Annotated in this window: 52 protein-coding genes (2 of these 52 running past the window's edge); 27 read left to right on the plus strand and 25 right to left on the minus strand. The window is 65.5% G+C overall.

Annotation, left to right across the window (positions count from 1 at the left end):
• Positions 1-424 carry the 5' portion of an SDR family NAD(P)-dependent oxidoreductase gene (locus WC704_RS06995; RefSeq protein WP_372889200.1) on the minus strand. The gene continues 362 nt to the left of window position 1, outside the view, so only the first 424 of its 786 coding nucleotides appear in the window; the start codon lies at positions 422-424; the stop codon falls past the left edge of the window.
• A gap of 79 nt (positions 425-503) precedes the next feature.
• On the opposite strand from WC704_RS06995, the gene WC704_RS07000 reads away from it, so the two are divergent.
• Together WC704_RS07000 and WC704_RS07005 are read left to right on the plus strand one after the other, a co-directional pair.
• The gene (locus WC704_RS07000) at positions 504-1,700 is read left to right on the plus strand and encodes an alpha/beta fold hydrolase (protein WP_372889201.1); all 1,197 of its coding nucleotides are present in this window, start codon (positions 504-506) and stop codon (positions 1,698-1,700) included.
• Positions 1,701-1,784: 84 nt separating this feature from the next.
• A complete protein-coding gene (locus tag WC704_RS07005; protein ID WP_372889202.1) occupies positions 1,785-2,336 on the plus strand; it encodes a pseudouridine synthase in 552 nt (183 codons plus the stop codon).
• Positions 2,337-2,345: 9 nt separating this feature from the next.
• On the opposite strand, the gene WC704_RS07010 is transcribed toward WC704_RS07005, so the two are convergent.
• A complete protein-coding gene (locus WC704_RS07010; protein ID WP_372889203.1) occupies positions 2,346-3,542 on the minus strand; it encodes an acetyl-CoA C-acyltransferase in 1,197 nt (398 codons plus the stop codon).
• Between the two features lie 136 nt (positions 3,543-3,678).
• On the opposite strand from WC704_RS07010, the gene WC704_RS07015 reads away from it, so the two are divergent.
• The 6 genes from WC704_RS07015 to hisC all read left to right on the plus strand — a co-directional run bounded on the left by WC704_RS07015 (position 3,679) and on the right by hisC (position 11,243).
• Entirely contained in the window at positions 3,679-4,362 is a 684-nt protein-coding gene (locus tag WC704_RS07015; protein WP_372889204.1) for a response regulator, read from the plus strand.
• Positions 4,359-5,924, plus strand: coding sequence for an ATP-binding protein (locus WC704_RS07020; protein WP_372889205.1), 1,566 nt, complete (start codon positions 4,359-4,361; stop codon positions 5,922-5,924). Before WC704_RS07015 ends, WC704_RS07020 begins: the two co-directional genes overlap by 4 nt.
• A gap of 538 nt (positions 5,925-6,462) precedes the next feature.
• Positions 6,463-7,641, plus strand: a complete 1,179-nt coding sequence (locus WC704_RS07025; RefSeq protein ID WP_372889206.1) for an NAD(P)/FAD-dependent oxidoreductase — start codon at positions 6,463-6,465, stop codon at positions 7,639-7,641.
• A gap of 175 nt (positions 7,642-7,816) precedes the next feature.
• Positions 7,817-8,185, plus strand: a complete 369-nt coding sequence (locus WC704_RS07030; protein WP_372889207.1) for an endonuclease domain-containing protein — start codon at positions 7,817-7,819, stop codon at positions 8,183-8,185.
• Between the two features lie 181 nt (positions 8,186-8,366).
• Positions 8,367-10,085, plus strand: a complete 1,719-nt coding sequence (locus WC704_RS07035; RefSeq protein WP_372889208.1) for a DEAD/DEAH box helicase — start codon at positions 8,367-8,369, stop codon at positions 10,083-10,085.
• Positions 10,086-10,148: 63 nt separating this feature from the next.
• Positions 10,149-11,243 (plus strand): histidinol-phosphate transaminase, encoded by a 1,095-nt coding sequence (gene hisC, locus WC704_RS07040; RefSeq protein WP_372889209.1) that lies wholly within the window; start codon positions 10,149-10,151, stop codon positions 11,241-11,243.
• Here the strand turns inward: hisC and WC704_RS07045 are convergent.
• On the minus strand, positions 11,240-12,481 hold the full coding sequence (locus WC704_RS07045) for an NAD(P)/FAD-dependent oxidoreductase (protein WP_372889210.1): 1,242 nt from the start codon (positions 12,479-12,481) through the stop codon (positions 11,240-11,242). The genes hisC and WC704_RS07045 overlap by 4 nt on opposite strands.
• Before the next feature lie 184 nt (positions 12,482-12,665).
• On the opposite strand from WC704_RS07045, the gene WC704_RS07050 reads away from it, so the two are divergent.
• From WC704_RS07050 to WC704_RS07060, 3 genes are all read left to right on the plus strand, one after another.
• A complete protein-coding gene (locus WC704_RS07050) occupies positions 12,666-13,217 on the plus strand; it encodes an N-acetyltransferase family protein (RefSeq protein ID WP_372889211.1) in 552 nt (183 codons plus the stop codon).
• Positions 13,218-13,286: 69 nt separating this feature from the next.
• Positions 13,287-14,000 carry an ATP-binding protein gene (locus tag WC704_RS07055; protein ID WP_372889212.1) on the plus strand — a complete coding sequence of 238 codons (714 nt, stop codon included), beginning with the start codon at positions 13,287-13,289 and terminating at the stop codon, positions 13,998-14,000.
• A complete protein-coding gene (locus WC704_RS07060) occupies positions 13,990-14,628 on the plus strand; it encodes a response regulator transcription factor (protein WP_372889213.1) in 639 nt (212 codons plus the stop codon). Before WC704_RS07055 ends, WC704_RS07060 begins: the two co-directional genes overlap by 11 nt.
• Positions 14,629-14,658: 30 nt before the next feature.
• Here the strand turns inward: WC704_RS07060 and WC704_RS07065 are convergent, their stop codons facing one another.
• Positions 14,659-15,672: an acetate/propionate family kinase gene (locus WC704_RS07065; RefSeq protein WP_372889214.1), complete on the minus strand. Its 1,014-nt coding sequence runs from the start codon at positions 15,670-15,672 to the stop codon at positions 14,659-14,661.
• Complete coding sequence (locus tag WC704_RS07070) at positions 15,660-18,071, minus strand: phosphoketolase (protein WP_372889215.1); 2,412 nt, start codon at positions 18,069-18,071, stop codon at positions 15,660-15,662. Before WC704_RS07070 ends, WC704_RS07065 begins: the two co-directional genes overlap by 13 nt.
• A gap of 181 nt (positions 18,072-18,252) precedes the next feature.
• Between WC704_RS07070 and WC704_RS07075 the strand changes: the two genes are divergently transcribed.
• Complete coding sequence (locus WC704_RS07075; protein ID WP_372889216.1) at positions 18,253-18,414, plus strand: hypothetical protein; 162 nt, start codon at positions 18,253-18,255, stop codon at positions 18,412-18,414.
• Positions 18,415-18,642: 228 nt separating this feature from the next.
• Positions 18,643-20,541, plus strand: coding sequence for an asparagine synthase-related protein (locus tag WC704_RS07080; protein ID WP_372889217.1), 1,899 nt, complete (start codon positions 18,643-18,645; stop codon positions 20,539-20,541).
• A gap of 12 nt (positions 20,542-20,553) precedes the next feature.
• Here WC704_RS07080 and WC704_RS07085 read toward each other — a convergent pair whose 3' ends face one another.
• From WC704_RS07085 to WC704_RS07095, 3 genes are all read right to left on the minus strand, one after another.
• Positions 20,554-21,411, minus strand: coding sequence for a sulfotransferase domain-containing protein (locus WC704_RS07085; protein WP_372889218.1), 858 nt, complete (start codon positions 21,409-21,411; stop codon positions 20,554-20,556).
• Between the two features lies 1 nt (position 21,412).
• Positions 21,413-22,291, minus strand: a complete 879-nt coding sequence (locus tag WC704_RS07090) for a hypothetical protein (protein WP_372889219.1) — start codon at positions 22,289-22,291, stop codon at positions 21,413-21,415.
• A gap of 67 nt (positions 22,292-22,358) precedes the next feature.
• Positions 22,359-22,658 (minus strand): PqqD family protein, encoded by a 300-nt coding sequence (locus tag WC704_RS07095; RefSeq protein ID WP_372889220.1) that lies wholly within the window; start codon positions 22,656-22,658, stop codon positions 22,359-22,361.
• Positions 22,659-22,805: 147 nt separating this feature from the next.
• Here WC704_RS07095 and WC704_RS07100 point away from each other — a divergent pair, with 147 nt between their 5' ends.
• Both WC704_RS07100 and WC704_RS07105 read left to right on the plus strand, forming a co-directional pair.
• Positions 22,806-23,915, plus strand: coding sequence for a nitroreductase family protein (locus WC704_RS07100; RefSeq protein ID WP_372889221.1), 1,110 nt, complete (start codon positions 22,806-22,808; stop codon positions 23,913-23,915).
• A gap of 196 nt (positions 23,916-24,111) precedes the next feature.
• Positions 24,112-24,780 (plus strand): NAD(P)H-dependent oxidoreductase, encoded by a 669-nt coding sequence (locus WC704_RS07105; RefSeq protein ID WP_372889222.1) that lies wholly within the window; start codon positions 24,112-24,114, stop codon positions 24,778-24,780.
• A 210-nt stretch (positions 24,781-24,990) separates the two neighbouring features.
• Here WC704_RS07105 and WC704_RS07110 read toward each other — a convergent pair whose 3' ends face one another.
• Positions 24,991-25,863: a LysR family transcriptional regulator gene (locus tag WC704_RS07110; protein ID WP_372889223.1), complete on the minus strand. Its 873-nt coding sequence runs from the start codon at positions 25,861-25,863 to the stop codon at positions 24,991-24,993.
• Positions 25,864-25,964: 101 nt separating this feature from the next.
• On the opposite strand from WC704_RS07110, the gene WC704_RS07115 reads away from it, so the two are divergent.
• From WC704_RS07115 to mmsB, 7 genes are all read left to right on the plus strand, one after another.
• Positions 25,965-27,464 carry a CoA-acylating methylmalonate-semialdehyde dehydrogenase gene (locus WC704_RS07115; RefSeq protein ID WP_372889224.1) on the plus strand — a complete coding sequence of 500 codons (1,500 nt, stop codon included), beginning with the start codon at positions 25,965-25,967 and terminating at the stop codon, positions 27,462-27,464.
• Between the two features lie 29 nt (positions 27,465-27,493).
• Positions 27,494-27,937, plus strand: coding sequence for a hypothetical protein (locus tag WC704_RS07120; RefSeq protein WP_372889225.1), 444 nt, complete (start codon positions 27,494-27,496; stop codon positions 27,935-27,937).
• A gap of 113 nt (positions 27,938-28,050) precedes the next feature.
• Positions 28,051-29,142 (plus strand): polysaccharide deacetylase family protein, encoded by a 1,092-nt coding sequence (locus WC704_RS07125; protein WP_372889226.1) that lies wholly within the window; start codon positions 28,051-28,053, stop codon positions 29,140-29,142.
• Entirely contained in the window at positions 29,139-30,284 is a 1,146-nt protein-coding gene (locus WC704_RS07130) for an acyl-CoA dehydrogenase family protein (RefSeq protein ID WP_372889227.1), read from the plus strand. Before WC704_RS07125 ends, WC704_RS07130 begins: the two co-directional genes overlap by 4 nt.
• A gap of 107 nt (positions 30,285-30,391) precedes the next feature.
• Entirely contained in the window at positions 30,392-31,432 is a 1,041-nt protein-coding gene (locus WC704_RS07135; RefSeq protein WP_372889228.1) for an enoyl-CoA hydratase/isomerase family protein, read from the plus strand.
• Between the two features lie 110 nt (positions 31,433-31,542).
• The gene (locus tag WC704_RS07140; protein ID WP_372889229.1) at positions 31,543-32,319 is read left to right on the plus strand and encodes an enoyl-CoA hydratase; all 777 of its coding nucleotides are present in this window, start codon (positions 31,543-31,545) and stop codon (positions 32,317-32,319) included.
• Between the two features lie 198 nt (positions 32,320-32,517).
• Complete coding sequence (gene mmsB, locus WC704_RS07145; protein ID WP_372889230.1) at positions 32,518-33,396, plus strand: 3-hydroxyisobutyrate dehydrogenase; 879 nt, start codon at positions 32,518-32,520, stop codon at positions 33,394-33,396.
• A gap of 94 nt (positions 33,397-33,490) precedes the next feature.
• Here the strand turns inward: mmsB and WC704_RS07150 are convergent, their stop codons facing one another.
• Positions 33,491-35,005, minus strand: coding sequence for an acetyl-CoA hydrolase/transferase family protein (locus WC704_RS07150; RefSeq protein ID WP_372889231.1), 1,515 nt, complete (start codon positions 35,003-35,005; stop codon positions 33,491-33,493).
• Between the two features lie 227 nt (positions 35,006-35,232).
• On the opposite strand from WC704_RS07150, the gene WC704_RS07155 reads away from it, so the two are divergent.
• Positions 35,233-35,598 (plus strand): YciI family protein, encoded by a 366-nt coding sequence (locus tag WC704_RS07155; RefSeq protein ID WP_372889232.1) that lies wholly within the window; start codon positions 35,233-35,235, stop codon positions 35,596-35,598.
• A 20-nt stretch (positions 35,599-35,618) separates the two neighbouring features.
• On the opposite strand, the gene WC704_RS07160 is transcribed toward WC704_RS07155, so the two are convergent.
• Genes WC704_RS07160 through cyoA form a run of 7 tightly spaced genes read right to left on the minus strand, consistent with a single transcriptional unit; the run spans position 35,619 to position 42,280 of the window.
• Positions 35,619-36,161, minus strand: coding sequence for a response regulator transcription factor (locus tag WC704_RS07160; protein ID WP_372889233.1), 543 nt, complete (start codon positions 36,159-36,161; stop codon positions 35,619-35,621).
• A complete protein-coding gene (locus tag WC704_RS07165) occupies positions 36,158-37,438 on the minus strand; it encodes an ATP-binding protein (RefSeq protein ID WP_372889234.1) in 1,281 nt (426 codons plus the stop codon). Before WC704_RS07165 ends, WC704_RS07160 begins: the two co-directional genes overlap by 4 nt.
• Positions 37,435-38,130, minus strand: a complete 696-nt coding sequence (locus tag WC704_RS07170; protein ID WP_372889235.1) for an SURF1 family protein — start codon at positions 38,128-38,130, stop codon at positions 37,435-37,437. The genes WC704_RS07165 and WC704_RS07170 overlap by 4 nt, the downstream gene beginning before the upstream one ends.
• Complete coding sequence (gene cyoD / locus WC704_RS07175) at positions 38,127-38,543, minus strand: cytochrome o ubiquinol oxidase subunit IV (protein WP_372889236.1); 417 nt, start codon at positions 38,541-38,543, stop codon at positions 38,127-38,129. Before cyoD ends, WC704_RS07170 begins: the two co-directional genes overlap by 4 nt.
• Positions 38,540-39,181 carry a cytochrome o ubiquinol oxidase subunit III gene (gene cyoC / locus WC704_RS07180; RefSeq protein ID WP_372889237.1) on the minus strand — a complete coding sequence of 214 codons (642 nt, stop codon included), beginning with the start codon at positions 39,179-39,181 and terminating at the stop codon, positions 38,540-38,542. Before cyoC ends, cyoD begins: the two co-directional genes overlap by 4 nt.
• Positions 39,178-41,202 (minus strand): cytochrome o ubiquinol oxidase subunit I, encoded by a 2,025-nt coding sequence (cyoB, locus tag WC704_RS07185; RefSeq protein WP_372889238.1) that lies wholly within the window; start codon positions 41,200-41,202, stop codon positions 39,178-39,180. The genes cyoC and cyoB overlap by 4 nt, the downstream gene beginning before the upstream one ends.
• A 1-nt stretch (position 41,203) precedes the next feature.
• On the minus strand, positions 41,204-42,280 hold the full coding sequence (gene cyoA, locus WC704_RS07190) for a ubiquinol oxidase subunit II (protein WP_372889239.1): 1,077 nt from the start codon (positions 42,278-42,280) through the stop codon (positions 41,204-41,206).
• 118 nt (positions 42,281-42,398) lie between these two features.
• On the opposite strand from cyoA, the gene WC704_RS07195 reads away from it, so the two are divergent.
• Together WC704_RS07195 and WC704_RS07200 are read left to right on the plus strand one after the other, a co-directional pair.
• Positions 42,399-43,724: an MFS transporter gene (locus WC704_RS07195; RefSeq protein WP_372889240.1), complete on the plus strand. Its 1,326-nt coding sequence runs from the start codon at positions 42,399-42,401 to the stop codon at positions 43,722-43,724.
• Between the two features lie 265 nt (positions 43,725-43,989).
• Complete coding sequence (locus WC704_RS07200; protein ID WP_372889241.1) at positions 43,990-44,310, plus strand: hypothetical protein; 321 nt, start codon at positions 43,990-43,992, stop codon at positions 44,308-44,310.
• A 182-nt stretch (positions 44,311-44,492) separates the two neighbouring features.
• Here WC704_RS07200 and WC704_RS07205 read toward each other — a convergent pair whose 3' ends face one another.
• The 8 genes from WC704_RS07205 to WC704_RS07240 form a co-directional block, all read right to left on the minus strand.
• Positions 44,493-45,170 (minus strand): flagellar hook assembly protein FlgD, encoded by a 678-nt coding sequence (locus tag WC704_RS07205; protein WP_372889242.1) that lies wholly within the window; start codon positions 45,168-45,170, stop codon positions 44,493-44,495.
• A 12-nt stretch (positions 45,171-45,182) separates the two neighbouring features.
• Entirely contained in the window at positions 45,183-47,333 is a 2,151-nt protein-coding gene (locus WC704_RS07210) for a flagellar hook-length control protein FliK (RefSeq protein ID WP_372889243.1), read from the minus strand.
• A 60-nt stretch (positions 47,334-47,393) separates the two neighbouring features.
• Positions 47,394-49,481 carry a flagellar biosynthesis protein FlhA gene (gene flhA / locus WC704_RS07215; protein ID WP_372889543.1) on the minus strand — a complete coding sequence of 696 codons (2,088 nt, stop codon included), beginning with the start codon at positions 49,479-49,481 and terminating at the stop codon, positions 47,394-47,396.
• A gap of 2 nt (positions 49,482-49,483) precedes the next feature.
• Entirely contained in the window at positions 49,484-50,827 is a 1,344-nt protein-coding gene (locus WC704_RS07220; protein WP_372889244.1) for a sigma-54-dependent transcriptional regulator, read from the minus strand.
• Complete coding sequence (gene fliN, locus WC704_RS07225) at positions 50,824-51,177, minus strand: flagellar motor switch protein FliN (protein WP_372889245.1); 354 nt, start codon at positions 51,175-51,177, stop codon at positions 50,824-50,826. Before fliN ends, WC704_RS07220 begins: the two co-directional genes overlap by 4 nt.
• Before the next feature lie 13 nt (positions 51,178-51,190).
• Positions 51,191-52,738, minus strand: a complete 1,548-nt coding sequence (gene fliF / locus WC704_RS07230; RefSeq protein WP_372889544.1) for a flagellar basal-body MS-ring/collar protein FliF — start codon at positions 52,736-52,738, stop codon at positions 51,191-51,193.
• Between the two features lie 188 nt (positions 52,739-52,926).
• Positions 52,927-53,586 carry a FliH/SctL family protein gene (locus WC704_RS07235; protein WP_372889246.1) on the minus strand — a complete coding sequence of 220 codons (660 nt, stop codon included), beginning with the start codon at positions 53,584-53,586 and terminating at the stop codon, positions 52,927-52,929.
• A 13-nt stretch (positions 53,587-53,599) separates the two neighbouring features.
• Positions 53,600-54,628 (minus strand): flagellar motor switch protein FliG, encoded by a 1,029-nt coding sequence (locus tag WC704_RS07240; protein WP_372889247.1) that lies wholly within the window; start codon positions 54,626-54,628, stop codon positions 53,600-53,602.
• Positions 54,629-54,721: 93 nt separating this feature from the next.
• Here WC704_RS07240 and WC704_RS07245 point away from each other — a divergent pair, with 93 nt between their 5' ends.
• Positions 54,722-57,562, plus strand: coding sequence for a hypothetical protein (locus WC704_RS07245; RefSeq protein ID WP_372889248.1), 2,841 nt, complete (start codon positions 54,722-54,724; stop codon positions 57,560-57,562).
• A gap of 3 nt (positions 57,563-57,565) precedes the next feature.
• Positions 57,566-57,671: the 5' end (the start) of a flagellar basal body protein gene (locus tag WC704_RS07250; RefSeq protein ID WP_372889249.1), read on the plus strand. The gene runs 323 nt beyond the window's last position; 106 of the gene's 429 nt are visible here — the first part of the coding sequence; it begins with the start codon at positions 57,566-57,568; its stop codon lies beyond the right edge, outside the window.

Here is a 57,671-nt window from a genome sequence, read left to right on the forward strand (position 1 = left end):
CGGTCGAGGCAACGTTCAGGATGCTGCCGCCGCCACGCGCGATCATCGCGGGCAAGGCGGCGTGGCATAACTCCATCAGCGCGCGACAATTGAGATCCACCATGCGTGCCTGCGTCGCGCGATCGATCTCGGCAAAGGTGCCGCGCGCGCCAAAGCCGGCATTGTTGATGAGCGTATCGACCGTCAGCCCGCGCGCGGCAATCTCCCGGAAAAGGATCGCGGCGGCGTCGGGAAGCGCGAGATCGCACGCAATGACGTGGGCCGCGACCGAATGCGTTTCGCGGATCTCCGTGGCCAGCGCGGCAAGGCGATCGGCACGCCGGGCGACGAGCAGCACGTCGCGCCCCTCCGCCGCCAGTGCCAGCGCGAATCGTGCGCCAAGCCCGGCGGACGCGCCGGTGATCAGAACGGTGCCGTCGCGCATCCTGTTGCTCCTGAGAGGTAGGTTGATGCTATAGCGCGGCGCGATAACGGGCAATCGCTATGCTCGGCTGGAGGATGCGATGAAACGCGACGTACGGTTCCTCAACGCAGCGGGCGTCCACCTCGCCGGATCGCTGGAAATTCCGCCGGGTCGCATCCGTGCGGTGGCCCTGTTCGCGCATTGCTTCACCTGCACCGCGCAAAGCCATGCCGCGCGGCGGGTGAGCCTGGCGCTCGCCGAACAGGGCATTGCCACGCTGCGCTTCGATTTTACCGGGCTCGGCCAAAGCGAGGGCGCGTTCGCCGACAGCCATTTCGGCGCGAATGTCGATGATCTCGTCGCGGCGGCGGCGTTCCTGGAAGGGGATGTGGGCGCACCGGCGATCCTGATCGGGCATTCGCTGGGCGGGGTAGCGGTGATTGCGGCGGCGGAACGCATCCCCTCGGCCAAGGCGGTGGTGACGATCGCCGCGCCGTTTGATCCGCGCCATGTGCTGCATTTGATTCAGGGCGTACACGACATTGCCGACACACCGCGCGACGTTTCGATCGGCGGGCGCCCGTTTCGCATCGGGCGCGAGTTTCTTGCCTCGGTCGAGGGGCAGGATCAGGCGGCGCGGCTGGCGCGGCTGAAACGCGCGCTGCTGGTGCTGCATTCGGCCACCGACGCGACCGTTGGCGTCGAAAATGCGCGCGCGATTTTCGAGGCGGCGAAACATCCCAAGAGCTTCGTCGCGCTCGACGGGGCGGACCATTTGCTGACCGACGCCGAACAGGCGCGCTACGTCGCACAGATCATCGCGGCGTGGGTGCAGCCCTTCCTTGGACCCGCGATGGCGACTGATGCCGTGCCAGAGGGCCATGTGCGGGTGAGTTCGACCGATGCCAAATTCGTCCAGATCGTCGAATCCTCGGGCCACAGCTTTCTCGTCGACGAACCGCTGGCGGCGGGGGGCAGCGATTACGGGCCGACGCCGTATGACTTGCTGTTGTCGGCGCTAGGCACCTGTACCGCAATGACGCTGAAACTGGTCGCCGAGAAGGAAGGCATCCCGCTGACCGGCGTTTCGGTGGTGCTCCACCACAGCCGCCGCCATGCCGACGATTGCGCCGCGGCAGCCGGAGGGCGGCCGCAGATCGAAGTGATCGAGCGGCGCATTACCTTGCAGGGCGATCTGACCGAGGCACAGCGGATGCGGATGCTGGTCATCGCCGACAAATGTCCGGTGCATCGCACGCTGGAGAGCGCGCCGGTGATCGAGACCCGGCTGGTGTAGCGCATACCGCCGCTGGACAGCGCGCGCGCCGCTGCGCAAAGCCCCGTGCGGGCATCTGGGCCCTGGGCGGAAAGACACGAGGCGATGGCGCGGCTGATCCTGTTCAACAAGCCATATGACGTGCTGTCGCAATTCACCGATAGCAGCATCGGTGCGGCACGCGCGACGCTGTCGGACTTCATCGCGGTGCCGGGGGTTTATCCGGCCGGGCGGCTCGACCGCGATAGCGAGGGGCTGTTGCTGTTGACCGATGATGGACGGCTGCAGGCGCGCATCGCCGATCCGCGCTTCAAATTGCCCAAGACCTATCTCGTTCAGGTTGAGGGGGAGTCCGATGCCGCCAGCCTTGACCGGCTGCGGCAGGGGGTGGAGTTGAAGGATGGCATCACGCGCCCGGCCGAGGTTGAGCGGATCGCCGCGCCCGAACTGTGGCCGCGCGATCCGCCGGTACGGTTCCGCAAGAGCGTGCCCGATTGCTGGCTCCGGCTGACGATCCGCGAGGGGCGCAATCGCCAGGTACGGCGGATGACGGCGGCGGTGGGTTACCCGACGTTGCGGCTGGTGCGCTGGAGCATTGGCGCGTGGACGCTCGACGGCTTGGCGCCGGGGACGTTGCGCGAGGTGGCGGTGGGGTAAGCCGGGCGCTTACACGATCTCGAACAAGCCTGCCGCGCCCATGCCGCCTGCGGTGCACATCGACACCACCACCCAGCGCACGCCGCGCTTGCGCCCCTCGATCAGCGCGTGGCCGACGAGGCGCGATCCAGTCATGCCGAAGGGATGGCCGATCGCGATCGCGCCGCCATTAACGTTGTAGCGATCGGGATCGATGCCGAGCATGTCGCGGCAATACAGGCATTGCGAGGCGAACGCTTCGTTGAGTTCCCACAAACCGATGTCGGCGACCGACAGCCCGGCGCGAGCGAGCAGTTTGGGGATGGCGAAGACCGGGCCGATGCCCATTTCATCGGGCGCGCAGCCCGCCGCCTGGAAACCGCGATACAGGCCAAGCACCTCGCGCCCCTCGGCAAGCGCCGTCGCATGGTCCATCACGATCTGCGCCGAGGCACCGTCCGACAATTGGCTGGCATTGCCCGCCGTCACATGCTGGCCGGGGCCGGAAAAGTCGCCGCCGGGCCATACCGTCTTCAATCCCGCCAGCGCTTCCGCCGTTGTGCCCGCGCGAATGCCTTCGTCCTGCGCGAGCGTCACGGTCTCGCTGCCGGTGCGATTGCCCTCCTTGTCGAACAGCGCTTTTTCAACGGTAATCGGCGCGATCTCTTCGCGGAACGCCCCGGTTTCGAGCCCGCGCGCCGCGCGCTGCTGGCTTTGCGCGGCATAAGCATCCTGCGCGGCGCGGCTGATGCCATAGCGCTCGGCGACGATCTCGGCGGTTTCGATCATCGGCACATAGGCCGCCGGTTCGCGCGCGATCACCGATTGATTGATGAAGCGTGGCGCATCCTTGGTGACGGTGAGGCTGACCGATTCCATGCCACCCGCCAACGCCACGTCGATTTCGTTGCAGAGGATGCTGCGCGCGGCCAGTGCGATCGCGGTCAGTCCTGAACCGCATTTGCGATCGAGCGTGAAGGCGGGGACGGTTTCGGGCAAGCCCGCCGCGAAGGTCGCCATGCGCCCGGCATTGCCGCCCTGGCTGCCCCATTGATTGCCGACTCCCCAGAAAATCTCGTCGATGCGCACCGGGTCGATCCCCGCGCGCGCGACTGCGGCGTTCATCACATGCGCGGCGAGCACCGGTGCTTCGGTCGCGTTGAACGCGCCGCGATAGGCCTTGCCGATCGGGGTACGGGCGGTGGAGACGATCGCAGCTTCACGCATGGCAGGGTCTTTCGAGCTTTGGGTATGGAATGGAGGTGTAGAGCCTGCACGCTTTCTCCACAAGCGCCGGATCATGCGTGGACGCGTCGTGTGCTACACGGTTGACCGGTCGCATCCCGGAGCCACAATGCCGCCTATGAGCCACATCCTGATCGTCGATGATGACCCGCATATCCGCGACCTGCTCGCCTTCGCGCTGGGCAAGGCGGGGATGAGCGTGGCCGAGGCGAGCGATGGCGAGGAGGCGCAGGCAGCGATCGCCAGGCGGATGCCCGATCTGATGGTGCTCGATATCAACATGCCGCGGCTGAACGGCCTCGATCTGTGCCGCGCGCTCCGCGCCGAGGGCGGGGCGGCGGCGGCGCTGCCGATCCTGTTCCTGTCCTCGCGCGATGACGAAATCGACCGCATCGTCGGGATCGAGATTGGTGGCGACGATTATGTGGTGAAGCCGTTCTCGCCGCGCGAAGTGGTGGCGCGGGTCGGCGCGATTTTGAAACGCGGTACGCGCGCGGCGGTGGGGGCGACGACGGTTACGCACAACCGGCTGACGCTCGACACCGATGGCTGGGAGGCGCGCTGGGACGGGGTGCCGGTCGCGCTGACCGCGACCGAATTCCAGTTGCTTTTGTTGTTCGCGACCAGCCCGGCCAAGGTGTTCTCGCGCGATGCGATCATCGATCGGCTGCACGGGCCGGGCTTTGCCATCACCGATCGCACGATCGACAGCCATGTGCGCAATTTGCGCGGCAAGTTTCCGGGCGTCGATCTGGTCGAGACGCGCGCGGGGATCGGCTATCGCATCGGTCGCTGTGGGTGATCGGCTGGCTGAAGGCGCTGGCCAAGGCGCATTGGCCGCGCCTGCATCTGAGCGCGATTCTGTTCGGCACCTTGCTGTTCGTGGCGTCGCTGCCGGGCGTCGCCGCGCTGTCGCTGCGCGTTTATGAAAATACGCTCGTCCAGCAGACCGAGTCCGAACTGATCGCACAAAGCGTGGTGCTGGCGGCGGCGTATAAAGCGGCGTGGTATGACGCCGCGCACGCCGCGCAGCCCGATCCATCGGCCCGCCCGCTCGCGCCCGAAGCGCCTGCGATCGATTTGCGTACCATGCCGGTGCTGCCGCGCGCACCGGCTGGGGTGCGGGCAGGCGTGGCGGATGCGCGCGCGCTGCAGGTCGCGGCGCGGCTGCGGCCAATGGTCGGCGATGCGGTGGCGGTGACGCTGACCGGAACCCGTCTGCTGGATGCGCAAGGGATTGTGGTGCTGGGGCGCGGTGATGCCGGGCGCGGTCTGGCCGGGCTGGCCGAAGTGCGTGCGGCTTTGGCCGGACACAGCGCGACGGTGCTGCGCGAACGCAGCGCCGCCGAAATGGCCGATTGGCGCGCCGCGCTCAGCCGCGCTTATGCGATCCGCGTGCATCACGCGCGCCCGGTGATTGCCGATGGCAAGGTGATCGGCGTGGTAATGGTGACGCGCTCGCCGCGCGGGCTGTTCATCGGCATCTGGCAGGACCGTTTCGCGATTTTGCTGGGCGCCGGGCTGATCTTCGTGACGCTGCTGGCGTTGGCAGGGTTGTTGTCGCGCGGCATTGCGCGGCCGATCATGGCGCTGGCGCGCGCCAGCGACGAGGTGGCGCGCGGCGTGCCGGTGGTGCCGGAAACGCCGGTGACCGCGGCGATCGAGATCGCGCAGCTCTACGACAATTTCCGTGCGATGGCCGAGCGGATCGAGCGGCGGCAGCGCTATTTGCGCGATGTCGCGGCGGCGGTGGCGCATGAGTTCAAGACGCCGATCGCGGGGATTCGCGGTGCGCTGGAACTGCTCGACGAGCATGGCGCGGGGATGAGTACGGCCGAGCGCGCGCGTTTTATCGGCAATGCGACGGCGGATGCCGATCGGTTGGCGCGCCTGGTGCAGCGTTTGCTGGACCTGGCGCGCGCCGACATGGCGACAATCGATGCGGATGCGCGCGCCGATATCGTTGCAGCGGCGTGGCGCGTGGCGGATTCCTTTCGGGGGGAAGGCTTTGCGGTCGAGGTGCAGGCGGGTGCCGTGGCCGAGGCGCGAGTGACGAGTGCTGCGATCGAGACGATCCTGGAAACGGTCGTTGAAAATGCGCGGCAGGCGGGGGCTTCGCTGGTGACGATCCGGGTTGAGGACATTGGCGGCGTGCGGCTGACGGTGGCGGACGACGGGCCGGGAATCGCGGCGGCGGATATCGAGCGCATCTTCGAGCCGTTCTTCACCGGGCGGCGCGAGGAAGGCGGCGCTGGCCTTGGCCTCGCCATTGCGCGCTCCTTGCTGGCGGCGAGCGGCGGCACGATCGTCGCCGAACCGGTGGCGGCGGGGGCGTGCTTTCGGATCTGCCTCCTGCGCGCTTGAGGGGGGCGGCTGCGAAGAAGGGTTTTCACGCGAAGGCGCGAAGAAGGGGTGTTCGCGCGGAGACGCGGAGGCGCGGAGGGGGTGTGCTCGGGGTTAATGTCGGGAGACAAAAGAGGCAGTGAGGGAGCGCTGCGCGCTCGTTTTTCTGCTCTTTCTTCTCTCCGCGCCTCCGCGGCTCGGCGTGAGACACCTTCTTCCTTCGTGCCTTTGTGGCTTTGTGCGAGAAAATTTCCGAGCGCTGGTGGCACTGGTCGGTGGGGCACTTGGGCGTTGGGGAGAAGGGTTGTTCGCACAAAGCCACGAAGCCACGAAGAGGAAGAAGATATTGTCGCAGAGGCGCAGAGGACGCGGAGGGGGTATGCTCGGGGCTGATGCCGGGAGACCCAGAGCGCGTTTGGGGAGCGCTGTCGCGCTCATTTGTGCTCTCTCCTTTTCCTCTGCGCCTCTGCGCGAAAACACCTTCTTCGTGTCTTCGCGTGGAAACCCTATTCCTCGCCTTCCCCAGAGATATTTCCGCAAAAGCGTGTACAGCCGCCCGATGACGACCTCTTGTTACGACACCATCATCCTAGGCGCGGGCGCGGCGGGCCTGATGTGCGCCGCCACCGCCGGACAACGCGGACGCCGCGTGCTGCTGATCGATCATGCTGAGGCGATCGGCAAAAAGATCCTGATTTCGGGCGGCGGGCGCTGCAATTTCACCAACGTGCATACCGCCGCCGATCGCTATCTCTCGGCCAACCCGCATTTCGCCAAATCGGCGCTGGGGCGCTACACCGCTGCCGATTTCATCGCCTTGGTCGAACGCCACGGCATCGCCTGGCACGAAAAGACGCTGGGGCAATTGTTCTGCGATGGCTCGGCCAAGCAGATCGTCGCGATGTTGCAGGACGAATGCGATCGGGGTGGGGTGGAGATCGCACTGGGAGCCCCGATCAGCGATGTCGCACACGCCGACGGGCAGTATCGCGTCACCTTCGGCAACCGTACCGCCAGCGCGCCCGCTCTGGTAATCGCGACGGGCGGTCCGTCCATCCCGCAAATGGGCGCGACCGGCTTTGCTTATGATCTGGCGCGGCGTTTCGGGCTGAAAGTGGTCGAGCCGCGCCCGGCGCTGGTGCCGCTGACGCTGGGGGGCGAGGAAACGCTGTTCCGGGCTTTGTCGGGGGTGGCGGCGGAGGTGGTCGCGCGCGTTGGCAAGACACGCTTCCGCGAGGCGGCGCTGTTCACGCATAAGGGGCTGAGTGGCCCGGCGATCCTGCAAGTGTCGTCTTACTGGCGGCACGGCGAGCCAGTCGCGATCGATTTTCTGCCCGCGCTGAAACCGGGCTGGCTGGTGGCGGCGAAACATGCGCGGCCGCGCGTGTCGCTGGCCTCGGCCTTGTCGAACCATTTGCCGGGACGGCTGGCCGAGACGCTCGCCGACCGTTTGGGCATCGAGGGCGAATTGGGCGCGGCGACCGACAAAGCGGTCGAGGCGGCGGCGCGGCAATTGGCGGACTGGGCGTTCACGCCGAATGGCACCGAGGGCTTTGCCAAGGCCGAAGTGACGGCGGGCGGGATTTCGACTGCGGAGCTTTCGTCGCAAACGATGGAAGCGCGTAAGGTGCCGGGCCTATATGCGATCGGCGAGGCGGTCGATGTGACGGGGTGGCTCGGCGGGTATAATTTCCAATGGGCCTGGGCGAGCGGTTGGGCGGCTGGGATGGTGGTTTAGGGGGCGCTTGATCGAGGTCGCGCTGCGGCTGGCCGACCCACCCCCAACCCCTCCCTTTCAGGGAGGGGAGGCGCAACATTCTTCTCCCCTCCCTGGAAGGGAGGGGCTTGGGGGGTGGGTTGCTCTCCGTATCATGGCACGGCAGTCTTCAAAGGTGCTGCGCGTCCCGCCTGAAATGACTCGTCGCGCCCGCGCGTTGCGCAGCAACGCGACCGAGGCGGAGCGGTTGGTGTGGTTGCGGCTGCGGGCATACCGACCGCGTTTTACGCGGCAGTTGGTGGTCGGGCGCTATATCCTCGACCTCGCCTGTCGCGAAGTTCGGCTGGCGGTGGAGTTTGATGGCAGCCAGCACTTCGACTCATCTTATGATGCGGAGCGCACGGCGTTTCTGGAAAGTGTCGGGTGGCGGGTGATGCGGTTTTGGAATTCTGAGGTGACCGCCAATCCTGATGGCGTGGCGGAGGCGATTTTGATCGAAGTCGCGCGCGCTTGCGGGCCGACCCACCCCCAGCCCCTCCCTTTCAGGGAGGGGAGGAAGAAGTAGTGTCGCTCCCCTCCCTGAAAGGGAGGGGTCGGGGGTGGGTTGCTCTCCGTATCTTCTCACGCCAGCCGCCCGAAACCCCGCCCGCGCGATACCAATTGCGCACCCCCCGTGCATTTCCTGCGCACCCGTGCTAAGCGCTCGCTTTGGCGTGCGCCTCCGCCGCCCCCATATCCGGAATACCATGCCCTTTTCACACCTCCCCACGCTTCTTGCCGAAGCGCTTTCCGCTCGTGGCTATGCCGCTCCCACCCCGGTTCAGGCTTCGGTCATCGAACCCGCCGCCGAGGGCCGCGATCTGATCGTTTCGGCGCAGACCGGCTCGGGCAAGACCGTCGCTTTCGGCCTCGCCATCGCCCCGCAATTGCTGACCGAAGACGAAGGCCGCCTGCCGCCGCCGCGCGCGCCGCTGGCACTCGCCATCGCGCCGACGCGCGAACTCGCGTTGCAGGTGAGCCGCGAGCTCGAATGGCTCTACGCCAAGGCCGGTGCGCGCATTTCAACCTGCGTCGGCGGCATGGACGCCAGCCGCGAACGCCGCTCGCTCAGCCACGGCGCGCACATCGTCGTCGGCACGCCGGGGCGTTTGCGCGACCATATCGAACGCGGCGCGCTCGATCTGTCCAACCTCAAGGCGGTCATTCTCGACGAAGCCGATGAAATGCTCGACATGGGTTTCCGCGAGGATCTTGAGCTGATCCTCGACGCGTCGCCGTCCGAGCGCCGTACGCTCTTATTCTCGGCGACGATGCCCAAGTCGATCGTGGCGCTGGCGCGGCGTTACCAGAAAGATGCGTTGCGCATTTCGACCGTGGGCGAGGATCGCGGTCATGGCGACATCAGCTATCAAGCGGTGACCGTTGCGCCCGCCGATATCGAGAATGCGGTGGTCAATTTGTTGCGGCTGCATGAGGCGGAAACCGCGATCCTGTTCTGCGCGACGCGCGACAATGTGCGGCATTTGCACGCCGGGTTGATCGAGCGCGGTTTTGCTGCGGTCGCGCTCTCGGGCGAGCATAGCCAGAATGAGCGCAACGCCGCGATGCAAGCGCTGCGCGACAAGCGCGCGCGGGTGTGCGTGGCGACCGACGTTGCGGCGCGCGGGCTTGATCTGCCGTCGCTGAGCCTCGTCATTCACGTCGAACTGCCGCGCGATGCCGAGACGCTGCAGCATCGCTCGGGCCGTACCGGTCGCGCGGGCAAGAAGGGCACCGCGATCCTGATCGTGCCGTATCAGCGCAAGCGCCGCGTCGAGATGATGCTGCGCGGCGCGCGGATCGCGGTCGAATGGATGAACGCGCCGACCGTCGACGACATCCGCAAGGCCGACAAGTCGCGACTGATGACGATGCTGATGGATGACGTCGAAGTCGACGAGGACGATCGCGCATTGGCGCAGCAATTGCTCGAGAAGAAGAGCCCCGAGGATATCGCGGCGGCGCTGGTGCGCAGCTATCGCGCGCGGATGCCCGCGCCTGAGGAAATGATCGAGCAGGGTGGGGCGAACCAGCGCGAGCCCGGCAAGGAGCATCACCGCGAAGGCTTTGACGACATCAAATGGTTCCGCATGGATATCGGGCGGCGGCAGAATGCCGATCCGCGTTGGATCCTGCCGTTGATCTGTCGTCGCGGGCACATCACCAAGAACGAAGTCGGCGCGATCCGCATCGCCGCCAATGAGACGATGTTCCAGGTGCCAAGCGCGATTGCCGCGAAGTTTATGGCAGCGGTGAAGCGCACCGCGGGCGAAGAGGCCGAGGGCGGCGTGCAGTTCGAGGCGGTACAGGGTGGACCGGTCGAGGCCGAGCGTGGCCCGCGCCGCGCCAATGGCCCGGCTCCGGTGCGACACAACCCGCGCCCGACGCTGCGGCCCGGCGGCGCGAACAAGCGGCCGCAGCGGTAATGCGATCCTCCCCGTACCGGGGAGGATTTGAAGTTGCGTGGCTTCTCCGCTAACGCGCGGGGCATGAACGCACCCCAACCCAAGCCGTGGATCATGGCGATCGCTCCTTATGTTCCGGGGCGGTCAACCACCGATGGTGACGCCCCGGTCGTCAAGCTGTCGTCGAACGAGAATCCGCTGGGCACCAGTGCGCAGGCGCAAGCTGCGTTCGCGCAGCATGTGGGCGATCTGTCGCGGTATCCCGATGCGGGCGCGGCGGCGCTGCGTGATGCGGTTGCCGCGCATCACGGGCTTGATCCCGAACGGGTAATCTATGGCACCGGCTCGGACGAGATTTTGCATCTCGCCGCCGGAGCCTATGCCGGGCCGGGCGATGAAGTGATCCAGGTTCGCTATGGCTTTGCCGTCTATGAAATCGCCACGCGCCGCGTCGGTGCGACGCTGGTGGTCGCGCCCGACCGCGATTACGCGACCGATGTCGATGCGATCCACGCCGCCGTGACCGATCGTACCCGCCTCGTGTTCGTCGCCAACCCCAACAATCCGACGGGCACCTTTGCCGACAAGGCCGAGATTGCGCGGCTGCACGCCGGCTTGCCCGCGCATGTCATGCTGGTGCTCGACCAGGCTTATGCCGAATATCTGGCGCCTGAGGATGACGATGGCGGGCTGGAACTGGCGCGGACCGCCGCCAATGTAATCGTCACGCGGACCTTCTCCAAGATTCACGGGCTTGCTGCCGAACGGATCGGCTGGGCCTATGGTTCTGCCGAGGCGATTGCGGCGATGCACCGCATCCGCGCGCCGTTCTGCTGCACCACGGCGGGCCAGGAAGCGGCGATTGCGGCGCTGGGTGCGGCCGACTTCATCAGCGCGTCGCGCGAGCATAACCGTGTGTGGCGCGCCTGGTTCAAGGACGAGATCGCCAAGCTTGGCAATGCCGGTTTGCGCGCGGTGTCGAGCGAAGCCAATTTCCTGCTGGTGCTGTTCGAAGGCGCGGTGACTGCCGAGACGGCGTATAAAGCGCTGCTGGAGCGTGGCTATATCGTGCGCTGGTTGCCGGGGCAGGGGCTGGCGAACGGCTTGCGCATCACGATCGGCACCGAGGCGGAAACGCGCGGGCTGGCGGCGGCGCTCCGCGAGATCGTGGGCGTCTAAACGGACAGCATCTCTTTCAACGGGATTGCCGTATCGGCCAACCGCGCGGGATCGATCACCGCGTGCGCCATTACCAAAGCGCGGCCCTGCACATAGTCGCGGGTCGCATTGACGCAGTCGAGCGCGATAACGTGGCCGTGCTTGAGGTAGGTTACCGAGAAACTGCGCGTCGCCACATCGCCGCGCAGCACGACCGCATCATAACCGATCGACAGGCCAACGGTCTGCAGCTTCAAATCATATTGGTTGGACCAGAACCACGGTACGGCGTCATAAGGGGTTTCCTCGCCGGTCAGCAGCTTGGCGACGGTGGTTGCCTGGTCATTGGCATTTTGCACCGATTCGAGCCGGATTATAGCGCCATCGGCGTAAGGATTGGGGTGCGCCGCGCAGTCCCCGATCGCGAAGATGTCGGGCAGGCTGGTGCGGCATAGCGCATCGACGTTCACCCCATTGCCGCCGTCCGCGCCCGCCGCAAGCAGGGGCGCGACGGCGGGGATGATGCCGATGCCGACGATGACGAGTTCCCCGGGCAGGATCGTGCCGTCGGCAAGCCGCACGCCGCACGCCGCCCCGTCCTTGCCGACGATCGACTCGACCGAGACGCCGGTGCGCAGATCGACACCGTGCGCGCGGTGCTCAGCTTCATAGAAATGCGAGAGCGGTGCGCCCGCGACGCGCGCCAGCACGCGCGGCGCCGCCTCCAGTACGGTGACGTGTTTGCCAAGTTTGGTCAGCACGGCGGCGGCCTCGAGCCCAATATAGCCGCCACCGATGACGATTGCGCGCTCGACCGAGGCGAGTTCGCGCATGATCTGGTCGACATCGGCGCGCGTGCGCACGCTGTGGACACCGCGCAAATCATGCCCGGCGCAGGTCAATCGTCGGGGCGCGCCACCGGTTGCCCAGATCAAGGTGCGATAACCGATCGTGCTACCGTCCGTGATGGTCACCGTGTGAGCGGACGAATCGACCGAAGCTACGCGATGTCCGGGCAACAATGTCACCTCGCGCTCAACCCAAAAGGCTGCCGGGCGGATCAGGATGCGATCGAAGGGTTTGTCGCCGGCCAGATATTCCTTCGACAAAGGCGGGCGCTCATAGGGAAGCTCCGGTTCGTCGCCGAGCAAGCCGATCGTACCTGCGAACTTGCGTTGACGCAGCGCGATCGCCGCCTGGGCTCCGCCATGCCCCGCGCCGACGATCAGCACGTCGAACGTCATAGCGGTGTCGGTCATGGCGGATCTCCACATCGTTTGTCGCGCTGCCATGAAAGACCCTTCCTTGCGGATCAATCCCGGCAATGCCGCTTGCTGCCCGAATAGGTAGTTTCCGCAGCTACCTTGGCACCCGCCTTCACCGTATTCGGCGCGCAGCGGAGCGTGTCGCCGATCGACCGACTCCTATACGAAAGGTCGTCCCATGATTCATTCGAGCGAGCATCTCACGACCCGGACGGGTTTCGAATTTCATGTACGTCCGGCCTGCCCCGACGATGATGGCACGGTCGCCGAGTTCTTCACGCACGTAACGCATGAGGATTTGCGCTTTCGCTTTTTGACCGGGATCGACGAAGTGCGCCCCGACCAAGTCGCCGCGTTGACGCATGTCGATCATCGCTGGTCGGAGAATTTCCTCGCCTTCACCAAGGACGGGTCGATGATGATCGCCACCGCGATGCTCGCGTGCGACGCGAATTTCGATCATGGCGAGGTCGCGATCGCGATCCGCAAGGACTTCAAGAACAAGGGCGTGGGCTGGGAATTGCTCGCTTATGTCGCCCGCTTCGCCGAGGCGAAGGGCGTCAAGGTGCTCGAGGCGATCGAAAGCCGCGAAAATCACGCCGCGATCGAGCTGGAGCGCGAAATGGGCTTCACCGTCGAATGCTATCCGGGGGATTCGAGCCTGTTGCTGGTCAGCCGCAAACTTGCCCACGATGCGCCACGTGCGGGGATGCCCAACCGCCCGATGTAAGGGGTGCGAAGAGCGCAACGCTTGCCGGGATCGTTGTCGTCGAATTCGTGACCGGGTTGGCGCGATGGCGTGGTACGACTGCCCATGACGCTCGCCGAAACCCAAGGCAGCGATGCGCGCGATCTCGCTCTGCTCAACGAAGAGCTTGGCTTGCTGATCGATGGCGCGACCAACCATGCGATCTATATGCTCGATCCCGGCGGGCATGTGACGATCTGGAATCGTGGTGCCGAGCGCGTCAAGGGGTGGACCCAGGCCGAAATTCTGGGTCGGCACTTTGGACTGTTCTATCCACCGGTGGCGCGCGGGGATGTCGCGCAGCAGGCCGAACCGCGCAATGCCCTGGTACGCGAAGCCGCCAGTCTTGGCTTGATCGGTGCCGATCAGGCGGGCGTTGAAACGGTGATGACCTGTGCCGCGGACAGCGAATGCGCGCATGTCGACCGCGTCCAGATCCAGCAAGTCCTGGTCAACCTTATCCGCAATGCACTTCAGGCGATGGCGGATTCGCCGCGCCGGCGATTGACGATCACGACTGCGTTCGTTTCCAAGGATTTGCTTGAGGTGACCGTCGCCGACACCGGGGTCGGCATTGCCCCAGAAATGGCTGATCGGCTGTTCCAGGCTTTTGCCTCGACCAAGCAGGATGGTATGGGGCTGGGTCTGTCGATTTGCCAGACGATCGTCGAGGCGCATGGCGGGTATATTGGGGCGGATCCCGTGATGGGGGGCGGTACGGCGTTTCATTTCACCTTGATGCGGAGCATGCCTCATGCCGGATAGGCACCCAGACAAGCGCGTTATCCATCTGGTCGACGATGAGGATGCGATCCGGCGCTCGGCCGGGTTTCTGCTGCGGACCGCGGGATTCGAGGTGCAGACCTATGCGTCGGGCACCGCATTCCTCGCGGCGGTAGGCCATGCCATGCCGGGGTGCGTGTTGCTGGATATTCGGATGCCGGGGATAGACGGGCTTGAGGTCCAGCGCCTGCTCAACGAACGCGGGATCGCCTTTCCGGTGATCGTGCTGACCGGGCATGGCGATATCTCGTTGTCGGTGCGCGCGATCAAGGCGGGCGCGGTCGATTTCCTGGAGAAGCCGTTCGAGAAGACCGCGCTGTTGCACGCGATCGAAGAAGCCTTCACGCGGTTGGCGAACACGCAGGCGCAGCAGTTGAGCGCGATCGAGGCGAGCGTTCGCCTTGCCGCGTTGACGCCGCGTGAGCGCGACGTGCTCGATGGGCTGGTCAACGGCCAACCCAATAAGATCACCGCCTACAAGCTTGGCATTTCGACGCGCACGGTGGAGGCGCACCGGGCAAACCTGACGCACAAGCTGGGCGTGCGTTCGATTTCGGATGTGCTGCGGCTGGCGTTTGCCGCGCGGCTCCATGCGCCGTCGGTCGAATGAAAGCCGACGTTCCTGCGACCGCCGCGCACGTCAGCCCAGGAGCTGGCCGACATGCCGCGCGATCTGCGTATTTTCGTGCGAGGGCAGCACGCGCTGCGCGATCGGCCCGGCAAAGGCGAGATCGGCTGAGATAGCGGCGCGCACCGCTGCGTCATGCTCGCCAATGCCGCCGGTGAAGACGATCAGATCGGCACCGCCCAGCACCACCAGCATCCCCGCCATCTGCTTGGCGACCGAGCGGCAGAAGATGGCGAGGGCGAGCGTCGCGGCGGCATCGCCCGCTGCGTGCAGCACGCGCAGGTCGCTCGAGCGCCCCGACAGGCCGAGCAGGCCGGATTGGCGATCGATCAGCGTTTCGATTTCCGCTGCATCCAGGCCGCGTTCGCGCATCAGATAGAGCAACAGGCCGGGATCGATATCGCCGGTGCGCGTGCCCATTACCACGCCGCCCGAGGGCGTGAGCCCCATGCTGGTGTCGACCGATTGCCCGCCCAGCACAGCGGTGACGCTGGCGCCATTGCCGAGATGCGCGATGATGAGGCGATTGGGCACGGCATCGCCCAGTTGCGCGAGGATCGATTCGCACGACAGGCCGTGGAAGCCGTAGCGCCGCACGCCTGCATCGCGCAGCGCCTTGGGGATGGGCAGCGTGGCGGCGATGGCGGGGAGGCTGGCGTGGAAGCCGGTGTCGAAGCACGCGATCTGCGGCACGCCGGGATAGCGCGCCTGCGCCAGCGCGATCATCCGCAGTGAGGCCGGGCCGTGCAGCGGCGCGAACGCGGTTGCCGCCTGCAACCGCACGAGTACGCCCGCATCGATCAGCACCGGCGCGAACAGGTCGATGCCGCCATGCACGATGCGGTGGCCGATCGCATCGGGCTGCCCACCGTCGATCTCAGCGAACACGGCGGCATCGACATCGGCATGTTCGACTTCGCCCGTGGACAGTTCGACCACCGCATCGCCGACCGCATAAACGCCGTATTTAACCGAGGACGAGCCGCCGTTGAGCGTGAGGACGCGCTTGCTGCTCACCGCGTCCATTGCCAGTCGCGCACTTCGGGCAGATCCTCGCCATGTTCGGCGATGTAGAGCTTGTGGCGCTCGATCATCGTCCAATAGCGTTCGGTCTCGGCCTGCACGCGCTCCCGCAGGCGCGGGATGCGTTCGATCGCGTCGAGCGCCAGGCGATAACGGTCGAGATCGTTGAGCACGACCATGTCGAATGGCGTCGTCGTGGTGCCTTCATCCTTATAGCCGCGCACATGAAAATTGCGGTGGTTGGCGCGGCGATAGGCGAGCTTGTGGATCAGCGACGGATAACCGTGAAAGGCGAAGATCACGGGTTTGTCGGTGGTGAACAGCGCATCGAAGGCGCGCTCGTCGAGGCCGTGGGGATGCTCCGATTGCGGTTGCAACACCATCAGATCGACGACGTTGACGACGCGGATGCGGATGTCAGGCACGAATTGGCGGAGCAACTGCACCGCCGCCATCGTCTCCAGCGTGGGCACGTCACCGGCGCAGGCCATCACCACATCGGGGTCGCCCGGATCACTCGCCCATTCCCACGCGCTTGCCCCCGTGGTGCAGTGGCGCACGGCGTCCTCGATGCCGAGCCATTGCCACTCGGGCTGCTTGCCCGCGACGATGACGTTTACATAATTGCGGCTGCGCAGGCAGTGATCGGCGACCGACAACAGGCAATTGGCATCGGCGGGCAGATAGATGCGCACCACCTCGGCCCGCTTGTTGGCGACATGATCGAGGAAGCCCGGGTCCTGATGCGACAGGCCATTATGGTCCTGCCGCCAGACATGCGAGGTCAGCAAATAATTGAGCGAGGCGATCGGCCGCCGCCACGGGATGCCACGCGTGACCTTCAGCCATTTGGCGTGCTGGTTGAACATCGAATCGATGATGTGGATGAAGGCTTCGTAGCACGAGAACAGCCCGTGCCGCCCGGTGAGCAGATAGCCTTCGAGCCAGCCCTCGCAGAGATGCTCGCTCAGCACCTCCATCACCCGGCCGTCGCGCGAGAGGTGCTCATCGACCGGCTCGACCTCGGCCATCCAGGCCTTGCCGGTGACGTCATAGACGGCCTGCAACCGGTTGGAGGCGGTCTCGTCGGGGCCGAACAGGCGGAAATTGGCGGCCTCCAGATTGAGCGCCATCACATCGCGCAAGAAACCGCCGAGCACCGCCGTCGCCGCCGCCTTGACCGTGCCATGCCCGCTTTGCGCGACGGCGTGGGCGCGGAAATCGGGGAGGATCAGCGGCACGAGCAATTCCCCGCCATTGGCGTGCGGGTTGGCGCCCATGCGGCGGTGCCCGGTCGGCGCGAGCGCCGCATAGTCCTCGCGGAACTTGCCGGTCTCGTCGAACAGCTCGGCGGGGCGGTAGCTCAGCAGCCACTCTTCGAGCTGGCGGAGATGCTCCGGGTCCTTGAAATCGGCGATCGGCACCTGGTGCGCGCGCCACGTACCTTCGACCCGCTTGCCATCGACCATTTTGGGGCCGGTCCAGCCCTTGGGGGTTTGCAGCACCACCATCGGCCAGCGCGGGCGCTCTTCCCCTGCGGTGCCGTCGCGCGCGGCTTTTTGAATCGCGTGGATTTGGGCCAAAGTCGCGTCGAGCGTTGCGGCCAGCGCCTGATGGACCGTCTCGGGATCATCCCCAATCACGAAATGCGGATCGTAACCATAGCCGCGCAGCAGCTCGGTCAGCTCCGCGCGGCCGATCCGCGCCAGCAGCGTGGGGTTGGCGATCTTGAAGCCGTTGAGGTGCAGGATCGGCAGCACCGCGCCATCGCGCGCGGGATTGAGGAATTTGTTGGAATGCCAGCTCGTCGCCAGCGCGCCGGTTTCGGCCTCGCCATCGCCGACGACGCAGGCGACGATCAGATCGGGATTGTCGAACACCGCGCCGTAAGCATGGGCGAGCGAATAGCCGAGCTCGCCGCCTTCATGGATCGACCCCGGCGTCTCCGGCGCGACATGGCTCGGGATACCGCCCGGCCAGGAGAATTGGCGGAACAGCCGGTCCATGCCGCCACGGCTGCGCTCGATCGCGGGATAACGCTCGGTATAGGAGCCTTCGAGATACGTGTTGGCGACCAGCCCCGGCCCGCCATGCCCCGGTCCGATCACCGCGATCATGTTGAGATCGTGTTCGACGATCAGCCGGTTGAGATGGACATAGAGCAGGTTGAGCCCCGGCGTGGTGCCCCAATGGCCGAGCAGCCGCGTCTTGACGTCGGCCAGCGCCAGCGGGCGATCGAGCAGCGGGTTGGCGCGCAGATAGATCTGCCCGACCGACAGATAATTGGCAGCGCGCCAATAGCCGTGCATCCGCCGCAGCAGATCGGGCGAGAGCGGGCCCGAGACTGGCGGAGCGCCAACGGGCGCGCCGGGGCCGGGCGAGGCGGGGAGCGGATTGGTCATGGAAATTCCTGTGCTGCGCGCGGTCTGGCGGCGTTTATGCCCTCGCGGCGCGCGGGGCGGCAGCTTCGGGAAATACGCGGGCGGGAGGAGGCACAGGGTTTGGCCGAACGTTGCGACCCACATTTTGCGGTGGTGCAACGAATGACATTTATGTACAAATCCTGGGTTAAGGGAGAAAGTAATGTCAGATTTCAACGTGAAGGACTTGGATCGCGAAAGCGCCGTCGACACCCGCCCGGTCTGGAACACGCCGACAGTGGTGGTCGCGGACATCAACACGCTCACCCAAACCGCCGGGTTTCCTGATTTCGACGCACCGACTTCGTTCGGTAACGCTTCGTAGTAAATTACCAGCGCGTTGTCGTGTGAGCGAATGTGCTGCTTAGCCACGGACAGTAGCATTGAGTGGTGGGGCGCACGGCGTTTGCATACCGATACTCCCTTTTCCGTTATATGTGGGGCCTCCTGAGCTGAAGGGAGGCCCGGTTCGGTTGTAACGGATGGGACTGGGTTCGCCCGTACCTGCAGACAATGGGCGCGTCGGCACGGCGCCTGCGAATAAGGAGTCGCCGTGTACGCGATCGCGGGCATCGTTCATCTTGATCCCGGTGCCGTCGCCAACGCCGAAGCGGATGGCGAGGCGTTGCGTCGCGCCTTGTCCGGGGCTGGCTATCCCACCATAGAGACCCGCACCCACGCCGGCGCCACTTTTGCGGTCGCGCGTGATGCGTGGGTGGCGGGGTGTCGCAAATCGGCGACGCTTGCCAACGATGGCGACCGGTTGACCGCTTTCGTCGGGCGCCTCGATAATGTCGCGGCGCTCCCGACCCAGCCTGACCAATCCACGGACCCGGCTACCATCGTCGCCGACGCGCATCGGCGCTGGAACGACCAGGCACCGGCGCACCTGTTGGGTGATTTCGCTTATGCGGTGTGGGACGCGCGGGACCGCCGCCTGCACCTCGCGCGCGATGTCGGCGGATGGCACATCCTTTATTATTTGCGACAGGCGGATCGCGTAGTGTTCAGCGATTCGCTTCCGGTGCTGCTCGCGCTTGCCCCCGATGTGCGTCGGCTCGACCCGCGCGTGGTTGTTGACGTGCTGGTCGATGGTCTGCCCCCGGTTGGTCGCACGATCTGGCGCGATATCCACGCCGTCGCCCCCGCCAGCATTGCGGGCTTCGCGCGCGGTGGCGATGATACACGACGCTATTGGCAGTTGCCGCAAACCAGCCTGCGCTTTGCCCGCGACGACGACTATGTCGACGCCGCGCGCGCGTTGCTGGACGAAGCCGTGCGCTGCCGCTTGCCGACGCACGGTGCGGTCGGCATCGCGCTTAGCGGCGGTCTCGACAGTGCCGGGCTGGCGGCGACGGCGGCTGCGGTCGCGCCTGATACTGCGGTGTTCGGCTTTACCGGCGTGCCGGCGCCCGGTGTGGTGCTGCCGCACAGGCCGCATCAATATACTGACGAACGCCCGTATGTTCAGGCGTTGAGCGAGCGGATTCCCGCGTTGCAGGTCGCTTATGCCTCGAGTGCGGTGGATGTCGAAGAGGACATCAATGCCGCAATCGTTGGGCTTGCCGGGATGCCGCTGAACAACACATTGAACGCCGCGTGGCTCAGCCCGGCTTATGCGGCGGCGGCGCAGCGCGGCGTACACAGCGTGCTGACCGGCAGCTTTGGCAACATCACGCTCAGCTATGACGGAACCTCGCTGCTGCCGGCGTTGCTCGACCAGGGCAGGCTGATCCGCTTTGCCACGGAGCTGGCGGGGCTCGCCCGGCGGGGCGGGAATTCCGCCTACGGCCTTGCACGCAGCGCGATCGGCAACAGCCGCTATTTCAGCCGATATCGCAAGATGCGTCGCGATCCCGGCTTGTGGCCGCGTCAGCGCCTGGAATGGGCCTTTCTGGCCGACGGTTTTGCCGAAAGCGTGGATTGGCTGCGCTATCAACTGGAAGACGAGGCATCGATTCCCACAAACGGTGCCGATCATCGCGCCTGGCATATCAGCCGCAGCCAGCGGCAACGCCATCTACACGCGCCGTTGCAGCGCTATTGGCGTGCCGAATTTGCGCAGCCGCTTGCCGACCAGCGTTTGATCGAATTTTGCATGGCGATTCCGCTGGAACAATTTTTGCGAGGTGGCGAAACGCGCTATCTCGCCCGGCGCGTGCTGTCGGACCGGTTACCCGCAGCAATCGTGCAAAACCGGCTGCGCGGGCGTCAATGCCCAGAAGCCGTGCAGCGCGTTACGGCGCGGGCGTCGCACCTTCTGGCTGAACTGGATCGGTATATCGCATCGCCCCTGGTGCGGCATTGCCTGGATGTGGTGAAAATCCGTGCCCATCTGAGCCGGATCGGCGATACGGTGCCGGGCGAGGTGGCGCGGGTCCAGTATCTGCACCGCGCGCTGCAACAGGTGCGCTTCCTCGATTATCTGGAGCAGCTTGGCGCCACGCTCTGACCGGGGTGGGGGTCAGCGATAGCCGAGTCGCTCCATCCATTGTGCGTGGCACGCCTCGATCTTCGCCGCCTGCGCCGGGGAGAGCGTGTGGCGCCAGCCGCCGACACCTCCCGTGCGGAAAAACATCTGCATCGTCGCAGGCCGTTCGGTGAAGCCCTTGGCGATTTCCTGGCGCTGCAACTGCTCGAACCGGCTGGCGGCAACGGCCCCGGCAAGGTGGGCAGTGTCGGCGTTTAAGCCCAGCGTCGGTGCGATGTCCTCCAAAATGGCCGACAAGTCGTCGTGCATCGCCTCATACCGCACGACGCGCACCGGGAAGGCACCCGCCGCACCGTCCGGGGCGATCCAGCTTTCGACGTGTTGGCTCCACGATCCAAGCGGCTGGCAAAGCTGGCGGTTCATCCGATCGCGCGATGCCGCCATGTCGACACCCGGCGTGCATAGGAAATCCACCGCCCGTGCCAAGGGCCATTGCCGGTGATGGGCAATCGACACCGCCACGTCACGCGGATCGCGCACGATATACACCGCGCCCAGGGTGGCGTCGGCTGGAAATAGCGGCTCATCGCCCGCACGGACATAGGCTTCGTGCGCCTTGCACAACAATGGCGTGCGTTGCGCCCGTGCCAGATCGCGGAACACCGCCGGGCGCAGGCGCTGCACTTCCGCATCGGTAAGGTCGGATGCCGCCACCCCGGCATATCGGTCGAACACCGTGCGCGATGATGCAATCAGGTCGCCGTCCAGCCGATTGATATCGACCGATGCGCCGCCACGGCGCAGGCTGGTCAGCGCCGCGCGCATCCAGGTGTTGCCCGATTTCGGGTAGGAGGCGACCCAATATAGCCGCGCTGCCGCGTGTTCCGGCACTTCACACCCCGCCATAGCGGCGCAGCAAGGCCGACAGGCCTGCCGCGAATGACGGCAATTCGGCCAGATCGTCCGGCACCGGCAGCGACAATTGCGGCACCGATGTCGCCAGCGCGCCAACGGTGTTAAACATCGCGTGTCCGTTAAGCGCCTGGCCGATGGGCAAGCGATAGACGGCTTCGTTCACGGCCTGCAGCGCCTGGAACCGGTCGGCATATAGCAGTGGTTGTGCGGTGGAGTGCCGCTCGCGGCGCAGGTGGCAGATCACCGCCAGCGGTCGCGGATCGGGGCAGAACGCGTTGCCGACCAGATGTTCGAATTTCTCGGCATCGCCGGTGCTGCGCAGCTTGCGTCCCGGCGGCAGACCCAGCGATGTGAGCGCATCGCGCCACAGCTTTTGGCCCGGAAAGGCGGGCATGATCTGAAAGCCGTTGGCGGTGCGCGCGGCGATCGCAACATCATCGGCCAGCAGCCGGGCACCGCGCCCAACCATCGCCGCCGCCAGCGTTGATTTGCCGCTGCCCGACAGGCCGGAGAACGCCACTGCCCGACCGTCGATTTCGACACAGCTTGCGTGCAGCGGCAACTCGCCGCGCTGATGGCACAAAATGCCGATCACGCTGCCAAGCAAGAACACACCGATGTCCGGCGCGCCGGGCGCCATTTGCGGCGCGATCTCGACTTCGCGCCCATCGCGCACCACGAACGCGGCGACGCCCGGAATTTCGATACGGGCGCAGCCGTTGCGGTCATGCGCAACCAGCGCGCCAAGCGCCACCGCATCTTCCAGCGGCGCCGCTTCGCCCAAACGGAAGGTGATATCGACCGGGTTCGCCGGGTCGTCGCCTGGCAAACCGGGCAGCTCGAGGGCGCTTGCCACTCGCCATCCGAAGATACGGTAGCGTCGGAAAATGCCGCGATCCACCTGCGTCGGGGCGGGCATTGGATCAGGCATCGACGCGAACCAGCCCTTCCTTCAGCCAATTCCGCAACAACGCCAGCACGTCGGCGCGGATCTGTTCCGAATTTCCCTGAAAATCGGCGACAAGGTCGGCAATCAGCGCTTCGCCCGTCAGCCCCGCATCCAGCCTCCGCCAGACCGAGCTCGCCACTGCATCCAGCGCATAATAGCGGCCCTGTTCGGCGCTCATCAGTACGACATCGCCATCGAGCTCGGTCGACAGCATGTCGGGATTGGGGGTGATCGACCCAATAAGCAGCCCGTGGTCGGTTTCGAAATTTTGCATGAACACCCTTTTGCAATTTTGCCCGTTTTCACCACAGGTAGAAGCGTTGCGCAACGCGCGGTACAGGCGTGCCCTAGGTACTTCCCGCCCCTCGACCCCATCGCAGCCCCGTTGCATCCCACACAGCGCGCACCCGGGAGCCAACCGATGACCGTCGAACGCCGCTTCAGTCGTCGTGCCACCTTGATCGGGGGCGGGGCGGTCGTGCTCGCCGGAGTGGGGGCGGCGGCGCTTGGCTATCGCGAGCTGGCGTCGCTCGACGGCTATGATGCCGCGGTCGCGCAGAGCCGCGCCGCGTTGGCGGCGCAGCCGGTGGCGCGCGATCTGGTGCGGTTTGCGACACTTGCCGCCAATGGGCACAATACCCAGCCGTGGCTGTTCCGCATTGGCGAGAACCGCATCGACATCCTGCCCGATCGATCACGCCGGACGCCGGTGGTGGACCCCGACGACCATCATTTGTTCGTGAGTCTCGGCTGTGCGGCGGAAAATCTGGCACTGGCCTCGGCGGCGGCGGGGTTGCCGTGCGAGATCGGTTTCGATACCGCGAGCGGTACGCTGTCGGTGCGGCAGCAGCGCGGCGCGCCGGTCGCGTCGCCGCTGTTCGCCGCGATCCCGCACCGCCAATCGACGCGCGCGGTGTATGATGGGCGCGCAGTCGCGCCGGAGGTGCTGCGGCACCTGGCGCAGGCGGCGGTGGAGCCGGGGGTGTCGCTGGTGTTGCTGACCGATCGCCCGCGCCTCAACCAAATGCGCGATCTGGTGGTGACGGGCAACAGTGCGCAACTGGCCGATGCTGCGTTTCTGCGCGAGCTCAAAAGCTGGATGCGCTTCACCCCGCAGCGCGCGCTGGCGACCGGCGACGGGTTGTTCAGTGTGACATCAGGCGCGCCGGTGCTGCCTGAATGGCTGGTGCCACTGCTGCTCGATCAAGTGTTCACCGCGTCTTCGGAAAACGCCAAATATGCGCGCCAGATGGCGTCCACAGCGGGGGTGGCGGTGTTCGTCGGCGATCGTGCCGATCCCGAGCATTGGGTGCGGGTGGGGCGGGTGTGCCAGCGCTTCGCGTTGCAGGCGACCGCGCTTGGGCTGCGCCATGCGATGATCAACCAGCCAGTCGAGGTGGCGCGGTTGCGACCCGAACTGGCGCGGTTGATCGGCGCGCCGGGCGCACGGCCCGATCTGGTGATGCGCTTCGGCTATGGCGCAGGGCTGCCCTTTTCCGCGCGGCGGCCGGTCGAGGCGGTGCTGGCCTGAGGTGGCTACATGTGCCCTTGGTTCTCCTGCGAAAGCAGGAGCCCAGAGCAACACGGCACGCGCCTGCAACCCCGGGCCTCTGCTTTCGCGGGGGTACGCATGGTTGATAGCCGTCGCTTGTAGGTAATTCCCGACTCTGCCGGAGCCCGGCAATGGCGGGTATCCTTGTGTCCAAATCGCCAGCCGGGGAACGATCATGCCTGCGAACCAACCGATCCGCCATGTCGTCGTGCTGGGGCATCCATCGCCCGGCAGCTTCAACCATGAAGTCGTCCAGCGTTACTGCACAACGGTCCACGAAAACGGGCAGGAGGCGGTGGTGCGCGATCTCTATGCGCTCGATTTCGATCCGTGCCTGCGCGTCGGTCGCCTGCCCGGACATGCCAGCGGCATGTCCGCCGATGTCGCGCATGAACTGGCCTTGTTGCGGCAGGCGCAGGTGATCGTGTTCGTCTATCCGATCTGGTTCGGGATGCCGCCCGCGATCATCAAGGGCTATGTCGACCGTGTGCTGGGTGTGGCGCAGACGCCGTCCTCGATCCGCGACCATCGCCCGGATTCGGTGCTGGTCGGCAAATCCTTCGCGACCTTTTCGAGCTCGGCGACGACGCGGATCTGGCTGGACGAACAGGGGCAGATGGAATCGATCCGCCAGGCGTTCGATCGCTATTTGATGGGCATTTTCGGGTTGCGCGATGCGGGCCACGTCCATTTCGGCGCGATCGTCGAGGATATGGAGCCGCGTTTCGTCGCCGAATGCCTGCTCGAGGTGGAAACGCAGGCGCGCAAGATTTGCAGCGAAGTCGCTGCGGCGCGCCACGCCGCGCACGCCCAGGATGCGGTTGCGGCGTTCACCGGCGACTAGGGCGGGATGACGTTACGTTGATCCGGCAAGCCCCTCCCCTTCGGGGGAGGGGGTGGGGTGGGGCCTCTCCCCGCGTGCGTCGGTCTCGGTGAGACGGATACGCCCCACCCCCAGCCCCTCCCCTGAAGGGGAGGGGGGAGTCCGTCAAACGTCATCACACTCCAAGAGTCTGTTTGGAAATTCGCTCTTTCGCGAATTTCCAAACAGACTCTAAGCGAGTGTTTCCGCCAGGCCGCGCAGCCAATCGCCGACCGCCTGGATGCGAGGGGTGGCGTGGGTGTCCTGATGCGTCACCAGCCAGAAGGTGCGCGTCAGATGTACGCTGTCGCCGAGCACGGGCACCAATGCGGCATCGCGCGCGGCGATGAAATCGGGCAGCACGCCGATGCCCGCGCCCGCGCGGATCATCGCGTGCTGCACGGTGATGCTGGTGCTGCGCGCGCGCGCCACGAGGCCGTCCTGAATTTCCGACAGATAATTGAGTTCGGGCGCGTGGACGTGTTCGGGGACATAGCTGATCAGCGCGTGGCCGTGCAGGTCGGCGGCGCTGGCGACCCGCGCGTGATCGGCGAGGAAGCCGGGCGTGGCGTAGAGCCGCAGCCGGTAATCGGAGAGTTTGGTCGCGCGCAATTGGCGGTTGCGCGGGCGCGCGAGCATCACCGCCATATCGGCCTCGCGCCTGGAGGGGTTGAGGAAGCCCGAGGCGGTGATCAGGTCGATCCGCAAATTGGGTTGGTCGCGGCGAAAGGCGGGCAGAGCGGGGGCTACGATATGCGTGGCGAGGCCCTCGGCGATGCTCAGGCGCACCTGGCCCGCGAGCGCCGCGCTGCTGGGGTCGACCTCGGTCGCGGCGAGTACCGCAGCCTCGATCGTCTCGCTGTGGACCAGCAGCGCCTGGCCGATTTCGGTCAGGCGCCGTTCGCCGCCGATCGTCTCGAAGATGGCGGTGCCGAGCCGCTGCTCCAGCCGAGCGAGGCGACGGCCGACGGTGGTTACGTCCACCCCCAGCGCGCGCGCCGCGCCCGCCATGCGTTGCGCCCGCGCGACGGCGAGGAAAATGCGCAGATCATCCCAGTTTTCCATCGCTATCCTCATGCAAAAATGCACTGCCTAACAGCAAAGATGGAGGGTTGAATGCAAAAATGCTGGGTGGGATAGGGGGGTATAAGCTTTAGGAGAGCGCCATGCGGATCATCGACCACCACATCATGGGTCTAGCGAGCGGCACCGCCGCGCGGACGGGCGCGGTGTTCGATCCCAACACCGGTGCGGTGCAGGCCCAGGTCACGTTCGGCACGCAGGCCGATCTCGACGCTGCCGTCGCCGCCGCGCAAAACGCGCAGCCGGGTTGGGCCGCAACCAATCCCCAGCGCCGCGCGCGCGTGATGTTCGCGTTCAAGGCGCTGGTCGAAGCGCATATCGACGAACTCGCGCACTTGCTGTCGTCCGAACACGGCAAGGTGATCGCCGATTCCAAGGGCGACATTCAGCGCGGGCTGGAAGTGATCGAATTCTGCTGCGGCATTCCGCATGTGCTGAAGGGCGAATATACGCAAGGAGCCGGGCCGGGGATCGATGTCTATTCGATGCGTACACCCCTTGGCATTGGTGCTGGCATTACGCCGTTCAATTTCCCGGCGATGATCCCCTTGTGGATGAGCGGCGTCGCCATCGCCACGGGCAATGCCTTCATCCTGAAACCCAGCGAGCGCGATCCGTCGGTGCCGGTGCGGCTGGCCGAACTGTTCCGCGAGGCGGGGCTGCCCGAGGGCATTTTGCAAGTGGTGCACGGCGACAAGGAGATGGTCGACGCAATCCTCGATCATCCCGCGATCAGCGCGGTCAGCTTTGTCGGGTCGTCCGACATTGCGCATTATGTGTACAAGCGCGGCGTCGCGGCGGGCAAGCGCGTGCAGGCGATGGGCGGGGCCAAGAATCACGGCATCGTCATGCCCGATGCCGATCTCGACCAGGTCGTCGCCGATCTGTCGGGCGCGGCGTTCGGCTCGGCGGGTGAGCGCTGCATGGCGCTGCCGGTGGTGGTGCCGGTGGGCGAGAAAACCGCGGTCGCCTTGCGCGAAAAGCTGATCCCGGCGATCGCTGCGTTGCGCGTGGGCGTGTCGACCGATGCCGAGGCGCATTACGGCCCGGTGGTGAATGCCGCGCACCGCACACGCATCGAAAACTGGATCCAGACCGGTGTCGATGAGGGCGCGGAGCTGGTCGTCGACGGGCGCGGGTTCGAGCTGCAGGGGCATGAGAAAGGTTTCTTCATCGGCCCGTCGCTGTTCGATCACGTCACGCCCGACATGTCGGCCTATAAGGAAGAGATTTTCGGCCCCGTGCTGCAAATCGTCCGCGCCGACGATTTCGAACATGCGCTGCGGCTGCCGAGCGAGCATCAGTACGGCAATGGCGTCGCGATCTTCACCCGCAACGGCCACGCCGCGCGCGAATTCGCGGCGCGGGTGAATGTCGGCATGGTCGGCATCAACGTGCCGATCCCGGTGCCGGTCGCCTATCACACCTTTGGCGGCTGGAAGCGCTCGGCGTTCGGCGATACCAACCAGCACGGCATGGAAGGCGTGAAGTTCTGGACCAAGGTCAAGACCGTGACGCAGCGCTGGCCCGATGGCGGGGTTGGCGATGGGGCGAACGCCTTCGTCATTCCGACGATGGGGTGAGGCGGGTGCGGCGTGCGGCCTTGCCCTTCTTGTTGATCGCCCTGTGTTGCGGCGCGAGTGCCGCATCGGCGAGTGAATTGGTGGGGCCGGGCCGCTTCTGCGGCTATTCTCCGATCATCGACCTTGAAAAGGGTGAGCGAATCACGCCTCTGCAAGGCGGCATTCACGGCGGCAGCTTTCGCTGGGAGGGCGGCTTCGGGACGCTTGAAGTGCTCGGAATTGGATGGGCTGCTCCTCCCACAGGACCGAAGCTTGATCACCGTTCTAGCGCAGGGGCGATGGTTTATCGTCCGCGCTTCGACGATGGGCGCTATCGGATCGCGATCTGGAATGGCAGGGCTGGCGCGGCCTATTTCTCTTCGCCAACGCCTTTTACGGCGGCGCAAATGGCGGCGATCGACCGCGTTGCGCTTTTCCAGGAAGGAGAAGATCCTGGCAAATGCAACCTTCGGACCGTGTTTTCCTGGGAGTGAAAGCAGGGGAATGACCTTGCACCGGAATTCCTGCGCGCCGCTTGGCGTACCTTGTGGAATGCGGACATGCGTCTGCAATTGGTGTAGCACGGTCGCACCATGAGCGCTGCTCGATGAACCTCTTGCGCCAGGCCATGTTGGTGGGCGGCATCGTGCTGGTCGCGTTGCCGCTGGCCTGGGCGTTTCTGCCGCGCGCCACGGTGCCGGTGGCGGTGGCGCAGCCGGTGGTGGCGCCGGTTGGCAAGCGCATCGCGCTCACCTTCGATGATGTCCCGCGCGGGCCGGGCGCTTTCTACACGCCCTCCGAGCGCACCGCGCGGCTGATCGCGGCGCTCAGGGCGAGCGGGGTGGAGCAGGCGGCGTTCTTTGCCAATCCCGGGCGGATCGGCGCGTCCAACGATGGCGCTGCGCGGCTGGCGGCTTATGCGGCGGCGGGGCATGTGATTGCCGACCACAGTTTTTCGCATCGCGACTTGCGTTCGGTTTCGGCAGGCGCGTTTCTGGCCGATGTCGATCGGGCGGAGGGCTGGTTGAAGGGCAAGCCCGGCTATCGCCCGTGGTTTCGCTTTCCCGGGCTCAACCAGGGCGGGCGGGATCATGCCAAACGGCGCGCGGTGCTCGATGGGCTTGCCGCGCGAGGCTTGAGCGTCGCGTGGGTGACGGCGGACGGGTCGGACTGGAATATCGAGGGGCAGACGATCGCCGCGCGCAAGGCGGGCCAGGCGATCGACGAGGCGGCTCTGCGCGATCTCTATGTCGAGACGATGGTGCAATCGGCCGATTTCTCCGATGCGTTGATGCGCCGCATCACCGGGCGCAGCCCGCCGCAAGTGCTGTTGCTGCATGAAACCGATGTCGCGGCGCGCTATATCGGCGATCTCGTCGCTGCTTTGCGCCGCGATGGCTGGACGATCGTCACGGCGGATGCGGCCTATGCCGACCCGATCTATCGCCAGACCGGCGATTTCGACAGCGCCAACGGCACTTTGCCCGAGGCGATCGGGTGGCAGCAGCGCGTGTCCGGTCCGCTATATTATGCGCGCAACGACAAGCTGGTTGCCGACCGATTGTTCGCCGAACGCGTGCTGCACCGCACGCCCGTCGCCACGCCGCGCTGCCAGGTGAAACGCCATCCGTGGCGGCGCGTCTGTTTCCAGGCGGCCTTTGCGCCGCGCCGACCTTTACCCCCAGGGATTGCCGCATGACCGACCAGTTTGACTTAACCGACGACCAGCGCGAGATTCAGGAGCTCGCCCGGCGCTTCACCGCCGACCGCATCACGCCATTTGCGGCGGAATGGGACGAGAAGCACATCTTCCCGCGCGACACGATCAAGGCGGCGGCGGAGCTTGGCTTTGCGTCAATCTATGTCAGCGAGGAATCGGGCGGCATCGCGCTCGGGCGGCTGGAGGCGGCGCTGATTATGGAGGCGATGGCCTATGGCTGCCCGTCGACCAGCGCGTTCATCTCGATCCACAATATGGCGAGTTGGATGATCGATCGCTTTGGCGGCCAAGCGGTGAAGGACACATATCTGCCGTCGCTTGTCACGATGGACCGCATCGCCAGTTATTGCCTGACCGAGCCGGGCTCGGGCTCGGATGCCGCCGCGCTCAAGACGCGCGCTGTGCGAGACGGCGACCATTATGTGGTCAACGGCACCAAGCAGTTCATCTCGGGCGGTGGCGAGAATGAGGTGTATGTCACGATGGTGCGCACCGGGGCGGAGGGGCCAAAGGGCATTTCGTGCCTGGTGATCGAAAAGGACATGCCCGGCGTCAGCTTCGGCGCGAATGAGCGCAAGCTCGGCTGGCATTCGCAGCCGACCGCCCAGGTTATCTTCGAGGATGTGCGTGTTCCTGTGGATAACCTTGTGGGCGGCGAGGGCGAGGGCTTCCGCATCGCGATGATGGGGCTGGACGGCGGGCGGCTGAATATCGGCGCCTGCTCGCTCGGCGGTGCGCAGCGCTGCCTGGATGAGGCGATCGGTTATACGCGCGACCGCAAGCAGTTCGGCACCGCCATTGCCGATTTCCAGAACACGCAGTTCATGCTGGCCGATATGGCGACCGATCTGGAGGCGGCGCGCGCGCTGCTCTATATGGCGGCGGCCAAGGTGACGGCGAACGCGCCCGACAAGACCAAGTTTGCCGCAATGGCCAAACGGCTGGCGACCGACACGGGTTCGGCGGTGGCCGACCGCGCACTGCAACTGCATGGCGGCTACGGCTATCTGATGGATTACCCGATCGAACGCTTCTGGCGGGACTTGCGCGTGCATTCGATCCTGGAGGGGACCAACCAGGTGATGCGGATGATCATCGGCCGGGAGCTGACACGGCAATGAGCCCGCGTAGCGCCGATCATGCACTTCTCCGCGGCTCCGCGTCTCCGCGTGAACGGAAAGATTTGTTCGCGCGGAGCCGCGGAGATGATGCGAATGGGAGAAGCGGCGTGAGCGATGTTCAGACGAGTGTTGAAGGGCCTGTCGGCCGGATTCGGCTGAACCGGCCCAAGGCGCTGCATGCGCTGACCATCGATATGTGCGCGGCGATGCTGACGGCGCTTGATGCTTGGCGGGCCGATCCTGCTGTTGAAGCGGTGGTGATCGACCATGCCGAGGGACGCGGGTTTTGCGCGGGCGGGGACATTCGGATGCTCGCCGAAAGCGGGGCGAAGGACGGGGTCGACGCGCGGGCGTTTTTCCACACCGAATATCGGCTCAATCACCGGCTGTTCACCTACGCCAAGCCGACGGTCGCCTTCATGGACGGCATCACGATGGGCGGTGGGGTTGGGCTCGCCTGCCCGTGCGATTTCCGTGTCGCGACCGAGAACACCAAATTCGCCATGCCGGAGACCGGGATCGGCCTGTTCCCCGATGTCGGCGGCGGCTGGTATCTGTCGCGGCTACCGGGGCGGATCGGGCAATATCTGGCGCTGACCGGGCACCGGCTCGATGGCGCGGAATGCCTCGCGCTGGGGCTGGCGACGCATTATCTGCCGAGCTCCGCGCTGGCAGAAGCCAAGGCGAGGATCACGGCGGACCCGCAGGCGATTGCCGAGATTCTGGTGGATCTGTCGGTCGAAGCGCCGCCTGCGCGGTTGCTCGATCAGCGCGAGGCGATTGACCGTTTGTTCGCGTCGGACGTGCTGGAGGACATTTTCGCCGCGCTCACCGCCAAGGGCGGGGACTGGGCGACGCAGACGCTTGCCACGCTCGCCACCAAATCCCCGCAGACGATGAAGGTGTCGCTGCGCCTGCTGCACGAAGGCGCGATGATGCCGACCTTCGAGGACGAAATGCGCCAGGAATATGCGGTCGGCGCGCGCGTGGTGCAGCGGCATGATTTTCTGGAGGGCGTGCGCGCGGTGATCGTCGACAAGGATAATGCGCCGCGCTGGGACCCGGCAACACCCGAGGGCGTGACGCCCCATGTGCTCGACCAGATTTTTGCGCCGCTGTCCGATGCGGAGGCGTGGACGCCGCATTGAATTCCCCTCCCGCTTGCGGGAGGGGCTAGGGGAGGGCCTGTGCGGTGCTCGACCCTACAAGCCCTCCCCCAACCCCTCCCGCAAGCGGGAGGGGAGAAAAGGTAGAAGACATGACCGATTACGAAACGATCCTTGTCGAACAGCGCGGTGCCGTCACGCTGGTGACGCTCAACCGCCCGCAGGCGCTGAACGCGCTCAACAGCCAGATTCTGGCCGACATGCTTAGCGCGATGGCGGCGTTCGATGCCGATCCGTCGCAGGGCTGCGCGGTCATCACCGGCAGCGAGAAGGCGTTCGCGGCGGGCGCCGACATCAAGGAGATGCAGGCGCAGGGCTTTGCCGACATGTATGCCCATGATTTCTTCGTCGGCTGGGATCGCTTCACCCAGACGCGCAAACCCGTCATCGCCGCGGTCGCCGGCTATGCGCTGGGCGGCGGGTGCGAACTGGCGATGATGTGCGACTTCATTCTCGCCGCCGACACCGCCAAATTCGGCCAGCCCGAAATCAAGCTGGCGGTCTCGCCCGGCATGGGCGGATCGCAGCGGCTGACGCGCGCGGTCGGTAAGGCGAAGGCGATGGAGATGTGCCTGACCGGTCGCATGATGGACGCCGCCGAAGCCGAGCGCGCCGGGCTCGTCTCGCGCATCGTGCCCGCCGCCGATCTGGTCGAGGAAGCGGTCAAGACCGCCGCGACGATCGCGGCGATGGCGCCGTTGGCGGTCAAGGCGAACAAGGAAATGGTCAATGCCGCGTTCGACACCACGCTGACGACGGGCGTGCAGTTCGAACGGCGGCTGTTCCACGCGCTGTTCGGCACCGACGACCAGAGCGAGGGGATGACCGCCTTTGTCGAGAAGCGCCAAGGGGTGTGGACGGGGAAGTAGCTTCTGCTCCCCTCCCGCTTGCGAGTTTCAGGTCGGTCCGTCCCCCGGACGGACCTGAACGCTGCGGGGCAGCGTTCACCTGAAACTGGGGCGGGGGAGGGGCGTCCGGTTAAAAGCGCCCGGTCTAGTGCGCGATACTGCCCTCCCCCAGCCCCTCCCGCGAGCGGGAGGGGAGTGAGAAAAAATCAGGAGAGAGAGATGACACGGATCGCCTTTATCGGGCTCGGCAATATGGGCGGCGGGATGGCTGCGAACCTCGCCAAAGCGGGGCATGACGTCCGCGCCTTCGATCTGTCGCAGGACGCGCTCGATCGCGCCAAGGCGGCCGGATGCCTGCCTATGGCGAGCGTAAGCGAGGCGGCGGACGGGGCAGAGGCGGTGGTGACGATGCTGCCGGCAGGCACGCATGTCGAGGCGGTCTATGGCGATCTGCTCGCCGCCAGCCTGTCACCCGCCGCGATCCTGATCGATTGTTCGACGATCGATGTCGCCACCGCCAAGCGCGTGGCCGAGGCGGCGCGCGCCAAGGGGATCATGGCGGTCGATGCGCCGGTGTCGGGCGGGATCGGTGCGGCCAATGCGGGCACGCTAACCTTCATGGTTGGCGGCGGCGAGGAGGGGTTCGCGCGCGCGCAGCCGATCCTGGCGGCGATGGGCAAGGCGGTGATCCATGCCGGGGCGAACGGCACGGGGCAGGCCGCCAAGATCGCCAACAACATGCTGCTCGGCGCGACGATGGTGGCGACGTGCGAGGCGTTCCTGCTGGCGGAGAAACTGGGGCTCGCGCCCCAGACCTTCTTCGATATTTCGAGCGTGTCGTCAGGGCAGAGCTGGTCGATGACGAGCTATTGCCCGGTGCCGGGTGTCGGGACGGATACGCCCGCCGATCATGGCTATCAGGGCGGCTTTGCGACCGCGCTGATGCTGAAGGACCTGAAACTCGCCGCCGCTGCCGCGAGCGACACGGGCGCGGACACGCCGATGGGGGCGAAGGCGGCGGAACTGTATCAGCGCTTTGCCGAGGCCGGGCATGGCGGGCTGGATTTCTCGGCGATCATCACCGCGTTGCGGGGGTGAGGCGCTGTGCTCCTGCGCAGGCAGGAGCCCAGGGTTACAAACGCCGCGCCAGCAATCCTGGGCTCCTGCCTGCGCAGGAGCACCAAGCCCAGGCTCAAATCCGCATCGATCCCGTCTCCATGAAGCGCTGGTGCCAGGACAGCGCTTCGCCGGGCAGCGACGGCGACTGCTGGCCGTAGGAACCCACCCGCGCCCGCGCATAATAATCCGCCAGCATCGGGCGATAATCGGGATGCGCGCATTTCTCGATGATGAGCGCGGCGCGTTGCTTGGGGCTGAGGCCCCGCAGATCGGCGAGGCCCTGTTCGGTGACGATTACCTGCACGTCCTGGCTGATATGGTCGACATGGCTGGCTTGCGGCACAATCGCCGAGATTTTGCCGCCCTTGGCGGTCGATGGCGTCATGAAGATCGAGACATAGGCGTTGCGCGCGAAATCGCCCGATCCGCCAATGCCGTTCTGGATGCGCGAGCCCATGACGTGCGTGGAATTGACGTTGCCGTAAATGTCGGCCTCGATCAGCCCGTTCATGGCGAGGCAGCCGAGTCGGCGGATCAGTTCGGGATGGTTGCTGATCTCCTGCGGGCGCAGGATCATCTTGTCGCGGTAGCGGCCCATATCGGCATTGAGCCGCGCCGCCGCCTCCGGGCTGAGCGAGAATGCAGTGGCCGAGGCCATGCGCAGCTTGCCCGAATCGAGCAGGTCGAGCATCCCGTCCTGGATCACCTCGGTATAGGAGGTCATGTCGCTGAACGGGCCGTTGACCAGACCGGTCAGCACCGCATTGGCGATGTTGCCGACGCCCGATTGTAAGGGGAGCAGCGAAGCGGGAAGGCGCCCGCGCGCCACTTCATAGGTGAAGAATTCGATCAGGTGCCCGGCGATGGCATGGGCGGCTGCATCGGGCGCGGCGAACGGCAGATTGCGGTCGGGCGCTTCGGTCTCGACGATCGCGACGATCTTGTCGGGGTCACAACGGAAATAGGCATCGCCAATGCGATCATCGGCGCGGACCAGCGGGATCGGCACGCGATGTGGCGGCAGCGCGGTGCCGTAATAGATGTCGTGCATCCCCTCCAAAGCGGGGTTCTGCCAGCTATTGACCTCGAGGATCACCTTGCTCGCGCGGTCGAGCCAGGTCTTGTTGTTGCCGACCGAGGAGGAGGGAATCAGCGATCCATCGGCGCGGATGCCCGATATTTCGACCACGGCGGTGTCGAGCGGCCCGAGAAAGCCCTGCCACGCCATCGGCGCGACCTGGCTTAAATGCATGTCGAAATATTCCATTTCGCCGCGATTGATCTTCTCGCGCGCCACGGGGTCGGAATTGTACGGCAGGCGGAATTCGATGCCGTCGGCCTTGGCCAGCGCGCCGTCGAGCTCGGGCCCGGTCGAGGCACCGGTCCAGATGCGCACGCGGAACGGGTTGCCGGCGGCATGTTCCGCCTCGATCCGCGCGGCGAGCGCCAGCGGGACCGCCTTGGGATAGCCCGAGCCGGTAAAGCCGCTCATCCCGACCGTGCTGCCCGAGGTGATGAAGGCGGCGGCTTGATCCGCGCTCATCACGCGCGAGCGCAAGGCTTCGCAAGCGATACGGCTGGTGCTCATTCCATCCCCTTTTCAACGATTGTCGTGACGCCGTCGGCTACACGCGCAAAGTACGGTGAGCGCAAGCGCCCCGGATTCGCGGGCACATGCAATTTTTGCAACTGTCGATGCGGCCCGTGCCGCCGGTTTGTTTGACCGACGGAGCGGTTCCCCCTTCAAAGATCGGCGCAACCGCGCGACACCTTCATTTGCGGAACACACGGCGGACTCGGGCGGGGGGAAACACGATGCGCGTGATGGTGGTGGTGAAGGCGACCGAAGACAGCGAATCCGGCCTTTTGCCGACCAGAGCGGCAATGGCCGATATGGACAGCTTCAATCGGGCGCTGGTCGAGGCCGGTATCCTCCAGCCGGGCGGCGGCTATGGTCTGAAGCCGTCCGCTGCGGGAAAGCGCGTCGCTTTCGACGGTGCGGACCGCACGGTCATCGACGGGCCGTTCGCCCAGCCACGGGAATTGGTCGCCGGTTTCTGGCTGTGGACCGTCCAGGATATGGCGGAGGCGGTGGCGTGGGTGAAGCGCTGCCCCAATCCGATGCCGGGGCCAAGCGAGATCGAAATTCGCCCGCTTTATGAGGAGGAGGATTTCGTCTAACCCCCGCCCACGCTCCGCCGCTATTTGATCGGCTGCTTTTCCAGCTTTCGCGCCAGCGTGCGGCGGTGCATCCCCAATTGCCGTGCGGTTTCGGAAATGTTGAAATTGTTCTCGGCGAGCGTCTGGTTGATCCGCTCCCATTCGAGCGTCTTGATCGAGGTCGGGCGGTTGCCGAGCGGGATCGCCACGTCCCCAGCGCAGCCGCCCTCGGCTTTGGCGAAGGCGGCTTCGATATCGTCGGTATCGGACGGTTTGGGCAGATAATTAGAGGCCCCCAGTTTGATCGCCTCAACCGCGGTCGCGATGCTGGCATAGCCCGTCAGCACCACGATCCGGGTGCGCGCATCGTGTGCGTGGATCGCCTGGACGCAAACCAGCCCGGATGTGGCACCGAGCTTGAGATCCACCACCGCATAATCAGGGGTACGCACGGCAAGCGCAGCTTCGACCGCCGCCTGATCCGAAGCCAATTCAACGGTATAGCCACGCCGTTCGAACGAGCGCCCGAGTGTCTTGGCCAGAGCAGCGTCGTCCTCGACGATCAACAGATGCTTTTCGCTCATCGTTCGCCCCATTCAATGGCCGAGAGCGGCAGCGTGATGGTAACCGTTGCACCCCCCTCGGCGCGGTTGCGGGCATCGACCGTGCCGCCAAGCTTGCGCATCGCGTTGACCACGAGAAACAGGCCGAGGCCACTGCCGAGCCGCGCGCGCGTGGAATGATATGGCTTGCCGAGGTTGGCGAGCATTTCGGGGGTGAAACCAGGGCCGGTATCGCGCACCGCAAGCACCAGCGATGCCCCGTCGCGCGTCACGTCGAGCGCGATGGGCTGGCCCGATGCTTCGGCGGCATTGTCGAGCACATTCCAGATCACCTGTTTCACCGCAGTATCGGCGACGATCGCCATATCGACCCCGAAGCGATTGTCATAAGCGATCGCTTCGGCGGAATGCTGCGCGCGCCATTCAGCGACGACTTCGTCGAAAAAGCGCTTCACGCTGGTGATGGTCGGGTTTTCGCCGCGCGCCTCGCCCGCTGCGAGCAGGATGCCGGTGACGATCGCCTTGCAGCGCGCGAGCGCGACCTGCATCTCGCTGATTTCCTCGGCAAAGCTCTCCTGTGCCATCAATGCCGGGGCGTGGCGCCAATCGTTGACGATCACCGAGAGCGAGGCGAGCGGGGTGCCGAGTTCATGCGCGGCGCCGGTCGCGAGCAGGCCCATGCGCACGATATGGTCCTCCTCGGCGGCTTGCTGGCGCATCGTCGCGAGACGGGCATCGCGCGCGCGCAAATTGCTGTTGATGCGCGTGACGAAGGCGACGAGCAGCACTGCAACCAGCCCGAAGCAGATCAGCGTGCCGATCATATACAGATCGCCCCAATCGGACACGAAACGCGGTGGCAGCGTGAGTGGAACGTGGACTTCGACCAGCAGGACAAAGGCGGCGCTGGTGATGGCGACGAGCACCCAGCTCGACCATGCTTCCAGCAGCACCGCGCCCATCACCACTTGCAGCAGATAAAGCGAGATGAACGGGTTGGTCGCGCCGCCGCTTTGGTACAGCAACGCCGTCAGCGCGGCGACATCGAGCAGCAGGCTGGCGAAGAGCGCGCTGTTGGAATTGGTCACACGGCGCGACAATTGCGCCAGGCTGACGAGGTTGAGCAGGACCAGCGCGGCAACCACCGACAGCATCGGCACGAGCGGCAAGCGAATCCCCATGCCAAAGCGGACGAACAGGATCGTCGCGCATTGCCCGCACACCGCCAACCAGCGCAGGTTGACGAGCTGACGCATATTGTCGCGTTCGGTCGTGTCGAAGGGGGCGGGGGGACTCATACGCTGCGCCGCGACGGACGCAGCAGCAGCGCCGCAGCACCAGCCACCATCGCGGCCAGCGCGAACCATGTCAGCGCATAAACCAGATGGTTGTTGGTGAAACGCACGACCGTCAGGCCTCCTACCGGGGCTGTGGTGGCCGGCCCGGCATCGGCGTCGATGAAATAGGGCGCGACAGGACCGAGCCCGCGCGCCGTGGAGATGGCCGAGACGTCGCGCGAATACCAGCGGTTCGTCGCAGGATCATTATAGCGCAGGAAGGCACCCTTGGGTTCCGTCAGCCGCAACAGGCCGGTGACGGTGGCGGTGCCGCCCGGTAAAACCGCGTCGCGGCGGGGCACGAAGCCGCGATTGACGAGGACGGTAAAGCCGTGATCGGTGACGAGCGGGGTCATCACCCAGAAGCCGGGGCCGCGTTCGGTGACGGCTTGTACCAGGGTCGCACGGTCGTCGCGGTAACGGCCAGTGACGGTGATGTGGCGGTAACCGTCGCTCTCGTCGGTAACATGGGGCCAGCGTTGCGGGCCGGGAGCGGCGATAGCGGGGGCGTGGACGCGCTGTTCGACGCGCGCGATCAGCGCCAATTTCCAGGTGCGGCGCTCGATCTGCCAGATGCCGAGCGCGAACAGGGCGGCGCAGAGCGCCCCCGCGACGATCAGCAGCAGCGCGATCGTCGCAGGGGATCGTCTCATTGCTGGCTCATGGCCTCGGCAATGGCGGCAGGCATCATGTTGGCGTTCATGTGGTACATCACCCAGATCGACCCGGCGAGCGTGATGACGATCACGATGACGGTGAAGAGCAGCGCCAGGAACGACCAGCCGCCTTCGGCGGTGGTCGTCATGTGCAGGAAGAACACCATGTGGACGACGACCTGAATCGCCGCCATTGCGAGCACGATGACGGCGGTGGTGGTGCCATCGAGTTTGCCGGTCATGACGAGTGCGAAGGGAATCGCGGTCAGGATCACCGAGAGGAGGAAGCCGATCAGATAACCGCGCAACGAGCCGTGCGGGGCTCCATCATGCCCATGATCGCCGTGTGCGTGATCGTCATGGCCGTGGTCGTGGCCATTGGCCGAGGTGTGCAGCGTATCGGCGCTCATCCGAGCACTCCCATGAGATAAACGATGGTGAAGACGCCGATCCAGATGACGTCGAGAAAGTGCCAGAACATGCTGAGGCACATCAGGCGACGGCGGTTGGCCTGGCCCAGACCGTGCATCCCGATCTGCACGACCAGCGTGACCAGCCAGATCAAGCCGACGGTGACGTGCAGTCCGTGCGTGCCGACCAGCGTGAAGAAGGACGACAGGAACGCGCTGCGCCACGGACCCGCCCCTTCATGGATCAGGTTCGAGAATTCGTAGAGCTCGATGCACAGAAAGGCGAGGCCGAACAGACCGGTGACGATCAGCCAGCCCTGCACCGCGCGGACGCTGGCGCCGGGCCGCTCCATCGTCAGCATGGCGAAACCATAAGTGAGCGAGGAGAACAGCAGCATCGCGGTGTTGAGCGCGACCAGCGGCAGCTCGAACAGCTCCCTGGGGCCTTCGCCACCGCCATAGCTGCGACCGAGCACGGCATAACAGGCGAACAGGATGGCGAAGATGAGGCAGTCGCTCATCAGGTACATCCAGAAGCCCAGCATCGTGCTGGCGCCCTCAGGATGATGATGCTCTTCGACTTCGTAGAACAGCGGGGCTTCGCCGTTCGCGGTCGCTTCGAAGGTTTGCGCGCTCATGCCGAAACTCCTTCGCTGGCGAGAAGGCGGGTGCGTTCGTCCTCGGCGTGGATCACATCCTCGACCGGGATGTAGAAATCGCGCTTGTAGTTGAACGAATGGCCGATCGCGAAGGCGAAGATGCCAACCACCGAGATGACCGCCAGCCACCACATGTACCAGATCATGGCAAAGCCGAAGGCGACGCTGAGCCCCGCGAGGATGACGCCGGTGCCGGTGTTCTTGGGCATGTGGATCTTGCGGAAGCCGGTGGTCGGGCGGACATAGCCGCGCCGCTTCATGTCCCACCACGCATCATTGTCATAGACGACGGGCGTGAAGGCGAAGTTGTAGTCGGGCGGCGGCGACGCGGTCGACCATTCGAGCGTGCGGCCATCCCAGGGATCGCCGGTCACGTCGCGCAGTGCCTCGCGGTTGCGGAAGCTGACGTAGAACTGGACGAACATTGCGCCCGTACCCGCCAGGATCAACAGCGCGCCGAAGCCCGCGACCAGGAAATAGGGCTGCAGCGACGCATCGTCGAACTGGCTGAGGCGGCGCGTCACGCCCATCAGGCCGAGCACGTAGACGGGGGCGAAGGCGAACCAGAACCCCAGCACCCACAACCAGAACTGCCGCTTGCCCCATACACGGTCGAGCTTGAAGCCGAACGCCTTGGGCCACCAGTAATTGATGCCGGCGAACATGCCGAACACCACGCCACCGATGATGACGTTGTGGAAATGCGCGACCAGGAAGAGCGAGTTGTGCAGCACGAAATCGGCCGGGGGCACGGCGAGCAGAACGCCGGTCATGCCGCCGATGACGAAGGTGAGCATGAACGCGACGGTCCACATCATCGGCAGCTCATAGCGGATGCGGCCGTGATACATGGTGAACAGCCAGTTGAAGATTTTCGCGCCCGTCGGGATCGAGATGATCATCGTGGTGATCGCGAAGAACGAGTTGACGCTGGCGCCAGAGCCCATCGTGAAGAAGTGGTGCAGCCAGACGAGATAGGCGAGGATCGTGATGACGATCGTCGCATAGACCATCGAGGTGTAGCCGAAGATGCGCTTGCTGGCGAAGGTGGCGACCACTTCGGAGAACACGCCGAAAGCGGGCAGGATGAGGATGTACACCTCCGGGTGGCCCCAGATCCAGATGAGGTTGATGTACATCATCGGGTTGCCGCCCAGGCCGTTCGTGAAGAACTGCATCCCGATATACCGATCGAGCGACAGAAGCGCGAGCACGGCGGTGAGCACGGGGAAGGCGGCGACGATCAGGGTGTTGGTGCACAGCGACGTCCACACGAACACCGGCATTTTCATCAGCGTCATGCCCGGCGCGCGCATCTTGACGATGGTCGCGATCAGGTTGACGCCCGACAGCAGCGTGCCGACACCGGCAATCTGCAAGCCCCAGATATAATAATCGACCCCCACGTCCGGGCTGGCGGCAATGCCCGACAGCGGCGGCATGGCGAGCCAGCCGGTGCGGGCATAATTGCCGACGAACAGCGAAATCATCGTGATGACAGCGCCCGCCGTCGTCATCCAGAAGCTGAAATTGTTGAGATAGGGGAACGACACGTCGCGCGCGCCGATTTGCAGCGGCACGACGAAGTTCATCAGGCCCGCCACCAGCGGCATCGCCACGAAGAAGATCATGATTACGCCATGCGCGGTGAAGATCTGGTTGTAATGGTCGGGCGGCAGGTAGCCGGGGTTGCCGTTGAAGGCCATCGCCTGCTGCGCGCGCATCATCAGCGCGTCGGAGAAGCCGCGCACGAACATCACCAACCCCAGGATGATGTACATGATGCCGATCTTCTTGTGGTCGACGCTGGTGAACCAGTCGCGCCACAACATGCCCCAGGCTTTGTAATAAGTGATGACCGCGAGCAGCGCGAGGCCGCCAACGGCGGTGCCGGCAAAGGCGACGAGCACGGGGATTTCATGCAGCGGCAACGCATCGAGCGTCAGGCGGCCGAAGATCGGGCTGATCGACGGCGACGAAAGGGGAAGCGGGGACGTCATGTCAGAAAGTCCTTCGGTCGCCGGCGGTCGCCGGGACGTCTGTTGCGCGGGTGCCGGGCATGGCCATTCCGGCACCGGTCAGGCGTGCGCCGGGTTGCGTGGTGGCGGGGATCGGAGTCGATGCCGCCATCGGCATGGTCATCGTCTGGGTCGGATGGCCAGCGGTGTGATGCCCACCGGCATCGGCCTGCATCATCGCGCTCATGCAAATCTCGCCCGGGGCGACGCAGCGGTTGGCGGCGGCATCGAACAGGCCGGGGGTAACGCTGGCGAAACGCATCACCGGCGTGTTGGCGCTGGGCTTGACCAGACCAAGATACCCCTGCCGGTCGAGCTTTCCGCCACCGGCACGAACGCGCGCGACCCATTGGTCAAACGCACCCTGCGACACCGCGTGGAAGCGGAAGTGCATCCCCGAAAAGCCGTCGCCGCTGAAATTGGACGAGAAACCCGCATAGTTGCCGGGGTGGTTGACGACCGCGTTGAGCTTGGTCGTCATGCCCGGCATCGCGTAAATCTGGCCGACCAGCGCCGGAACGTAGAAGGCGTTCATCACGTTGGAGGCGGTCAGGTCGAATTGGAGCGGGCGATCGACCGGTGCGGCCAGCTCATTGACGGTGGCGATGCCGTAATCGGGATAGATGAACAGCCACTTCCAATCGAGCGCGACCACTTGAACGCGCACCGGCTTGGCCGAAGCGGCGACGGGCCGCGCCGAATCGAGTCGCCCGATCGGACGATACGGGTCGAGCAGATGCGTGCTGGTCCAGGTCACCGCGCCAAGGCAGATGATGATGAGCAACGGCGCCGCCCAGATGACCAGTTCAAGCGCGGTCGAATGGTGCCATTCGGGCGAATAGGGCGCGTCCTTGTTGGTCGCGCGGTAGCGCCAGGCGAACAAAGCGGTCAGCGCCATCACCGGAACGATGATGAGCAACATCAGCACCGTCGAGAAAATCACGAGGTTGCCTTGCTGCACTGCAAGATCGCCCGCCGGATCCAGCACAACGGCGCTGCACCCACCGAGCAAGGCAGGCGCAAGCAGCGCCAAGGGGCGGAGTAAGGGGGTTCGGGTCATGCGGGCGCAGATACGCGGGGGACACAGGGCCTCCCATTGGACACTTTGTCCAATCCCCGCTGCAGTGCAGCACGCTTAGAGGGGGCGTTCGGCGATCATGCCGGGAGTTCGAACACCGATGACTGCAGCCACCACGCCAACCTCGCGCGCGATCGAAGCCGATGCCGGCCGAATCAATGCCGAGCATGGCGAAATCACCTCGGGCGAAATCGCGATCGGCGTCATCATCGGGCGTACGTCCGAGTTTTTCGACTTCTTCGTGTATGCGATTGCCTCGGTGCTGGTGTTTCCGACGCTGGTCTTCCCTTATGTCGATCGTTTGACGGGGACGCTGTATTCCTTTGCGTTGTTCGCGCTCGCTTTCATCGCGCGTCCGATCGGATCGTTCCTGTTCCTGGCGATCGACCGGGCCTTTGGGCGCGGCACGAAGCTGACCATCGCCCTGTTCCTGCTCGGCGGCTCGACGGTGGCGATCGGATTTCTGCCCGGTTATGCCGAAGTCGGTGTTTATGCCGCGATCCTGCTCGGCCTGTTTCGCGTCGGGCAGGGCGTTGCGCTCGGCGGTGCCTGGGACGGTTTGCCCTCGCTGCTGGCGCTCAATGTGCCCGAGAATCGCCGTGGCTGGTATGCGATGATTCCGCAGCTTGGCGCGCCGCTTGGCCTGATGGTGGCAGCCGCGTTGTTCGCCTATTTGACGAGCAGCCTGTCGGCGGCGGACTTCCTCGATTGGGGCTGGCGCTATCCGTTCTTCGTCGCGTTTGCGATCAACGTCGTGGCGCTGTTTGCGCGGCTGCGCATCGTCAGCACCGCCGCCTATCAGGACATGTTCGAAAGCCGTGCGTTGCAACCCGCACCGGTGATGGAAACGGTTCGTGGCCAGGGGCGCACGATCGTGATCGGCGCGTTCGCCCCGCTGGCGAGCTTCGCCTTGTTCCATATGGTCACGGTGTTCCCGTTGTCCTGGGTGTTTCTTTACACCAGCGGTGGGCCTGAGCGCTTCCTGGTGATCGAAGTGCTGGGTGGTGCGATCGGCGTGTTTGCCATCGTCGCCTCGGGATATCTCGCGGACCGGGTCGGGCGGCGCTATCTGCTCGGGGCGTCGGCTGCCGCGATCGCGGTCTTTTCGGGTTTCGCGCCGCAATTGCTGGGCGCGGGTGAAATTGGCGAAGTCCTGTTCATGGCGCTTGGCTTCGGTTTGCTCGGCGTGTCGTTCGGTCAATCGTCGGGCGCGGTCGCGGCCAATTTCTCGGGCGATTTTCGTTATACCGGTGCGGCCCTGACGTCGGATCTGGCGTGGCTGGTCGGCGCGGGCTTTGCGCCGCTGGTCGGCCTGTTCCTGTCGTCGCAATTCGGGCTGGCGGCGGCGGGTGCCTATTTGCTGTCGGGCGCGCTGGCGACGTTGGCGGCCTTGTGGCTGAACCGGGAATTGGCCGGTCGCGCCTAAGGCGTCAGGCGGAGCCGTTCCACACCCGATGCAGTGCCGGATATGGCGCTTTATCGTCCCGGATACGATCGATCTGCGCCATCAGGACCGAAAGCGTCCTATAATAGTACAGAATCGTATCGAGGGAAATACCGGGTTTCCCACCTAAGGAGTTGCCCTCAATTCGGCCGGATGCGCGCATTCGGTAGATAGCAATGGTCCGTTGCGGTTTGCAGCGGGCGCGTTGGGGGGAGAAGCGCGCGTGGACTTAAGCGACCATCAATCCATGTCAGTTTGTGCCAATCCGAGTGTTGGCCAGGGTGATCGGTACCGTATCAGCATTGCGATCGATGTAGTGAACGCGCGTGCGCTGTGGAACGCGGCGTTGAGCCGCGGCCTGATGGCACCGGGTGCGACGTTTGAGGATGTGGTCGATACGATCGGTCCGAGCGACGATCCCGCGATTGTGGACTGCCTGGCGATGCTTGCTTTGCCCGCCGATTTGAAAGGGTGTTCGATCGAGGATTTCACGATCGACGCGGCGATTTCGCGCGGAATCGCCGATCCATCGGTGTCCTGGGCCGGCTTGTCCGCCACTGCACGCTGAACTGCGTGGTCGGGCGTGGCGAGTCGCCTCGCCCGACACTATCGGAAATTTCCGACAATAATTCCATTACAAGCTGAGTTAGGGTGAGATCTGCCGGGACCATTGGGGGCTGATGCGGGCAGATCTCTCTTATACTATAGAGCAATTTGTTAAATTTTCAAATACAGCGAAAATTATTTTATTCAGGCACCTGTTGCGGCAACGCCAAGTAACTTGTCCGATCCGTAGAGCGCCCCGTTGACGTTCAGCGTCAACGTACCGTTGGATGCGCTCACTTCCTGAACGGTTCCGTGCGAGTGGATGGTGACGGGCACGGGATTGCCCGCCGCATCGGTCGCGGCGATCGCCAGCGTGTAGCTGCCGGGCGCGGCGGTCGATCCGTCGGCGAGCTTGCCGTCCCACGACAGCGCACCCTGGATGTTCGCGGCCATCGGGCCCGTCATCACAACCTTGCCGGTGGAATCGGTAATCGACGCGGTGACCGCGGAGACCGGGCGGTCGGCGGTATAGGTCCAGGCGGCGGGCGTACCTGCGGCGAGGCCGGCGACATCCGAATTGAGCGTGACGCTGCGTCCGATCATGCCCGAAGCCTGAGTCAGGCCCTGGCTGGTAAGGTTGGTGAGGATCGAGTTCAGCGTGGCGTTCTGCTGCACCGATTGCTCGACCTGCGAATATTGCACGAGCTGCTGGGTATATTGCGAGGTGTCCATCGGGCTCAGCGGATCCTGATTCTGCATCTGGGTGGTGAGCAGCTTCAGGAACATATTGAAGTCCGCCTTGATTCCCGTCGCTGGCGCGGCGGCGGTGACCGCAGCGGCGGCGGATGGGGTGGTGGCGCCAACGGCAGTTGTCGTGGTCATCGGTCTGGGGCCTTATGCTAGGAAATCGACACGACCGCTGGTGCGCAGCGGCTGATAGGAATCGGGAATGGGCGGGGGCGCGGAGTCGCGTTGCTCGCCGCGCTGGTTAAAGGGTGCAAAGGGGGACTGTTGGCGCGATCCGGCAGTCTGGCCACCGGCGCCACTCCCCTGGAAATTGAGGCTGCCCGAGTCGGAGCGGACCCCCGCCTGATCGAGCGCGCGGGACAGATCGACGCTGTCGCGGCGCAGCAAATCGAGCGCGGCGGGGTTTTCCGCGCGCAATGTCGCCCGTAAATTGCCATCCTCGAACGCGATCTTGACCTCGATCCGGCCAAGGCTGGCCGGGCTGAGGTGCAGCGTCATTTCGTCCCCGCCCGCGCCGACGCGATGCGCGATTGCAACGCCGGTTTCGCGCCCGATCCGCCCGGGCTGCGCCGAAATTATCGTGCGCGGCGCTGGCGCGACGATCGGGCCGTGCGCGGTGACTGGCAAGGCGGGGATCATCGTGGTGGCAGGGGCCGATGTGGCGGCGCGGTCAGTCAGCGCGGTGTCGGGTGGTGCGGGGGCAAATGCCGGGGCGGCGGTCGCGACGGAAGCGGGGCTGGCGCCGGCAGGGGACGCTGGCACGGTGCCAGCACCGGGCGGGACGATGGCGGGAGGGGCGATGTCGCGCGAATTGGGGGTGTTGGGCGACGATGCGGGCGTGTCTTGCGGTGCGGTTGGCGGTGCTGGCGATGCCGTCGCGGCGAGCGGGAGCGCGCTTGCCGCAGGGACCGACGCGATGGCCTGCGGATTGGTGGTGCTCGGCGCGGGGCGGTCGCTTGCGGCCACCGTCTCGGCGGGAGCGGTGACGTGTCCACGCCGCGCCGGGCGCGACGCCTGGGGCGCGGCGGGGGACGCAGGAGCTTCCGTCAGCGCCGTTACAACCGCGACTGCCGGGGCCGTGGCTGCCATCGCCGTGCCCTGAGGGAGTGACGCAACGGTCTGCACCGCGATTGCGGGGGCGGGAGGGGCGGGTGGCTGATCCAGAGTCGGGGCAGCGCTTTCCGCAACCGGCGTGGTCGGCACGGGCGGGGTCGGCAGGGCGGGCGACGGCGATGATGGTGCGGGTGCGGTGGCCACCGTGGCGCTATTGTCCGCCGATGGCGTGGGCAGATGGGCCGAAGGTGCGGATGCGTCGGGCGCGGCCTCGCTCTTGCGAACCGGCGGCGTGGACGCGGCGGTTGCTACCGAAACGGTCGGACTTGGCGGGGCCGCATTGGTGGCTACGGCGGGAAGCGCGGTCGGTGTCGTTGTCGCCTCCACCGCAACGGGAGTCGGGAGGGGGGCGGGCGTGTCGGGGGACACCGGCACCGGCGCGGTGATGGTCGAGGGCGCCGCCGTCGGGATCGGTGTCGCCGTTATGGCGGGATCCGGCGTGGCGACGCGGGGTCCGCCGCTTTTAATTTTGGGGGATCGCGGCGTGGCGGTGGCCGGATTGGCTGTTTCCGGGGCCGGACCCTCGGCTACAGCTTCCACACTGCCGCGTATTGCGATCTGGGCCTGTTGCTGAACGCCGACCGACGCTTCGGCGACCGGCGGCTTTGCGGGCGTATCAGATGCGTTGGCACCAGCCGGAGTGGGCGAGGGTAAGGGGGCGGCATCGATCGGGCCGCTGGCACCGATGGTGATGGCGGGTTGTGCGGGGCTGGCCGCGCGGTCGCTGGGCAGCGGGCGTGCGTTGGGCGATTGCGGCGTCGGCGCGGGAGGGGGCGGGGCGAGCGGCGTCGTGGCGGGCACCGCGAGAGTGTCGCCGTTCGCAGCCGCCACCGTGGGCGCAGCGGTGAGGACTGCGGCTGGGGTTGCCATGATGGTGGCGGGCACGGTTGGCGCAGCTCCGGTCGCAGCGGTCAGCGTGATGGGAATCGTCGAGATTGCTGGGTCGGGCAGCGCTGGCTTGAGCACGGTCGCGGGCGCGTGGCCGAGCATTGCCAGCGCGGTGAATGCCATTGCGCTGCTGTCCCCGGTGGCGGTGGCGACCGGTAACGCCGGGGTGGCGGATGCGTCGGGTGAAAATGCAAGCGAAAGCACATCGCCCAACGTGGCGGCAAAGCCTTGCGCTACGACGTTGGGGCGACCGATCGCGCCGGGCAATCCGGCCATTCCGCTTCCGACGATCTCCATGCAGTCCCTTTCACGGCGTGCCCTTCCCTCCATTATAGGCGGGTCGCGGGCGAAGCGTGCTCAACTGACAGTGCCGAGTGCGCGAATGCGGGCGCGGGCGTGGATTTCGTTCTGCGATAGCACCACGGTCGATGGTCGCACGCGCTCGATGATCGAGCGGACGAACGGGCGCACGCTCGGGTTGGTGAGCAGGCACGGAATCTCGCCGCTCTCGGCCAGCCGATCATAGGTTTCGCGCACCGCCGAGACGAAACCCTGCAACGTCGAAGGGGCCATAGCGAGCTGGCGGTCGTCGCCCGTCCCGACGATACTGTCGGCAAAGGCGGCATCCCATTCGGGCGACAAGGTCACCACCGGAATGGCGTTGTCGCGCGTTTGCGCCACCGAAATCTGGCGGGCGAGGCGCGAACGGACATGTTCGGTCAGCATCGTCAGGTTGCTGGTCGAGGGGGAGGCCTCGGCAATCCCTTCCAGGATGGTTGGGATATCGCGGATCGAAATCCCCTCCGACAACAGGTTCTGCAGGATGCGCTGCACGCTCGACACCGAAACCTTGGACGGCACGATGTCGGCGACCAGCTTGGCGGCGTCCTTGTGGATGTCGCCGAGCAGCTTCTGCGTTTCGGTATAAGAGAGCAGATCCGCGATATTGTCTTTCACCAGCTCGGTCAGGTGCGTGGTGATGATGGTGCCGCAATCGACGACCGTCAGGCCGCGAAAGCCCGCTTCCTCGCGCAATTCGCGGTCGATCCACAAAGCAGGCAGGTTGAACACCGGCTCGCGCGTCGGTTCGCCGGGCAGGCCGGGCGCGCCGCCGCCGGGGTTGATGAGCAGCAATTTGTCGAGCCGCACCTCGCCGCGCGCGGCTTCGCTCTCCTTGATGTAGATGACATATTCGCTCGCCCCCAGCGCCATATTGTCGATGATGCGCACGGCGGGCAGCACGAAGCCGTAATCTGTCGCCATCTGGCGGCGGAGCGCGCGCACCTGATCGTCAAGGCGGGGTTCGCGCGTCGCATCGTTGATGATCGGCAGCAGCGCATAGCCGATTTCGATGCGCAGCGCATCGATCGCCAACGTCTGCGCGATCGGTTCCTCGACGATCTTGACCGTCGCGGCTTCGGTCGCTTCGGCCATCCGCTCGGCATTGGCGGTGGCGATTGCCTTGCGGCTCATGCTCCAGGCGAGCCAGCCCGACAGGCCGGCAAAGGCGGCGAACGGCACGAACGGCAGGCCGGGCATCAGCGCCAGCGCGCCCATCAGGAAGGCGACCATGCCGAACGCCTTGGGGAAGCGGCCGAGCTGTTCGCCCAGCGCATTGCCCGTCTTGCCGCGCGCGCTGCCCTTGGACACCAACATGCCCGCCGCGACCGACACGATCAGCGCTGGAATCTGGCTGACCAGGCCATCGCCTGCGGTGAGCACGGTATAGCTGTGGAACGCCTCTGCAACCGGCACGCCGTGCGAGAAGACGCCGATGCCGAGCCCGACGATGATGTTGATCGCAGTAATCAGCAGGCTGGCGACGGCATCGCCCTTCACGAATTTGGAGGCACCGTCCATCGAGCCGTAAAAGCCGCTTTCGGCCTCCACCTCGGCACGGCGCTCCTTGGCTTGTTCTTCCGAAATCATGCCGGCCGAGAGATCGGCATCGATCGCCATCTGCTTGCCGGGCATGGCGTCCAGGCTGAAGCGCGCGGCGACTTCGGCGATTCGGCCCGCACCCTTGGTGATGACGACGAAGTTGATCACGATCAGGATGGCGAAGATGGTCAGGCCGATGATCGTCTCGCCGCCCATCAGGAATTCACCGAACGCGCCGATCACGCCGCCTGCCGCTTGCGGCCCCTCATGCCCGTGGCCCAGGATCAATCGGGTCGAGGCGAGGTTGAGGCCCAGGCGCAGCATCGTCGCGATCAGCAGGATCGTCGGGAAGGCCGAGAGTTGCAGCGGCTTTTCGATGAACAGCGAGGTCATCAGGATCATCACCGACAAGGTGATCGACAAAGCGAGACCAATGTCGAGCAGCCATGCCGGGATCGGCAGGATGAGCATCCCGATGATGGCGATGACGCCGAACGCCAGCGCCAGATCGCGTCCGGCGCCAATCCGTTCGAGCAGGCGGGTAATCGGTTCGGGCAGGACCATGTTCACGGAGCGGGCGACACGGCAATACCGGCCTCGATGAAGGTCTTCAGCTTGTTGCGCATCGTGCGCACCGAAATGCCGAGAATGCCCGAGGCCGAGGTGCGGTTGCCGTGGCAGCGTTGCAGCGTTTGCAGGATCAGTTCGCGCTCGACCTCATCCACGGTACGCCCGACCAGCCCTTCGATTTCGAGTCGGCCTTCGTGGGCGCTATGGTCCTGCGCGAGTTGCGACCCGTCGACCAAAACGATGTCGCGTGCCTCGATCCGCGCCCCGCGCGCGATCAAGACCGCGCGGTGGATGGCGTCTTCGAGTTCGCTGACATTGCCGGGCCAGCCATAAGCCTGCAGCACGCCTTCCGCCGCATCGCTGAGCGGGCGCGGGGACAGGCCATCGGCGTCGGCGAGGCGGTGGGCAAAGTGCCGCGCGAGCAGAGCGATATCCCCGCGCCGCGCGCGCAGCGGGGGCATTTCGATCCGGGCAAGGCCGAGGCGCGCGAGCAGGTCGGCACGGAACGCCCCCGCCGCGACGCGCTGATGCAGGTCGATCGTGGAGGTGGCGAGAACGCGCGCCTGCACCGCCACCGCGCGGTTGCCGCCAACACGGCGGATGTGATGTTCCTGCAATGCCGAGAGCAACCGCGCCTGCGTCCCTGGCGACAGGGCACCAACCTCGCGCAGCAGGATCGTGCCGTTGCCAGCCTTTTCGAAGCGACCGATCCGCAACCCGAGCGCGCCGGCAAAGGCACCTTCCTCATGCCCGAACAGTTCCGAATCGACGATTTCAGGCGCGACGCCTGCGCATTCCACGACCAGGATCGGGCCGAGCCGCCCCGATGCCTCATGGATGGCGCGGGCCATCAGGCCCTTGCCGGTGCCGGTTTCGCCGACCAGCAACACCGGCGACGCGCTCGGCGCGACCGCCAGCGCCAGGTTGCGCGCGCGCACCAGATCGGGCGCGTCGCCGAGAATTTCGACCGATCCGCGTGCCACCACCGAGGCGATGGCGGCGGCGATCAGCGCGCGTTCGGGCGGCAACGGCAGATAGTCGCGGGCACCCGCCCGGATCGCCGCAACCGCTTGCTGGGCCGAGGCGTTGATGCCGCAGGCGATGACGGGGACCGCGAAACGTTCTTCGCGCAGATGCTGGAGGAAGCCACGAATATCGGCATCGACGTCGATCATCACCAAATCGCCACCGCTCATCCGCAACAGCGCAATCGCTTCGGAAGCGTCGTCCGCCATCGTCACGTCAGCGCCTGCCGCGCGCGCCAGATCGGCGGCGAGGCGAAATTCCGAACCCGGCGCCCCAACCAGCAGCAGGCGTACCGCGGGAGCCATTCCCTTCATCGTTCACCCCGCACGATTTCGGTCAGCGTCACGCCGAGCGAACCGTCGATCAGCACGACTTCGCCACGCGCGATCAGGCGGTTGTTGACGAAGATATCAACCGGCTCCCCGACGCGACGATCGAGTTCGACGACGGTGCCGACGACGAGCTGAAGCAGCTTGCCGACCGGCATACGCGACCGGCCAAGCACGGCCTGCACTTTGACGGGCACGTCATAGACGGCCTCAAGACCTTCGGCCGTGCTGTTGCCGCCCGGCGCGCGATTGGGTTCATCGTCAAAGTCGGCGATGAAGGGCTGTTCGGTCTGCGCAGGCTGATCGATCGCGACCAGCGAGGGTTCGGAATCCATAGGCTGTTCCATCTTATGAGTTCATCCATTGCCGGATTACGGAGGCGGATTCGGGCGGACTCTCCGCGATCGTCGAGCCGATGCGTTTGAGTGCCGAAAGTTTGATGCGGCCATCGACCTGGGCGAGCGCGATTTCCTGATCGAGCAGGTGCTGTTCGCCGCCCAGCGCGGCGATTTGCTGCATTGCTTCGGCGTCGCCATCGGCCGCGCGTGCGGCGAGCGCCAGGCGTTCAGGATCATTGCCAAGCTGCGGTGCCTGGTTCGCCATAATGGCCGGCTCGGCGGCGGGTTTGGGCCGCAACATGCGCAGGACAATGATGCCGACCACGGCGATCACCACCAGTTCGAGCAGCGAGAAGACCTTGTCCATCGGCAGCAGCGAGAGGATCCCGCTCTTGTTTTCAGCCAGTGCATCGCCAGCGGTGAAGGGCATACTTTCCACCACAACGCTGTCGCCGCGCTTGGCATCGATCCCGGCGGCATTTTCGACGATACGCGTCAGCCGCTGGATCTGGGCGGCGGGCAGGCCCTTGGGGCCGCCATCCACCATCACCGCGATCGACAACCGCTTGATCTGCCCGGGCACGCGTACCGTTACGGTGTGGGTGCTGCTATTCTCATAGGTGGTGTCTTCGGAGTTTTGCGTGCTCGCGGTCTTGCGCGTGGTGCCCGATCCCGTCGCGGTGGCCTGTGCGTCGGGCAATTGCGCGCCGACCGAAGCCTGCGGCGCGACCCCGTTATTCTCGGCATTCTGATCGCCCGATTCGACCGTGGTCTGGTGGCCGATGACTTGCTTGTCGGGGTCGAACGCGGTGGTTTCCTCGCGCGTCTGGTCGCGGTCGATCAGCGCGGAAACCTCCGCGCGGACCTTGCCCATGCCGACGATCGGGGTGAGCAATGATTCGATTTCGTCGCGCAATTTTGCTTCGGTGGCGGTTTGGCGCTCATCGGCTTCGGCACCGCCTGCTGACCCGGTGTCGCCCGCGCGGGCAAGCAGGGCACCGGTCTGATCGACCACCGACACCGCTTCGGGCGCGAGTTCGGGCACTGACGACGCCACCAGATAGCGGATCGAGGCAACCGCTTCGGAGGACAGGCGCCCTTTGGTCTTGACGGTAACGGCGGCGGTCGATTTGCGGCTTTCGGTCGCAAACATCGCGCGCTCGGGCATTACGATGTGGACGCGTGCCTTGGATACGCCATCCAGGCTTTCGATCGATTTGGCGAGTTCGCCCTCGATCGCGCGCGTTTCGTTCAACTTGGCGCGTGAGGCGGAAACGCCGAAACTCTGTTCGTTGTCGAGCACGTCATAGCCGATCTTGCCACCAAGGCGATCGCCCGCCATCGTCATGCGCAATTCGGCGAGCTTGTCCTGCGGCGCGAGGATCGAGGTGCCGTCGGCGGACAGGCGATAGTCGACGCCCTTTGCCTTCAGCTTCTCGGTGATCGATTGGGCGGCGGCGGGGTCAAGATCGGTGAACAGAAAGCCCATCGACGACGTCGATCCGCGCGTTGCGACGAAGGCGAGCGCGGCCAGCACGGCCAGCGCCACACCGGCCATTACGGCGAGCCGTCTTACGCCCAATTGCGAAAAGAGAGTGCGCGCTGCGTCCAAAGTGTGTCCCGATCCTGATCGTCGGGGCGAACCCCCATGACTATCTTATAGGATGGAGACGGGCGGCAATTTCTGCCGGGCGGAAAAAATTGCCGGGTGATGGTGTCCGGGTAGCGTAGCGTCAGGCGGAGGGGTCAGGCGACGGGCGGCGGCGCGAGCAAGGGGGCCAGTTCGTTTTCCACCGCCGCGCGCCGGGCGGCCTGATCGAGCGCGAGGCCACCTTGCTCCCAATCGATCAACGCATCGCCGGGATTGAGCGTGGCATCGGGCACGACCCCCAGATGGAGCTTGCGGCGGTCGGCCGCCTGGCGCTGGGCGACACGCGCCTCGACCGCTTCGACCAAATCGGGGTGGACGCGCACCTGCAATTCGGTGCCGCGCGCGACTTGCTGCAAGACCCGTCCGATACCGTCATCGATCAGCGCGGCAGGATCCAAAGCGAGCGCGCGCCCCGCGATGAAGGCAGCCGCCGCCAGGGCGACATCGGTCGCATCGGCGACGAAGCGGCGCGTCATGTCGGTAAAGCGCGCGTCGATGGCGTCGATCGCACCGTGCAACGCATCGATTGCGCACAGCAAGGCCGCGTCGCGTTCGGTACGCGCCTGGGCAAGCCCCGCCTCGAACGCATCCGCCCGCGCGATTGACAGCGCGTTCTCATGGTCGGCGTTGCGGGCGTCGAGTTCGGCGCGCAGCGCGGCCTGATCGAGCAGGGAATCGGGGATGTCGAACGGTGTTGGCGCCCCCGCCGTGAAGACACGGTCGAAGGCGAAGCGCTCGACGCTGTGAAAACTCATGCGCGTATTTCCTTCACACAATCATCATGTCGTCGCTCTTGGGATCGACAAGCGTGATTTCGCCGGCATCGGCCAGCGTCTTGGCAAGCCGCACGAGCGAGGATTGTGCCTCCTCGCAATCGCGCGCGCGCACCGGGCCCATTCCCGCCATATCCTCGCGCAGCAGCTTGGCGGCGCGTTCGGTCATGGTGCCGAAGAACAGTTTCTTCATTTCCTCGGGCGCGCCCTTCAGCGCCAGCGCCATTTCGCGCTTGTCGGCATTGCGCACGACCACGGCAATCGCGGCGGGCAGCAGATTGCCAAGGTCCTCGAAGGTGAACATCAGCGCGCGAATACGGATGGCGGATTCGGGCGCGCGTTCGTCGAGCGCGGCGAGCATCTTTTCCTCGGTCGAGCGGTCGAGCGCGTTGAACATGTCGGCCATCGCTTCATGCGGATCGCGCTTGTTGGAGCGCGACAGATTGGCCATGAATTCGGTGCGCAACGTCTGTTCGATCTCCAGGATAACCTCTTTCTGGACGGTCTCCATCCGCAACATGCGCATGATGACATCGACCGAAAATTCGCTCGGCAATTCCGACAAGACGCGCGCGGCATGTTCCGAGCGCAGCTTCGACAGGATCACCGCGACGGTCTGCGGATATTCATGGCGCAACCCTTGCGCGAGCACGGTTTCGCTGACGTTGGAGAGTTTGTCCCACATCGTCCGGCCCGACGGGCCACGGATGTCCTCCATGATGTCCTTGACGCGCTCGCCGGGCAGGATGCCCGACAGCAAGCGCTCGGTCGATTCATAGGAGCCGTGCAGCGAGGCCATGCTGGCGACTTCGCCGCTGAAATGCACCAGCAGATATTCGACGACCACCGCCGGGATGCGGCCAAGGCCGGCGATCGTTGCCGACAATTCCTTGATTTCGTCGACCGAAAGCTGCTCCCAGATGGGCGCGCCATGCTCTTTTCCGAGTGCGAGCATCAAGGCAGCGGCGCGTTGCTGACCGGTGAATCGTTTCATCTCAGGCGGTTCGCCTATTTGCGCCATCATGTTCACCAATTTTCCCCAGAAAATTCGTCGAAAGCACAGCCTTCGAGTGTCTCTCCCGTCTATTATAGGAAGAGTGTTATAGGGACGGCGGAGATGTCGGCGGATTTATCGAGTGGCCTGATCGGACTGAGTGTCATGACAGGCACCAATTCCTTTACGAGTTTTGGCGCGGCGCCGACCGTCGAATCCAAAGCCGTGCGCGTCGCCAAGGCGCAATTCACCACCGCCGCGACAACACCGCCGTGGAAGGAAACCGCAACCACGCTGCCCGTTTCGGCACAGGTTTCGGCGATCAAGGCGATGAAGACGATCGTCGACAAGCCTGCCACCGGCGCGGACGCGCTGCCCCCCGATGTGCAGACCAGCTTCACGGCCTACAAAGCGCTCGACCGGCTGCGGTTGCTGTCGGAGACGGCCGCCGCCAAGACCACCAACGATGCCCAGCGCGCTTCGCTGCAAACCGCCTTTGCCAAAGGGTTGACCGACCTGAAGGCGTTTCTGGCGCACGCCCCCAATGGCACCGCGATGGACCTGTCGTTCGCGCAGCCCGCGCGCAGCGTCACCAGCGTGGGGGTTCCGGCACCCGATGCCTATACCGTCAAGGGGCCCGAAGTCGCCGCGAGCCGGTCGGACCCGTTGCCCGGCATGACCGGGCAGGAGCAGTTCAAGATCACGCTCAACAAGCCGGGTGCGAGCGATACCGTCACGATCGATCTGTCGCAGGGGATACAGCCGCCGACGCTGGATTCGGTGTCGGATGCGATGAACAAGGCGATCAGCGATATTCCGCTGCGCAACCCCGATGGCAGCGTGCGGCTCGACGAAAATGGTCAGCCGCAGCCGCGCTGGCTGGTGCATTTCGTGCCCGATCGCGGCACCGATAAATGGGGGCTGACGCTCAAATCGCCTAACGGTGTGGACCGGGTTTCGATCGACCAGGTCAATGCCGCCCCCGCATTGCTGGTCGCGACCGGGCAATCCAGCGTCGTCCCGCTCGCGCTTGGGCAGACGGCGGTGCCGGGTCAGCCGGTGGTAACAACGCCGACCGCGACCCAGGTCTTCCGGTTCGACGATCCGGCGGGCGCGATGTCGCAAAAATCGCTCGCCACGGTCAGCGCGCTCGACCGCGTCGCCACCGAACAGGCGAAGATTCTCGGCAAGACCACGAGTTCCACCACCACCTTCAAGACCGATTATAACGGCGCGAGGGTTGCGACGACGACCAAGACGACCGCCGTCCAGGCCAATACCGATGCGGCGGCAATGGCCACCGATGCGCAGGGCAACACCTATGTCGTCGGCACGACGCGCGGCGATCTGGGTTCGGACCGCTCGAACGGGTCGGATACGCTGTTCCTGACGAAGCTCGATGGTGCGGGCAAGGTCGTTTGGGAGCGCGGGCTCGGCGCGGCGGGGGCGTCCACCGGCGCTGCGGTCAGCGTCGCTGCCAATGGCGATGTGGTGGTGGCAGGCACCGTTACCGGCAGTTTGGACGGGGTAAAGCATGACGGCGACATGTTCGTCGCGCGCTATAACGGGCTTGGCGACGAGGCATTTACGACCGTTGTTCCCGGCGTTGGCGGTGATGTCGCCAAGGCGGTTGCAGTCGGGGCGGATGGTTCGATCTTCGTCGGGGGTAAAAGCGCGACGGGCGGCGGCGATGCTTTTGTCGCCCGGCTCGACTCGACGGGCCACGTTGCCGATCGCCGCGCGATCGATTCGGGTGGAAGCGAATCGATCTCCGCTTTGGCGATCGGCAATGACGGCAATGTGCTGGCGTTGATGAACAACGGTGGCACCGCGCAAGTACGCAAGCTCGACGCCGGAGCATTGTCCAACGATCTGGGTACGATCGACCTGGGACAGGCCGATGCGCGCGCGCTGGCGGTGGCGAGCGACGGCACGATCGCGGTCGGCGGTGCGGCGCGCGGGGCGCTGTCGGGCACGCAAGTCAACGCCATGTCGGGCGGGCGCGATGGCTTTGTCGCGCGGATCGACAGCGCGCTGAGCGGCGCCGCGGTCACCTATGTCGGCAGCGCGCAGGACGATCAGGTCGACAGCGTCGCTTTCCTGGATGGCGCGATCTATGCGGGTGGCCGCACGGCGGGGGCGATCGGCGCGGCACGCTCGGGCACGGTCGATGCGTTCGTAACGCGGATCGACGGTACGACCGGCGCGGTCGCCAGCACCACGCAGTTCGGCCAAAGCGGGCAAACCGCGCAGCCCGTGCGCCTGACCGTCGCGGCGACGGGCACCAACAGCCTGGGGGCGCTCGGCTTTGGCAGCGGGACGATCAACCCCGAGGTTTCGCCCAAGCTGGTGACGCAGACCGCGCTGCGGGTAGGCGATTCCTTCTCGATCAGCATCGATGGCGGCACGGCGAAGAAGATCACCATCACCGCCGATGACACGATGAAGACGCTGTCCGATCGGATCGGCAAGCTCACCGGCACCAAGGGCAGTTCGAGCACGCCGCGCATCAGCGGCATGAAGAGCCTGCGGATTGATGCCGCAGCGGGGCATTCGATCGAGATCATCCCCGGCACGGGCGATCGCGATGCACTGGCGAAGCTGGGCATCGAGCCACAGCGGATCGAAACGCCGCTGCCGGTGGCCACAAATGCGCCCGTCGTGCGGCCAGGGGGGCAATATGGCCTGGACCTGAGCACGGCGCTGAATCTGACAACGGCTGCCGATGCCAAGGCGGCGTTCGGCAAGATCAAACAGGCGGTGTCGATGACGCAGACTGCTTATCGCTCGCTCTATTGGGACGATGGCAAGGCCAACATTGTGGACAATACGAAGAAGGCAAGGACCGGCACCGGAACCGCCTATCAGCAGGCGCAACTGGCCGGTTACCAGTCCGCGCTTGCGCGCCTGACTCCTGCCGCCACCGATACCACCCTTACCGTCGCATCGTTGCTCGGAGCCTAGCCTATGACCGTTCCTGCGATCCTGGCGGGCATCCGCACCGAAATGAAGCATTTGGCCGATCGGCAGCGCGTTATTTCGCAGAACATCGCCAATTCGGAAACGCCGGGCT

This window comes from Sphingomonas sp. (genome assembly GCF_041661885.1).
Taxonomy (GTDB): domain Bacteria; phylum Pseudomonadota; class Alphaproteobacteria; order Sphingomonadales; family Sphingomonadaceae; genus Sphingomonas.

Coding starts and splice junctions, on each gene's coding strand:
- WC704_RS07000 (WP_372889201.1), top strand. CDS start 504: ATGAAACGCGACGTACGGTTCCTCAACGCAGCGGGCGTCCACCTCGCC.
- WC704_RS07005 (WP_372889202.1), top strand. CDS start 1,785: ATGGCGCGGCTGATCCTGTTCAACAAGCCATATGACGTGCTGTCGCAA.
- WC704_RS07010 (WP_372889203.1), bottom strand. CDS start 3,542: ATGCGTGAAGCTGCGATCGTCTCCACCGCCCGTACCCCGATCGGCAAG.
- WC704_RS07015 (WP_372889204.1), top strand. CDS start 3,679: ATGAGCCACATCCTGATCGTCGATGATGACCCGCATATCCGCGACCTG.
- WC704_RS07025 (WP_372889206.1), top strand. CDS start 6,463: ATGACGACCTCTTGTTACGACACCATCATCCTAGGCGCGGGCGCGGCG.
- WC704_RS07030 (WP_372889207.1), top strand. CDS start 7,817: ATGACTCGTCGCGCCCGCGCGTTGCGCAGCAACGCGACCGAGGCGGAG.
- WC704_RS07035 (WP_372889208.1), top strand. CDS start 8,367: ATGCCCTTTTCACACCTCCCCACGCTTCTTGCCGAAGCGCTTTCCGCT.
- hisC (WP_372889209.1), top strand. CDS start 10,149: ATGAACGCACCCCAACCCAAGCCGTGGATCATGGCGATCGCTCCTTAT.
- WC704_RS07045 (WP_372889210.1), bottom strand. CDS start 12,481: ATGACCGACACCGCTATGACGTTCGACGTGCTGATCGTCGGCGCGGGG.
- WC704_RS07050 (WP_372889211.1), top strand. CDS start 12,666: ATGATTCATTCGAGCGAGCATCTCACGACCCGGACGGGTTTCGAATTT.
- WC704_RS07060 (WP_372889213.1), top strand. CDS start 13,990: ATGCCGGATAGGCACCCAGACAAGCGCGTTATCCATCTGGTCGACGAT.
- WC704_RS07065 (WP_372889214.1), bottom strand. CDS start 15,672: ATGGACGCGGTGAGCAGCAAGCGCGTCCTCACGCTCAACGGCGGCTCG.
- WC704_RS07070 (WP_372889215.1), bottom strand. CDS start 18,071: ATGACCAATCCGCTCCCCGCCTCGCCCGGCCCCGGCGCGCCCGTTGGC.
- WC704_RS07075 (WP_372889216.1), top strand. CDS start 18,253: ATGTCAGATTTCAACGTGAAGGACTTGGATCGCGAAAGCGCCGTCGAC.
- WC704_RS07095 (WP_372889220.1), bottom strand. CDS start 22,658: ATGCAAAATTTCGAAACCGACCACGGGCTGCTTATTGGGTCGATCACC.
- WC704_RS07100 (WP_372889221.1), top strand. CDS start 22,806: ATGACCGTCGAACGCCGCTTCAGTCGTCGTGCCACCTTGATCGGGGGC.
- WC704_RS07105 (WP_372889222.1), top strand. CDS start 24,112: ATGCCTGCGAACCAACCGATCCGCCATGTCGTCGTGCTGGGGCATCCA.
- WC704_RS07110 (WP_372889223.1), bottom strand. CDS start 25,863: ATGGAAAACTGGGATGATCTGCGCATTTTCCTCGCCGTCGCGCGGGCG.
- WC704_RS07115 (WP_372889224.1), top strand. CDS start 25,965: ATGCGGATCATCGACCACCACATCATGGGTCTAGCGAGCGGCACCGCC.
- WC704_RS07125 (WP_372889226.1), top strand. CDS start 28,051: ATGAACCTCTTGCGCCAGGCCATGTTGGTGGGCGGCATCGTGCTGGTC.
- WC704_RS07130 (WP_372889227.1), top strand. CDS start 29,139: ATGACCGACCAGTTTGACTTAACCGACGACCAGCGCGAGATTCAGGAG.
- WC704_RS07140 (WP_372889229.1), top strand. CDS start 31,543: ATGACCGATTACGAAACGATCCTTGTCGAACAGCGCGGTGCCGTCACG.
- mmsB (WP_372889230.1), top strand. CDS start 32,518: ATGACACGGATCGCCTTTATCGGGCTCGGCAATATGGGCGGCGGGATG.
- WC704_RS07150 (WP_372889231.1), bottom strand. CDS start 35,005: ATGAGCACCAGCCGTATCGCTTGCGAAGCCTTGCGCTCGCGCGTGATG.
- WC704_RS07155 (WP_372889232.1), top strand. CDS start 35,233: ATGCGCGTGATGGTGGTGGTGAAGGCGACCGAAGACAGCGAATCCGGC.
- WC704_RS07160 (WP_372889233.1), bottom strand. CDS start 36,161: ATGAGCGAAAAGCATCTGTTGATCGTCGAGGACGACGCTGCTCTGGCC.
- WC704_RS07165 (WP_372889234.1), bottom strand. CDS start 37,438: ATGAGTCCCCCCGCCCCCTTCGACACGACCGAACGCGACAATATGCGT.
- WC704_RS07170 (WP_372889235.1), bottom strand. CDS start 38,130: ATGAGACGATCCCCTGCGACGATCGCGCTGCTGCTGATCGTCGCGGGG.
- cyoD (WP_372889236.1), bottom strand. CDS start 38,543: ATGAGCGCCGATACGCTGCACACCTCGGCCAATGGCCACGACCACGGC.
- cyoC (WP_372889237.1), bottom strand. CDS start 39,181: ATGAGCGCGCAAACCTTCGAAGCGACCGCGAACGGCGAAGCCCCGCTG.
- cyoB (WP_372889238.1), bottom strand. CDS start 41,202: ATGACGTCCCCGCTTCCCCTTTCGTCGCCGTCGATCAGCCCGATCTTC.
- cyoA (WP_372889239.1), bottom strand. CDS start 42,280: ATGACCCGAACCCCCTTACTCCGCCCCTTGGCGCTGCTTGCGCCTGCC.
- WC704_RS07195 (WP_372889240.1), top strand. CDS start 42,399: ATGACTGCAGCCACCACGCCAACCTCGCGCGCGATCGAAGCCGATGCC.
- WC704_RS07200 (WP_372889241.1), top strand. CDS start 43,990: ATGTCAGTTTGTGCCAATCCGAGTGTTGGCCAGGGTGATCGGTACCGT.
- WC704_RS07205 (WP_372889242.1), bottom strand. CDS start 45,170: ATGACCACGACAACTGCCGTTGGCGCCACCACCCCATCCGCCGCCGCT.
- WC704_RS07210 (WP_372889243.1), bottom strand. CDS start 47,333: ATGGAGATCGTCGGAAGCGGAATGGCCGGATTGCCCGGCGCGATCGGT.
- flhA (WP_372889543.1), bottom strand. CDS start 49,481: ATGGTCCTGCCCGAACCGATTACCCGCCTGCTCGAACGGATTGGCGCC.
- WC704_RS07220 (WP_372889244.1), bottom strand. CDS start 50,827: ATGAAGGGAATGGCTCCCGCGGTACGCCTGCTGCTGGTTGGGGCGCCG.
- fliN (WP_372889245.1), bottom strand. CDS start 51,177: ATGGATTCCGAACCCTCGCTGGTCGCGATCGATCAGCCTGCGCAGACC.
- fliF (WP_372889544.1), bottom strand. CDS start 52,738: ATGGCCGGTGTGGCGCTGGCCGTGCTGGCCGCGCTCGCCTTCGTCGCA.
- WC704_RS07235 (WP_372889246.1), bottom strand. CDS start 53,586: ATGAGTTTTCACAGCGTCGAGCGCTTCGCCTTCGACCGTGTCTTCACG.
- WC704_RS07240 (WP_372889247.1), bottom strand. CDS start 54,628: ATGATGGCGCAAATAGGCGAACCGCCTGAGATGAAACGATTCACCGGT.
- WC704_RS07245 (WP_372889248.1), top strand. CDS start 54,722: ATGTCGGCGGATTTATCGAGTGGCCTGATCGGACTGAGTGTCATGACA.